This is a genomic window from Loktanella gaetbuli (assembly GCF_020531945.1).
In the GTDB taxonomy this organism is placed as follows: Bacteria; Pseudomonadota; Alphaproteobacteria; order Rhodobacterales; family Rhodobacteraceae; genus Loktanella; species Loktanella gaetbuli.
On sequence record NZ_JAJATZ010000009.1, the window covers coordinates 54,761 to 112,431 of the forward strand.

49 protein-coding genes and 3 pseudogenes (2 of these 52 running past the window's edge) are annotated in these 57,671 nt (G+C 61.3%); 13 read left to right on the plus strand and 39 right to left on the minus strand.

Annotation, left to right across the window (positions count from 1 at the left end; translation table 11 throughout):
- The 19 genes from rplB to LGQ03_RS15240 form a co-directional block, all read right to left on the minus strand.
- On the minus strand, positions 1-54 hold the start of the coding sequence (gene rplB / locus LGQ03_RS15155) for a 50S ribosomal protein L2 (RefSeq protein WP_056039008.1). It extends 789 nt beyond the left edge of the window; only the first 54 of its 843 coding nucleotides appear in the window; it begins with the start codon at positions 52-54; its stop codon lies beyond the left edge, outside the window.
- Between the two features lie 305 nt (positions 55-359).
- A complete protein-coding gene (locus tag LGQ03_RS15160) occupies positions 360-3,041 on the minus strand; it encodes a beta strand repeat-containing protein (protein ID WP_226749069.1) in 2,682 nt (893 codons plus the stop codon).
- Positions 3,042-3,294: 253 nt separating this feature from the next.
- Positions 3,295-3,786 carry a prepilin peptidase gene (locus tag LGQ03_RS15165; protein ID WP_226749070.1) on the minus strand — a complete coding sequence of 164 codons (492 nt, stop codon included), beginning with the start codon at positions 3,784-3,786 and terminating at the stop codon, positions 3,295-3,297.
- Complete coding sequence (locus LGQ03_RS15170) at positions 3,783-4,397, minus strand: hypothetical protein (protein WP_226749071.1); 615 nt, start codon at positions 4,395-4,397, stop codon at positions 3,783-3,785. The genes LGQ03_RS15165 and LGQ03_RS15170 overlap by 4 nt, the downstream gene beginning before the upstream one ends.
- Positions 4,398-4,411: 14 nt before the next feature.
- The gene (locus LGQ03_RS15175) at positions 4,412-7,744 is read right to left on the minus strand and encodes a hypothetical protein (protein ID WP_226749072.1); all 3,333 of its coding nucleotides are present in this window, start codon (positions 7,742-7,744) and stop codon (positions 4,412-4,414) included.
- 10 nt (positions 7,745-7,754) lie between these two features.
- Positions 7,755-8,546 carry a hypothetical protein gene (locus LGQ03_RS15180; protein ID WP_226749073.1) on the minus strand — a complete coding sequence of 264 codons (792 nt, stop codon included), beginning with the start codon at positions 8,544-8,546 and terminating at the stop codon, positions 7,755-7,757.
- Positions 8,547-8,586: 40 nt separating this feature from the next.
- Complete coding sequence (locus LGQ03_RS15185) at positions 8,587-11,712, minus strand: hypothetical protein (protein ID WP_226749074.1); 3,126 nt, start codon at positions 11,710-11,712, stop codon at positions 8,587-8,589.
- Positions 11,709-12,581, minus strand: a complete 873-nt coding sequence (locus LGQ03_RS15190; RefSeq protein ID WP_056039457.1) for a type II secretion system F family protein — start codon at positions 12,579-12,581, stop codon at positions 11,709-11,711. The genes LGQ03_RS15185 and LGQ03_RS15190 overlap by 4 nt, the downstream gene beginning before the upstream one ends.
- On the minus strand, positions 12,578-13,474 hold the full coding sequence (locus LGQ03_RS15195; protein WP_226749075.1) for a type II secretion system F family protein: 897 nt from the start codon (positions 13,472-13,474) through the stop codon (positions 12,578-12,580). The genes LGQ03_RS15190 and LGQ03_RS15195 overlap by 4 nt, the downstream gene beginning before the upstream one ends.
- The gene (locus LGQ03_RS15200; protein WP_090159681.1) at positions 13,467-15,380 is read right to left on the minus strand and encodes an ATPase, T2SS/T4P/T4SS family; all 1,914 of its coding nucleotides are present in this window, start codon (positions 15,378-15,380) and stop codon (positions 13,467-13,469) included. Before LGQ03_RS15200 ends, LGQ03_RS15195 begins: the two co-directional genes overlap by 8 nt.
- Positions 15,381-15,393: 13 nt before the next feature.
- Positions 15,394-16,098: a Flp pilus assembly protein CpaB gene (cpaB, locus tag LGQ03_RS15205; RefSeq protein WP_090159680.1), complete on the minus strand. Its 705-nt coding sequence runs from the start codon at positions 16,096-16,098 to the stop codon at positions 15,394-15,396.
- A 17-nt stretch (positions 16,099-16,115) separates the two neighbouring features.
- Positions 16,116-16,313 (minus strand): hypothetical protein, encoded by a 198-nt coding sequence (locus tag LGQ03_RS15210; protein ID WP_090159679.1) that lies wholly within the window; start codon positions 16,311-16,313, stop codon positions 16,116-16,118.
- A gap of 9 nt (positions 16,314-16,322) precedes the next feature.
- On the minus strand, positions 16,323-16,484 hold the full coding sequence (locus LGQ03_RS15215; protein WP_157057569.1) for a hypothetical protein: 162 nt from the start codon (positions 16,482-16,484) through the stop codon (positions 16,323-16,325).
- Positions 16,485-16,559: 75 nt separating this feature from the next.
- Entirely contained in the window at positions 16,560-17,741 is a 1,182-nt protein-coding gene (locus LGQ03_RS15220; RefSeq protein WP_226749076.1) for a CpaF family protein, read from the minus strand.
- The gene (locus LGQ03_RS16680) at positions 17,738-17,866 is read right to left on the minus strand and encodes a hypothetical protein (RefSeq protein ID WP_256212462.1); all 129 of its coding nucleotides are present in this window, start codon (positions 17,864-17,866) and stop codon (positions 17,738-17,740) included. Before LGQ03_RS16680 ends, LGQ03_RS15220 begins: the two co-directional genes overlap by 4 nt.
- Positions 17,867-17,876: 10 nt before the next feature.
- Positions 17,877-19,772 carry a hypothetical protein gene (locus tag LGQ03_RS15225; protein WP_226749077.1) on the minus strand — a complete coding sequence of 632 codons (1,896 nt, stop codon included), beginning with the start codon at positions 19,770-19,772 and terminating at the stop codon, positions 17,877-17,879.
- Complete coding sequence (locus LGQ03_RS15230) at positions 19,772-20,551, minus strand: ATP-binding cassette domain-containing protein (RefSeq protein WP_226749078.1); 780 nt, start codon at positions 20,549-20,551, stop codon at positions 19,772-19,774. The genes LGQ03_RS15225 and LGQ03_RS15230 overlap by 1 nt, the downstream gene beginning before the upstream one ends.
- A 16-nt stretch (positions 20,552-20,567) precedes the next feature.
- Positions 20,568-23,138 (minus strand): SH3 domain-containing protein, encoded by a 2,571-nt coding sequence (locus LGQ03_RS15235; protein WP_226749079.1) that lies wholly within the window; start codon positions 23,136-23,138, stop codon positions 20,568-20,570.
- Between the two features lie 19 nt (positions 23,139-23,157).
- Complete coding sequence (locus LGQ03_RS15240) at positions 23,158-24,876, minus strand: hypothetical protein (protein ID WP_226749080.1); 1,719 nt, start codon at positions 24,874-24,876, stop codon at positions 23,158-23,160.
- Positions 24,877-25,247: 371 nt separating this feature from the next.
- On the opposite strand from LGQ03_RS15240, the gene LGQ03_RS15245 reads away from it, so the two are divergent.
- The 5 genes and pseudogenes from LGQ03_RS15245 (at position 25,248) to LGQ03_RS15265 (ending at position 31,199) form a co-directional block, all read left to right on the plus strand.
- Positions 25,248-25,928, plus strand: coding sequence for a TadE/TadG family type IV pilus assembly protein (locus tag LGQ03_RS15245; RefSeq protein WP_226749081.1), 681 nt, complete (start codon positions 25,248-25,250; stop codon positions 25,926-25,928).
- The gene (locus tag LGQ03_RS15250) at positions 25,925-27,685 is read left to right on the plus strand and encodes a TadE/TadG family type IV pilus assembly protein (protein WP_226749082.1); all 1,761 of its coding nucleotides are present in this window, start codon (positions 25,925-25,927) and stop codon (positions 27,683-27,685) included. The genes LGQ03_RS15245 and LGQ03_RS15250 overlap by 4 nt, the downstream gene beginning before the upstream one ends.
- On the plus strand, positions 27,669-29,708 hold the full coding sequence (locus LGQ03_RS15255) for an HNH endonuclease (RefSeq protein WP_226749083.1): 2,040 nt from the start codon (positions 27,669-27,671) through the stop codon (positions 29,706-29,708). The genes LGQ03_RS15250 and LGQ03_RS15255 overlap by 17 nt, the downstream gene beginning before the upstream one ends.
- Positions 29,709-29,712: 4 nt before the next feature.
- Positions 29,713-30,096, plus strand: coding sequence for a hypothetical protein (locus LGQ03_RS15260; protein WP_226749084.1), 384 nt, complete (start codon positions 29,713-29,715; stop codon positions 30,094-30,096).
- A gap of 57 nt (positions 30,097-30,153) precedes the next feature.
- Positions 30,154-31,199: pseudogene (locus LGQ03_RS15265) on the plus strand (DDE-type integrase/transposase/recombinase).
- Positions 31,200-31,529: 330 nt separating this feature from the next.
- On the opposite strand, the gene LGQ03_RS15270 reads toward LGQ03_RS15265, so the two are convergent.
- The 8 genes from LGQ03_RS15270 to LGQ03_RS15305 all read right to left on the minus strand — a co-directional run bounded on the left by LGQ03_RS15270 (position 31,530) and on the right by LGQ03_RS15305 (position 39,371).
- A complete protein-coding gene (locus tag LGQ03_RS15270) occupies positions 31,530-32,384 on the minus strand; it encodes a fumarylacetoacetate hydrolase family protein (RefSeq protein ID WP_226749085.1) in 855 nt (284 codons plus the stop codon).
- Positions 32,381-33,118: a ThuA domain-containing protein gene (locus LGQ03_RS15275; RefSeq protein ID WP_226749086.1), complete on the minus strand. Its 738-nt coding sequence runs from the start codon at positions 33,116-33,118 to the stop codon at positions 32,381-32,383. The genes LGQ03_RS15270 and LGQ03_RS15275 overlap by 4 nt, the downstream gene beginning before the upstream one ends.
- Positions 33,115-33,981: an NAD(P)-dependent oxidoreductase gene (locus tag LGQ03_RS15280; protein WP_226749087.1), complete on the minus strand. Its 867-nt coding sequence runs from the start codon at positions 33,979-33,981 to the stop codon at positions 33,115-33,117. Before LGQ03_RS15280 ends, LGQ03_RS15275 begins: the two co-directional genes overlap by 4 nt.
- Positions 33,982-35,496: a sugar ABC transporter ATP-binding protein gene (locus LGQ03_RS15285; RefSeq protein ID WP_226749088.1), complete on the minus strand. Its 1,515-nt coding sequence runs from the start codon at positions 35,494-35,496 to the stop codon at positions 33,982-33,984.
- Positions 35,493-36,494 (minus strand): ABC transporter permease, encoded by a 1,002-nt coding sequence (locus tag LGQ03_RS15290; protein WP_090161487.1) that lies wholly within the window; start codon positions 36,492-36,494, stop codon positions 35,493-35,495. The genes LGQ03_RS15285 and LGQ03_RS15290 overlap by 4 nt, the downstream gene beginning before the upstream one ends.
- Before the next feature lie 12 nt (positions 36,495-36,506).
- Complete coding sequence (locus LGQ03_RS15295) at positions 36,507-37,481, minus strand: ABC transporter permease (protein ID WP_090161484.1); 975 nt, start codon at positions 37,479-37,481, stop codon at positions 36,507-36,509.
- A 45-nt stretch (positions 37,482-37,526) separates the two neighbouring features.
- Positions 37,527-38,324, minus strand: a complete 798-nt coding sequence (locus LGQ03_RS15300; RefSeq protein ID WP_226749089.1) for an SDR family NAD(P)-dependent oxidoreductase — start codon at positions 38,322-38,324, stop codon at positions 37,527-37,529.
- Positions 38,325-38,402: 78 nt separating this feature from the next.
- Complete coding sequence (locus LGQ03_RS15305) at positions 38,403-39,371, minus strand: sugar ABC transporter substrate-binding protein (protein ID WP_090161479.1); 969 nt, start codon at positions 39,369-39,371, stop codon at positions 38,403-38,405.
- Positions 39,372-39,667: 296 nt separating this feature from the next.
- On the opposite strand from LGQ03_RS15305, the gene LGQ03_RS15310 reads away from it, so the two are divergent.
- The 6 genes from LGQ03_RS15310 (at position 39,668) to LGQ03_RS15335 (ending at position 46,298) form a co-directional block, all read left to right on the plus strand.
- A complete protein-coding gene (locus tag LGQ03_RS15310) occupies positions 39,668-41,404 on the plus strand; it encodes an extracellular solute-binding protein (RefSeq protein ID WP_226749090.1) in 1,737 nt (578 codons plus the stop codon).
- Between the two features lie 24 nt (positions 41,405-41,428).
- Positions 41,429-42,238 (plus strand): SDR family NAD(P)-dependent oxidoreductase, encoded by an 810-nt coding sequence (locus LGQ03_RS15315; protein WP_090161473.1) that lies wholly within the window; start codon positions 41,429-41,431, stop codon positions 42,236-42,238.
- 65 nt (positions 42,239-42,303) lie between these two features.
- A complete protein-coding gene (locus LGQ03_RS15320; RefSeq protein WP_090161470.1) occupies positions 42,304-43,614 on the plus strand; it encodes a M24 family metallopeptidase in 1,311 nt (436 codons plus the stop codon).
- Position 43,615: 1 nt separating this feature from the next.
- The gene (locus LGQ03_RS15325) at positions 43,616-44,380 is read left to right on the plus strand and encodes an SDR family oxidoreductase (protein WP_226749091.1); all 765 of its coding nucleotides are present in this window, start codon (positions 43,616-43,618) and stop codon (positions 44,378-44,380) included.
- Between the two features lie 11 nt (positions 44,381-44,391).
- A complete protein-coding gene (locus LGQ03_RS15330; RefSeq protein WP_226749092.1) occupies positions 44,392-45,135 on the plus strand; it encodes an SDR family oxidoreductase in 744 nt (247 codons plus the stop codon).
- Positions 45,135-46,298, plus strand: a complete 1,164-nt coding sequence (locus LGQ03_RS15335; protein ID WP_226749093.1) for an alpha-hydroxy acid oxidase — start codon at positions 45,135-45,137, stop codon at positions 46,296-46,298. Before LGQ03_RS15330 ends, LGQ03_RS15335 begins: the two co-directional genes overlap by 1 nt.
- 125 nt (positions 46,299-46,423) lie before the next feature.
- Here LGQ03_RS15335 and LGQ03_RS16825 read toward each other — a convergent pair.
- Both LGQ03_RS16825 and LGQ03_RS15340 read right to left on the minus strand, forming a co-directional pair.
- Positions 46,424-46,723 (minus strand): annotated as a pseudogene (locus tag LGQ03_RS16825) (DDE-type integrase/transposase/recombinase); the annotation flags it as partial.
- A gap of 47 nt (positions 46,724-46,770) precedes the next feature.
- Positions 46,771-47,364 carry an aldo/keto reductase gene (locus LGQ03_RS15340; protein WP_319004505.1) on the minus strand — a complete coding sequence of 198 codons (594 nt, stop codon included), beginning with the start codon at positions 47,362-47,364 and terminating at the stop codon, positions 46,771-46,773.
- On the opposite strand from LGQ03_RS15340, the pseudogene LGQ03_RS15345 reads away from it, so the two are divergent.
- Positions 47,263-48,325, plus strand: a pseudogene (locus LGQ03_RS15345) (IS3 family transposase). The gene LGQ03_RS15340 and the pseudogene LGQ03_RS15345 sit on opposite strands and share 102 nt — an antisense overlap.
- 82 nt (positions 48,326-48,407) lie before the next feature.
- Positions 48,408-48,566 (plus strand): hypothetical protein, encoded by a 159-nt coding sequence (locus LGQ03_RS15350; protein ID WP_226749094.1) that lies wholly within the window; start codon positions 48,408-48,410, stop codon positions 48,564-48,566.
- Between the two features lie 16 nt (positions 48,567-48,582).
- Here LGQ03_RS15350 and LGQ03_RS15355 read toward each other — a convergent pair whose 3' ends face one another.
- The 10 genes from LGQ03_RS15355 to LGQ03_RS15400 form a co-directional block, all read right to left on the minus strand.
- Positions 48,583-48,945 (minus strand): hypothetical protein, encoded by a 363-nt coding sequence (locus LGQ03_RS15355; protein WP_226749095.1) that lies wholly within the window; start codon positions 48,943-48,945, stop codon positions 48,583-48,585.
- On the minus strand, positions 48,923-49,657 hold the full coding sequence (locus LGQ03_RS15360) for an ABC transporter permease (protein WP_226749096.1): 735 nt from the start codon (positions 49,655-49,657) through the stop codon (positions 48,923-48,925). The genes LGQ03_RS15355 and LGQ03_RS15360 overlap by 23 nt, the downstream gene beginning before the upstream one ends.
- Entirely contained in the window at positions 49,654-50,589 is a 936-nt protein-coding gene (locus tag LGQ03_RS15365) for an ABC transporter ATP-binding protein (RefSeq protein WP_226749097.1), read from the minus strand. Before LGQ03_RS15365 ends, LGQ03_RS15360 begins: the two co-directional genes overlap by 4 nt.
- Positions 50,586-51,698 carry an ABC transporter permease gene (locus LGQ03_RS15370; RefSeq protein ID WP_226749098.1) on the minus strand — a complete coding sequence of 371 codons (1,113 nt, stop codon included), beginning with the start codon at positions 51,696-51,698 and terminating at the stop codon, positions 50,586-50,588. Before LGQ03_RS15370 ends, LGQ03_RS15365 begins: the two co-directional genes overlap by 4 nt.
- Before the next feature lie 82 nt (positions 51,699-51,780).
- On the minus strand, positions 51,781-52,692 hold the full coding sequence (gene osmF / locus LGQ03_RS15375) for a glycine betaine ABC transporter substrate-binding protein OsmF (RefSeq protein ID WP_226749099.1): 912 nt from the start codon (positions 52,690-52,692) through the stop codon (positions 51,781-51,783).
- 670 nt (positions 52,693-53,362) lie between these two features.
- A complete protein-coding gene (locus LGQ03_RS15380; protein WP_226749100.1) occupies positions 53,363-54,427 on the minus strand; it encodes an ABC transporter ATP-binding protein in 1,065 nt (354 codons plus the stop codon).
- A 4-nt stretch (positions 54,428-54,431) separates the two neighbouring features.
- The gene (locus LGQ03_RS15385) at positions 54,432-55,424 is read right to left on the minus strand and encodes a glycoside hydrolase family protein (protein ID WP_226749101.1); all 993 of its coding nucleotides are present in this window, start codon (positions 55,422-55,424) and stop codon (positions 54,432-54,434) included.
- Between the two features lie 6 nt (positions 55,425-55,430).
- Positions 55,431-56,309, minus strand: coding sequence for a carbohydrate ABC transporter permease (locus LGQ03_RS15390; protein WP_090161441.1), 879 nt, complete (start codon positions 56,307-56,309; stop codon positions 55,431-55,433).
- A gap of 3 nt (positions 56,310-56,312) precedes the next feature.
- The gene (locus LGQ03_RS15395; protein WP_226749102.1) at positions 56,313-57,383 is read right to left on the minus strand and encodes a carbohydrate ABC transporter permease; all 1,071 of its coding nucleotides are present in this window, start codon (positions 57,381-57,383) and stop codon (positions 56,313-56,315) included.
- Between the two features lie 56 nt (positions 57,384-57,439).
- A protein-coding gene (locus LGQ03_RS15400) for an extracellular solute-binding protein (protein WP_226749103.1) crosses the window boundary here: on the minus strand, positions 57,440-57,671 show its 3' portion. It continues 1,034 nt past the right edge of the window; 232 of the gene's 1,266 nt are visible here — the last part of the coding sequence; its start codon lies off the right edge, out of view — the gene reads right to left on this strand; it ends in the stop codon at positions 57,440-57,442.

The window sequence follows — 57,671 nt, forward strand, 5'->3', positions numbered from 1 at the left end:
CAGCACCAGCCCACGCTGGCCCGGCGTCGTCGGCTTATACGACTTGAGTGCCATGTTAGCTTCTTCCGTTTGCTTGGCGGGTCCACTGACGCGGACCCTGATGTGAAGGCCCCCGTAGGTGCCAAAGAATAAACCAAACGGCCCCGGAACGAATCCGAGGCCGGTCAGTTGGCGGCTGATAGCAGGGGGGCGCCGGGGTGGCAAGTCCATTGCTCATTGCCGACAGCGTTTCCACAAGGCCGTGCTTGGACAGAGTCGAACTGCCGCTGCCTGCCCCACACCCCGTGGCCAAAGCAAAGGGCACCCCGATTGCGCGGGATGCCCTTGTTTCAATGCTGCCGGATCAGACCGGCCCGAGATCAGAAGTGGAAACGCACCTCTGCGGTGATGCCGTAGCTGTCCACATTGTCGCCAAACCGGCCGTCGATGCGGATCTGCTGGTCGATCTGATCGACCGGACCATCGTTGAACAGCTGCGAGAACGTGTAGCCAAAGCTGGCCTCGGTAAAGCTACCCAGGTTGCCGGTCGACAGTGTTTCCGTGCCGCCACCGTTTGCGAGGGTAAAGGTGCCCACCTGATCGTCGGACAGGTCGTCGAACAAGGAGACCGTACCACGGAACCGCTGCTGCGAGTCACCCGAAGGCGAGTTGATGGTTTTCTGAACTGTCCCGCCAACATAGGCCAGCGTGCGGGTGTGATCGTCCAGCGACAGCGTGCTGCCATCGCCAAAGCCAAGGTTCGAGAACTGCATGCGCTCGACCGACACACCGGCGCTGGGAATGATCGCCCAGCCTTCCTGCGGCAGTGCGTAGAAATAACGCGCCGCAAGCGAAACACCCAGGCCGCTGACGCTGAACTCACTGTCGTTCAGGCTAACGGCCGAGTTCGAGATTTCGCTGTTGGTCCGTGTTCCGGTCAACTGGCCGTCGATCAGCAGCGACCCCTTGGTCGCGGCGACATAGGCACCGAACGACAACTGGTCGAAATCGGTCGCGGTTGTCGACGCGGCGACGGAGCCGATCGCATCCACCGGCACGCTGGACTGACCGGTCACGGCAGACACCTGACCACCCATGACCAGATCAAATCCGCCAGGGCCGCCCTGCACGCAGGCCACGTCACGTCCCAAGGTCACACCACCATAGGTGATGTTCACGTCGTTATCGGTCTGGCCCAGCGAATCTGTGGTGGTGACAGTTCCATCTGCCTCGCCCGAAATCGCACGTGCCCAAAGCCCGCGACCGCAGGTGTCAGCGGCCTGTGTCGCGCTTTGCGTCACAAAGGCCGACGCCGGGCGGTTCACGATCGAACCGATCAGAGCATTTGTTGCTGCGACGCCACCGATCACACCGCCAACAGCAGGTGTCACCGAGACCGTATAGGCCAGGTTGTCGCCGTTCTGCGTCAGCGCGGTCACGGTCGTCCCACCCGGCAGCGCCTGGAGCCCAACCTCGAAATCGTCGGGATCAACCGTGCCGCCGTCGCCGATGACGACATCGACAGGGTCAGTCTGAAGCCCGGTGCCTGCGTTGACGAAATTCAACGTCTGCACCGCCGATACGTCGCCCGGGCTTTCGAGCGTGATGGTGTCGACGTTGGGTGCAGCTGCCGATGTGTTCACGTCCAGATTGAACGTGTTGCTGCCCGTGATCGCGCCACCGATGGTGATGTTGTCCGTTGTGCCACGGCCGCGCATGTCGATGATGCCCGCACCGTTCACGTCGCCACCGATCCGGGTCTGACCGGATGCCGCCAGAACGGCCGAATTGCTGGACCCCAGATTGGCGGATGTGTAGTCCCCGCCGATCGTGCCACCGTCCAGCTGCACGGTCCGCGCGTTCATCACGTCACCGTTGTAGGTGCCTGCGATCGACAGGTTACCGTACACGTTGTTGATTGAACCACCTGCGACGACTGCGCCGTCACGGATATCAATCCGACCAGGACCACGGTTATCGATATCACCCAGCAAACCTGCCGACCCACCCTCGACCCGGATTTCCCCGCTGTTGAAGATATCACCGTCGATTACGCCCGACAGTTTGATCAGGCCGGTGTTTTCGACATCACCGTCAAGCGTTCCGGACACGTTCAGGTCACCAATGTTCTGCAGGTCCGACACCATCGTGCCGTCGATGATGCCGCGACCACCGTCAGAAACGCGCGCGCCGCCAATCGTCGTCAATGTCGCCCCGTCGGCGACCGTCATGGTATCCATGAAGACCCGCACGCCCGCGACTGTGGAATCGCCGTCAAACACCGTTTGTCCGTCACGCACGTTCACGGCGCCATCCACATCGCCCGCAATGAATGTACGGCCAAAGGACGTCACCGTTCCGATGATGTCACCACTGGCGACAAACAGCGCGTTGTTGGAAACGTTGACGCCGCGCGTCGTGAGCGTTGCCCCACCGTCGATTAGGTAGTCACCCCTGATCTGCGTCACCCCAGACACATCGACATCACCGAACTGAAACACATCCTGACCCGCGGATGCCAGATTACCAGTCACAGAGACATCACCCAAGTCGATCAGACCGCTGCCAGACAGGTTCAGCGTACCGGCAATTTCGATACCGTCGAGAACAACAAACGCACCCGGAGCGACCCGCAGCGCCTCAAGCGCGAGTTGGCTTGGCCCGGTGATCGTCACGTCCGCTGCCCGCACGAAAACGTCGCCCGCGCGCACGATACCATCCCCACCCTGATCATCGACTGTGATCGTAAAACCCGGGGCCGCATTGGAATCACGGATGACAACGTCATCGAAGGGGCGGAACCCGACACTGCCCGTGCCGTCGTTCCAGTTTTCGACCGTCCGCTCATCATCCCAAGTGCCGTCACCCGAGGTGACCGTAGCGCCGTCACCGGACACGATATCCCATGTCAGCGTCTGCGCGTCGGCGTGGGATACACCCAGCGTCACCACCGCGCCTGTCGCAAACGTCAGTACGAGGGCAGTCGCGCGGCCCAGACGGCAATGGCCAGCCAAGGATTTTTGACGGATACCGGTTTGGCGGAGGTTGGAGTTGTCAGTCATGATGCCCTCAATGCAGCGAATGCGTCTAAAAATTTTGTTCAGCGTCGACCTGTGGCCGATCGGGTGTGTCCCGTGTTGCGAACCTGCGGGGGCGAAAATTTGCCGATTACGCAAGGTCACGATCACTTTCTATTGTATTTAGGAGTTTACGTAAGGACCGGAGTCAAGGGCAACGGCCACAATATTGCCGTAAATCCCTTAGCAGGTGCGCAATTGCACCGATTTGAAACGATTGTTCGCAATGGCCTATGTTTTAGGCAGATGCCAGATAACGCAACGCGCCAACTAGCAAAACGCCGGCCAACGGCACGCCCAAGGGATATTGTCGTACGTTCTGCCAGGATTTGCGGATTGATTTCAGCGCGATTCCGCTGACGATCAAACTGATGACCACGTGCAACACCAGCAGCCCGTAGAACACCCAGACCGCGTTCCAGAATTGTGCAGACGGCACCAGCGCCAGCGTGACGCACAAGAGCTTGATATCGCCACCGCCGATCCGCGCCTTTTGATAGATCAGCACCCCGACCACAAACACGGCGATCGCCAGACCGAGGCCACGCAGCACCTCGAACCAAGGCAACAGGAACAGCGCTGCAATCAACCAGACCGCCGCCAGCACCGCGACAGCCGCATTGCTGATCCTGCGGGCCGAAATATCCGTCCAGATGATCCATGTGGAAATCAGGGCCACCGCCAAGGCGAGGCCAAGCGACAACAACGTCGGGTCCGGCAGGCCGATCATTCCAGCGGCACCAGCAAATCAATGCGGACATAGCCCTGCCCGCCAGCCAGTCGCGCCCAATCGTATCCCGGCTCACGGCCCGGCACGATCGCCACCACATCCAGCACCGCCCCCTCGGGTGCGCGGCCCACACGCGCCGAATCCTGTGCAGAGGACGGCAGCGCGCGGACAGAGGCCACCACGACGCGGACCCGGTAGCGTGCGATCATTGGCGCATCTGCAACGCCTGGCAGGCGCGCCGCGATCGCCCGCCGCTGCGGCGCAGTCAGGGCACTGTCAGGCATCGCCATCTGGATCAGGATTTCGTTCACCAGTGCTGCGACAGCCGCATCCTGCGGCCCGTTGTCCGTGACCAGGCGGTCCAGCTGCATCAGCTGTGCTGCAATCAGTCCCCGCTGGGCCGCGTCCAACAGATCGGCCCCCAACTCCTGCGTGCGCATCAGGTTGGTGTAACCTTGTTGCGCTGTGACACTATCGCCTTGCGACAGCGCGGCAAAGGCCTGCTGAAACTGGTCACGCACCGATAGATCGGTCGCGGATTGCGCAACCGCAGGACATGCGGTCACCCAGATGACGCATGTCGCAGCAACCGCACGCCACCGGCGTGTCATGCACGCCCAGGCGGTCATTCCCCCGCGCAAATCGCGCCAAAGGCGAGACGAAAGCCGACCTCTGGCAGGCGGCTTTGACCATCCAGACAGGTCGGTGCCTCGAGTGGGGCAGCAGTATCGACGCCCGCGTAGAACGGCCGCGCAACCGAGGATTCGCCACAGGCTGTTCCGGTCATTTCGACACCTGCGGATGCGGGGTCAGCCTGACTGATCAGCGCGACCAGTGGCGCAGGCACCAGGCAGACGGCCTCGCCGCTTTGTTCGGACAAATGCCGGGCGTAGGACAACGCAAGAAATCCGCTGATGTTGGTCGCGGTTTCCGATGTCTCGGCCTGGGTGGTTGCCGCGATTTCGGTCAGGACCGCTGCCTGGTTCGGTTGCAGACCGTCGCCCCAGGCCTGCACCTCGGCCAGGGTCACAGGGGCCATGCCGACGCAGTGCTGTCCGGCAAGCGCATCAAGACTGCCTTCTTGCGGCGCATATGCCGCCGGCAGCGCGGCCAGGTCTTCGGACCGGACGACAAGCGCCGCCATGTCGTACCCCTCAAAGGTGCAGTTGAGCAGCGCACCGGCGTCAAAGTCGGACACCAGTTTGCGCAGGGTCGCGTTCTGTTCGGCCAACATGCTGTTGCCGGACAGGATATCCACGGCATCGGGGTCACCGAACCCCGCGACGGCCTCGACATAGGCCGGGTGCGTGCCCAGCCCGGTTTCCGCAATACCGGCGGTCAGCGCCTCGTTTTCGGACGCAAGCGTCTGGCGCTGCGCCTGCGCACGTTCCAGTGCCGTGGTCCGGGCCGCGATTTCGGCCGTCAGGTCGGCGGCGCGGTCACGCAGGTCAGCCAGTGCATCGGCGGTTTCCGGCACGGCGGTCGCGGCCAGTTCGGCTGCACGTTCGGCCAGATCGAAATTGCCGGGGATCTCGGTCAGCCCGGCGACCTCTTCGGCAGCGGCATAGGCCTCCGCTGCGTCATTCAGGACGGATTTCCCTTGGGCCCGGATCGTGGCAGCCGTCAGTTGCGGCAGCCCTGCGGCACAGGCGGCAAAGGCCTCTCGGTCGGCCTCTCCGTCCGTTACCTGCGCGGCAGCGGTGCGCGCGGTGTCCAGCGCCTGCGCCTCGTCCCAGGTGGTCAGCAGCGCGGCCTGTTCGGCATATTCGGCGGCAAAGCTGTCGCATTGCGCGCGCCCCGCCTGCCATTCCGCCGCCAGTTCGGCATCCAGCGTCGACAATTGGGTGGTCAGGTCTGCCCAGCGCGGCAAGGCGTCGGGGTTGACCGGCAGTTCGGACATCGCAGCCGTCGCGGTCTGCCATTCGTCCACATCATCATAACCCGCCTGCCCTGCCCCATCGGCAAGCGTGGCAATCGTGTCGCGCAGTTCCGCGATTTCCGACAACGCCTGCGCACCCTGACCGCCGGCCTCACCCACGGCGCCCTGCAATTGCGCCACGGCAGCATAGACGGCCTGAACAGCCTCGGACGTCAGGGCCTGCGGCTGGTTTGGCAGGTCGGCGATGTCAGCCTCGAGTGCGGACCACTGCGCGCTTTCGCCCAGGCTGGCCCGCAGATCGGCGATTTCATCAAGCAGATCCTGCCGCTGTGCCCCCAGATCGCGGGTCAGCCCCGACATCAGGGCGGATTCACCGGCGGCTTGCGCCTCGGACAGGGTGCGCAGCGCCGGGGCGGATGTGTCCTGTGCTGCGGCCGCGCCCAGCGCATCGAACGCAGGACCCGTGTCATTTGCATCTGCGGGCAGTGACCAGATGCCTGCGACCTCGTCGCGCAAGGCAGCGAGGGCGGTCGCCCGATCCTGAAGGGTGGCCATATGGGCCGCGATCAATGCGTCCGTCGCTGTGATGATGCCTGCCTCGCGTTCCGCGATAGGCAGGTCTGCGGCGTCACCCAGTTCGGCAACGGCGCGGGCGTCGTTCAACGCAGGGGCACCCGCCATCGCCGGATTTTCGGCGGCAAACGCGATTTCATCCTCAAGCGCTGTCTGCAGTCCGGCCATGTAGTCACCTGCCAGCGCCGTCGCACGCGCGTTGATCTGGGGACAATCCCGCACGGCGGCCCTGATGTTGTCGGTGGTGTCGGGCGGCGGCAATGCGGTGCGGTCCGCGACCAATGCATCCCAATCCGCCGTGGTGGCAAAACCCGTTTCGCCCAATGTCTCGAACGTCGCGGCCATCTGACCGCAGACCTCGGCGGCCTCGTTCATGGCCGCGGCGCGTTCGGCCGCAATGCGGTCCTTTTCAAGCTTGTCCACGTACCAAAGTCCGCCGGATCCGACCAACAGGACGGACCCGATCGCAGCGGCTGTCAGCATCCCGAATTTCGATTTCTTGGGTGGCATTCCGGTGCCCATGCCCGCCGCGCCAAGGCCAGCACCCACCACCGGCGCGGTCGACACGTTCAGCGTGTTGCGCAGCGCCGAGATGAACAGATCGACGGTGCCAAATCGGTCATCGGGCACCGGCGACGTGGCGCGCGCGAACAGCGCCGCAAGGTCGAGCGACATTTCGTTGTCGGTCGCCGCGCGCAGGGCGGTGTCGTCGATCCCGACCTTGCGCTCGGCCCGGTTGACCCAGAAATCGATGTTCTGGAGCATCGGCAGCACATCGTCCTTGGTCGTGACCTCTGGCGCGCTGAACACCTTGGCGAAACCGACCGGACCGGCCAGGAAATAGATCAACAGGGCCGCCAGTGAATAAACGCGGTCCGGCCCCGATGCCGGCTGCGCGCTGCCGTTTGCCACCCGTTCAGGCGCCGTAAAGGCCGGCTCGTGCGGGGTGTTGCGTCCCAGCGGCGATGTGCCGGGAAAATAAACCAGATCAATCAGCAGTTTGACACCGTTCCCGTCGGGAACCACCTGCGTGGTCGACACGCCGAATTCGGGCAGGCGCAGGTCCATGTTTTCCAGCGCGTTCACACCGTCGAGAAACGCAACTGCAGCCCCCTGTCGCTGGGCGTAGGGGATATTGGTTCCCTCGAACCATGACCGCCCGCCGCCGTCGCGTTCGATCCCGAAAAAGCCGCCGACGGTCGCGCGTTTCAGCACCAGTGCCATGCCGTCCTTGCCCTTTTTCGGGGCGATCTCGACGATATCGTAAGGCACAGGCAGGGTCGCGGGGTGATGCGAGCTGTTGTAGCGCTGGAACTGTTCGAACAGTTCGGACCGCGCCTTGGCGTCCTTCATCACCTCGGGTTCGGGGACGTAGATCGTGACCTCGTGACGTTCGTTGTTCTTGTCCACACCGCGGTGCACGTTGCTGGAACCATAGGTTTCAAAGGTGTTCCGGTCGAAACGGTAGTGCTGCTCGATCCGATCCAAGAGCGCGTGGTGGGTCATATCTATCGTCCTAGTTGAGGCGGTTCAGCGCCTGAAGGGCAGTTTGCGAGACACGGGCGTCCAGATCGCCCACACGCGTGACAACCTGTGAATAGGCCGCCCGCGCCTCGTCATAGAGGCGCATCCGCTCCAGACGGCGCGCCTCGCTCATCAGTACGATCACCTCGCTGGCATAATCGGCAGCGATACGGTCGCGGGTTTCGGCATCGGGTGCGCCGCGCAGAGCCAGTCGCGCCTCTTGCAAGGTGCGCGGCTGGCCACCCGGCAGGTCGCGCGCGACCTCTCCTGTTTCGTCGCGCAGCAGGGCGATGACCTCTTCTTCGATGATGGCGGGTGTCAGCCCCTCGCCGCCGGCGCCGGGTTGATCCTGAATCGCCAGGAACAGCAGGCCGGCGATCATCATGCAGACCAGTGCCAGACCGTAAAAATAGGGACCGTCCATGAATTCACGCGCGGTCGGCATGGTGAAACCGGCGCGTTCCGACTTGAACCGCACGCTCAGCTGCACAGCGCCCGTCTGATCGCTGCGCGGAAGGGTCAGCACGTTGCCCGCCGCCAGCTTGTTCGTGCGGCGCAGCGGGCCGTCGTTCAATCGTGCGGCACCGTTGGTCACCTCTTCGACGAACCAGTCATCCTCGCTGCGTTCGAATTGCAGATAAACCAGACCGGCAGGCACATCGACCAGTTCGTGCGTGGCACCGGACCCGCGGCCACCGATGCTGGGGCGACCATCAGACAAGGTCAGCTTGCGCCCCGTGCTGGCGGTCCCGTGTTCGACGGTCAAAATCAGGTTTCTTGGCATAAGTGACCTATACAGTTCCGGCTGGCGGCGGTGTGTCGCATCAGAATGTCCCGACTCCGGCCCCGGGGCAATTGAAACCGACGCAGGGCTGTGCGGGCGCGGGTGCAGGTGCCGGGGCGGGTTGACGGGCAACTGGGGCAGGTGCGGGTGCGGGTGCGGGTTGGGCCCGCGGGGCAGCGGCGGCAGGGCGCGGTGCAGAAGGTGTCGGCGCAGCCGGACGCGGTGCGGGCGGCGGGGCCGCGACCTGCACGGGCGCACAGGTATCGCCGCTGATCTCGAAACCAGCGGGGCAGGTCAATGTGCAAGCCCCTGCATCGCTGTCGAAATCCTGCAATGCAAATAGCGTGGTGCAGCCGGGTCTGCCGTCGCCGGCCCAGCCCGCCAGCGTCGCACCGCCCAGCGCCTCGGTCACGAATTGATCCAGCGCCGTCGCCGTGCGTTGGCCCCACAGACCATCGATAACGCCCGGCCAGCAGGCGTTTTCAAGCAGAGCATCCTGTAGCGCCCGTGTCCCGTCCCGTGTCAGGGTCAGCTCTTCGTCCTCGGACACCGTGCACAGGTCGGATGCCGCACGGGCGCGCGCCAGCAGGCAGGCCCGATCACGGCGCGCCACCGCGTCACCCTGTTCGGCAAGGTCGGGATAGGCCAGCAAAAATCCATCCCAACCCGCACAGGTGTCCGCCCCCTCGGCCGCGGCATAGGCGATGTCGCGCGGTGACAGAACGGACTCCGGGTCGGCGGGGGGCGCGGGTGGTGCCGTCTCGGGGCGCGGCGCGGACAGTGCCGCGAGGATCGGTGATGTGACCGGCTGCCCCTCGAAATCGACACAGGTCACGGTGTCGCCATCGGCCACCGGGCGCAGGCAGCTGTCCAGCACGCCGGTTGCATCGCTGGCTACGGCCAGCAAGTCGAGATCATCCGCGACCGCACGGTTGCCGATATCGGGAAGTGCCACCATCACCCTGTCCCGCACAAAGCGCAACGACAGGTCCGGTGCGTCCTGAACGATCCCGGTCAGAACGTCGAGCATCGCGCCTGTCTCGGTATCAGGTAGGCTCTGATCCTGACCGTTGAACACGATGACATTCGCAGCACCCGACACCCGCGCACAGCCGCTGTCATCAGCAATATAGGGCCACAGGTCGATGTTCCCGGGAACGTCGGGTTTCGCAGGCGGGCGGCAATCCTCGATCATGGCCAGGACCCGTGCGCCCGTCGCCTCGGACAGGTCCGAAAGGGCTGCTGTCACGTCAAAGGCGGTGTCGCGGAAATCCCCCGGCGGCAGCGCACGGCGCTGCGGCGTGTCGAAATCGAAATCCGCAGGCAGCATCCACAGCCGGTTGTCGCCGGCGGTCACGGCCATCTGTCCTGCGAGATAGACCAGCACCTCGGTCACCGGTGCGGCATCCGGATCGGTCTGCAGGACCTGCGCAAAATCGGCAGTATCCACAGCCGTGGTAATGGCGGCTGGATCGCCCCCCATTTGCGCGACGAAACGATCAAAAGCCCTGCGACCCGCGTCAAAGCTGCGGTCAGGCAGGGATGGCGCGTCGAAACTGTCAATGATCAGACTGATGGCACGCAGATCATCGCGCAGGTCGGTGACCGTGGGTGCAGCCGCATCATCAGCGGCATCCGTTGCCTCGGGCTCTGGCGGCAGCAGCGCCACCGCGGGGTCTTCGGCGGGCGGCGCGTCGGGCAGGGCGGAACGGGGCGGCAGCGGGATCGCAAGATCCTCGTCCGTGCAGTAGCGCGCGATTGCACCCGGTGCGCCAAGCAGGGCCATCAGGCTATCGGCATGGTCGCGCATGAACACGCGGTAGCCGGTGCAATCGGTCGTCCCCTGAAGCGCGTCCCAGGCAACCTGCCAGGCTTCTGCGGCACGTTCCGCGACGGGCAGCACGTCGCTGGGGGCGGGTTCATCGGTGGCGACAACGGTGTCTGCGGTCACCGTGGCCGGGTCGTCCGAGGCGGATTCTGGTTCTGGGGCCGTTTGCGGGGCAGCGGTCAATCCCGGCGTCGGCGGCACAGGACCATCCGGACAATGCTGGGTGATCATGCCGGGCAGGAACATCAGGCTGACGGGCGTCTGCGGAAACTGCACCTGAAAATCGACGAGCCCCTGACAATCTGGCGCATCCTGAAGCCCGGCCCAGACCACGCGCCACGCATCGCCGTCGGTTTCACGTACGCCGGCAATCACCGGCAAAGGTGCCGGTTCAGCGGTCTCTGGCTCCGGGGCAGGTTCAGGCGTTGCCTCCGGCGCGGGTTCAGGCACTGCCTCCGGCGCAAGTTCCGCTGCTACGACCGGTTCGGGATCCGTCTGGGCGGGGGCGTCATTGGCAGCTAGCGCCTCCTCTGGCGCGGGTGGCGGGGTTGTGTCCGGTTCATCCGCGATGTCGGTGGTTGCGGGGGGATCCTCTGCCGTAGGCGCTGGCGGGGTATCGGACACCGGGTCGCCGGCTTGGCGGAACAGGGCAGGCAGCGTGTCCGCATCATCGAACAGATTAGCCGGGTCGCGCGCGGCAAGGGTTTCCCAGATGCCGAAATCCATCATGACCGGATCGGCAAAGACGATGCCGTCATGGGTAATGGTATCCGGGCAGGACACCTCTGCGATCTGGTCATCGAGGGCCGCGCGCAAATCCGCTTCGACGGGGTCAGTGGCGCAGGCCGCCACGATAACCTGCGCCTGGTCAAACCCAAAGGCCAAGAGGTCCTCTTGCATCCGGGCGACAGGCAGGCTGCCACGTTCAAGGCGGCGCAGCGCCAGCCGCGCGGCAAGCTGGCCGTCGAACCGCGTGCCCGCCGTCAGGATGCGCACATCATCGGCACCCACCAGGCTGAAGGCCGCACCGTGGATATAGACCAGCACCCGTTCGTCGGGGGCTGCGGTTTCGGCCAGTGCGATCAGCGCATCCTCGACCGTCGTCTGGGCCGGGTTCAACAGGAACCGACGGCGGTCGCGCGGGATGCCCCATTCGATCGCGGTGGACACGAACCCGTCGATGGCCACATCGGCATTGGGTATCGCGTCAGATGTCATGCCGTTTTCGTCAAAAACCAGCGCAAGCGCCGACAGCGGAACGTCCGACTGTTGCGCCACGGCGAGCGCGGGCAGCGACAGGCCGACGCAAAACGCCCCTATGGTTACCAGGCGGATCAAAAGACCACGTTGCTGCCCATCAGGGTCGCAACCGGCAGGGACAGGATAATCAGGAACACCGAGGCCGCCGCCAGCACCACGCAGATCATGAACTTGGCATTCAGCGCCTCCGCAATCTTGGCGGCGTGTTCCTCGCGCATGGCGCGCAGGTCGTTGCGCTGCGCCTCGAGCGTGGCGGCCATTTCGACACCGCTGCGCAGCTTTTGCGCCAGTTCGCCAATCGCCTTTTTCAGCTCGGGGTCGCCGACGCGGGCGGACAGGCGCAAAAAGCTTTCTTCTTCGTTTGAGGCGCGGAATGTCTCGGCCAGGATGTTCAGTTCGCGGCCCAGCGGGTCGCGGCCAAATACCTTGAGATACATGGCGATGGCGTCGTCCAGACCGCCGCCCGATTGCACCGTCAGCAAGAAGATATCCAGAAAGAACGGGAACTGACGGGCCTGTTTCACATGCGCCTGTTTCAGGCTGTCGACCAGGGTCCATTGCAACAGGACCGACCCCAGCACGCTAAAGCAGATCCCCGCGATCAGCGCACCGATCAGGCCCAGCGTCGGCCATGACAGTACGGCCACGATGGCACCCAGAATGACGCCGTTCACCAGCATGGATGATTTGTAGGATTGTTCCGTCACCCCCAGCAGGCGATGGGGTTCGCTGCTGAGACTGGCATCCAGCGAGGCATCCATGTCGGCCCGCATCTGGCCCCCTGCCCCGGCAATCACCATGGCCTGCACCGGGCCATAGGACGGGGCGACGTCGCGGTAGATCGTCAGATACTTGCGCGCGGGATTCCAGACCTGGCCCACGACGCCGATACCGACGAGCATCAGGCCAAGGGCCGAAATCAGCGGGATCATCACGGCAGGGGTCATATGTCTTGCGCCTTGAAATACCAGGCCAGCCCGATCGCGGTAAACGCAAGCAGGATGCCGAATGTCACGACGGTCCAGAGGATGCCCATATCGGCAGTGTCCCATGTCGCCTCTGGCAGGGCAAAGGGGGCGATGGCCACCACCAGAAAGGGCACCACCAACATGATCCGCATCGATGTCTCGCCCTGCCGTGTCGCGGTGTCGATCCGATCACGCATGGCACGCTGCTGGGCAAAGACGCGGCTGAGGTTCTGCAACACCTCGGATTCGGAACTGGCGCGTTCGTTGGTGGTTTTCAGCACCGCTGCCGTCACGGCGAACCAGTCCGAATTGACCCGTTCCGCCGCGTCGTCCAGCGCCATCGGCAGGGACCCCAGATCGCGTTCCTTTTGCGCCAGCAGGCGCAGTTCATAGTCCAGCGGCGGCGGTGCCGTGCGCGACACCTCCTCGAGGGCGAGGCCCACGTTCTTGTTGTTGGCGAGGTTTGCAGACAGCTGTTGCAGCAGACCGGGCAGGCCATTGTCGATGTCCCTGCCCCGCTTGCGACGGGACAGCTCGAACGCCGGGGTGGCCACGGCAAGCGGCACCAGCACCATGATGAACCCGGTGACGATGGCCGCGACGATGCCAAAGGGCCAGCCGCTGGACCGGCCGAACAGCAACCCCATCAAGAGTGCGACAATGCAGATGAACGCCAGAATGACCCACAGCATGTTCACCGTCAGCGGGCGCCATTGCAGTACAAACACAAAGCGGTTGTCATAAGATGTGATAATCTGCGCGAACATGCCCTCGAGCCAGGGGCGCAGCAACAGGAACAGGCCGATCACGGCCATTGCGATGCCGACGGCAAGCCCGAGGGCAAGGATCACTGGGGCGTTTTGTTCAAACATTCCGGTTTCCGAATTTCAGGCGGCGGGGGTTGAACCCGCCGTCGATGATTTCGCGGATTGCCACGGGTGTACGCCCGGCAAAGGTAAACCGCGTCCCAAGATCGGGGCGCACGGGATTGTAATAGGTTTCAAAGATCGGGTTCACCTCGATCCGGCCCGTGACGGGATCTACGGCACCGACCTCGGCGATGGCAGAAATCTTTTTGCGACCGTCGGCGTAGCGGTGCAATTGCACGATGAAATCAATGGCGGCGGCCACCTGATAGCGGATCGCCTCGAGGGGCAGACCCTCACCTGCGCTAAGCACGAGGTTTTCCAGACGTGCCACGGTTTCGGTCGGATCGTTGGCGTGAAGCGTCGTCATCGACCCTTCGTGGCCCGTGTTCATGGCCTGCAACATATCGAACGCCTCGCCGCCGCGGCATTCACCGACGATGATGCGGTCGGGCCGCATCCGCAGCGCATTGTGCACCAGATCACGGATCGAATGGCCCTTGCTGTCGCCGGTCGGGGCGACGCCCTGCATGGTGACGACATGGGGCAGACGGCCACCGTCCTTTTCCGAAATCTTGAGTTCGGCGGTATCCTCGACCGTGACGATGCGTTCGTCAGGCGGGATCATGGATGCGAGGTAGTTCACGATCGTCGTCTTGCCGGTGCCGGTGCCACCCGCGACGAGGATGTTCTTTTTCGAGACCACGCACCCCTTGAGAAAGCTTGCCATGGCGCTGGACAGGCTTTCCTTACGGCGCAGGAACAACAGGTTCGGCGCCTTGGGGCGGAATTTGCGGATCGTGATGGTGGTGCCCGACAGCGCGATCGGGTCGATGACGATATTGACGCGGCTGCCGTCGGGCAGACGGGCGTCGCGATAGGGGTGCTGTTTTTCGACGCTGGTATTTGACCGGGTCGCGATTTTCTGGGCTGTGGTCAGCGCCTCGCCCGGCGACCGAAAGGCCAGACCGGACAGCACGAGTTTGCCGTCAATTTCGACGAACACCTTGTCATAGCCCACGACCATGACCTCGTTGATGTCCTCGATCGCCATCAGCGCCTCGAGAGGGCCGACGCCGTCCATCGCCGCCACGACCGAGAAACGCACGCTTTCGGCAACGATCTTGTCCAGTAGCGCGCGGCTGAAGGTCATCATGCGGCGCGAAAAGACCTTGGCGAATTGTTTCGACAGAATGTCCAGTTTCTGCGGGCGGCGGTTCGGGGCGGTATCGATCCCCATGTCATCCAGCAGTTCCTTGGCCAGCCGGTCGACGCCCGTGCGATCGCCTTCGGTGATTTCAGCGCCCAGCGCCTTGCGCAGCAACCCCGGATGCCCCAGCAAGCGCAACACCAACTCGCGGCGCAGGGTTTCGTGCGCATAGTTTTCGAACAGATCCTGCGACACTTGTGACAGGGCGGTGCGCAGGTGTCCTTCGATGAAGGGCAGGATTTTCTGACGGTAGAACGGATCGTCGCGTTCCATTTCGCCGGTCGAGGCGCGGCGTTCGGTGTCGCGGCTTGTGCGCTGCTGGATATCCGACACCAGTTCGTCAAACACGGCCTTTGGCGTGGTGACCGCGGCATCGTCCTGCCGATTGGCACCGGTGGGCGACACCAGCTGAAAACTGACGTCGGCAATGGCGAATGCCGCATCGCTGCTGATCTTGCGCCGTTCGTTGACCGGCAGGATGTTGACCGTATCAAGCCGCACGCCCGTCTGGCGGGGCGTCAGATACCACCCCAGCGAGGTGTATTCGAGAACAGCGTGGTTGGGTTTTACCCGGTCGGAATGGATCGTGATCGGCGCGCCGAGTTCGCTATTTTCACCAGAGCCCAGAACATAAGTGGCACGGCCCAGAGGGTGACGCACGAGTGGTTTCTTGCCGTGCCGAACCTCGAGGACCAGTTCCATGTCTAGACCACCTTCACAGGCATCCCGGGTCCGTCGCGGCGTCAGTGTCACACTGGCTGCGCAGGACCACGGACACGGGACCGTCAAGGGCGGGTGTCGCCTGTGACAGGGCCAGCGCGTCCTGTGGCGTCATTTCAAGGGTCAGGGTCGAATAATTGTCGCGTCCCGACGCCAGCCATTCGTCGTAGCTGAACATGTCGCCCACCGCGATGACCTTGACGTCTTCCATCAGGATTTCGGCCTCTGACCCGGCGAGGTTGGACCGCACGCCGATCAGGTCGACGCGGTTGCCGGGGGCCACCTGATAGTTCAGCGCGCTCTTGGTATCGACGGAAATGGTCAGGGCACGCATGCCCGGTGTGATCACCTGGTCCAGACGGGTTTCGGCAACATCCTCGAACAGGTCGCGGGTCAGAATGCGACCGCGCGGCAGACGCATGTTGATCGGCTGCAGTGTCACGAATTGACGTGTAGCGGCACTGTCCGGAAAGGCATAATCGCCAAGATTGCCACCGGTTTCCGGTATCTGGACCGATGTCAGGTGTTCGGGGCGCAACTGGCTGCCGGCCTCTAGAAAGGCGTCAGGCAAGTCGGCCCGCAGCACCAGATAGGCGGGTGCATCATTCACGGCCTCGATTTCGGCCATGCGCTGCCACGACATGTATCCGGCGACCCCGCCCAGCAAAAGCCCAACGACGATCATTGCCACGTATTTCATGAAGTGACCAACCCGACTTAAAAGGTGAAAGTTTCGGCCTCATCGAAGATGTTGGGTGCCTGCGACCGCATCCATACGATGAATTTCGTTCCCGCCAGTGCGAGGAACGTCACCAAAGGCACGGACACGACACCAAGTATCAGGACTGCCTCAAGCGAGGTGACGCCGCGGTCATCGCGCAAAATACGCGCCGCGACGTCTATGAATTTACGCAACGGATTGCCTTACCAAGAAGAACCGGCCGTGCTGGACAGGCCATCAGCGGCCGAGTCCATGCTGGTGCCAGCTGTCTTGGTGTTGTCCACCACAGCCGTGCCAACATAAGCAAGAAACATAACAAGCGGCAAAACAATGACGCCGATTTTCAGAATATCTCCAGGACCCATCTCGTACTCCTTCGAAGAATCAATTAAAGATTGTCTTATTATAAGCGGAAGTCTGCTTGTTAAAAGCATTTTTTCTTATTTTTGCCACAATCGCGTGAGTTCGCTGATCTCCTCGGGCAGCAATTCGGGAAAGGTCGGCATTTCTCCTGTCCACATCAATGACTTGCCGTTGGGGCCGTCCTTATCGGGCTGCAAGTTAAAGATCGGGGCCATTTGGTAATAGTTCGTTTCGGGGTCCAATCCGCGGACCTCGGAAATCTCGACCACCCGTCGAAAACCCCGCACACGCGAAATCTGAACGACAACCTCGACCGCCGCCGCGATCTGGCGTTGCAGCGCGACCAGCGGCATGTCCACCCCCGACATCAGGCACAGCGTTTCGACGCGGGCAAGGCAATCGACCGGGCTGTTGGCGTGCACGGTCGACATCGATCCTGCGTGGCCGGTATTCATTGCCTGCACCATGTCCAGCGCCTCGCCCGCGCGGCATTCGCCGACGATGACCCGGTCAGGGCGCATCCGCAGCGACCCCTTGAGCAGGTCGCGGATCGAAATGCCACCGTCGCCGTGTTCGGTCGGTTTTTGCGCCTCGAGCTGGAGGACGTGACGATCATCCTCGAACCGGATTTCGGTGGTATCCTCGATGATCAGAACGCGATCATCTGGGGCGATCATTTCGGACAGGGCGTTCAGAATCGTCGTCTTGCCCGAACCAGTGCCGCCCGATACCAGCAGGTTCCGGCGCTGTTCCATCGCCACGCGCAGATAATCCTGTGCTGCCGCACTGAACGACCCCTTTTCGCGCAGCATATCAAGGCTGATGCGGTCCTTTGGAAACTTGCGGATCGCCATCGACAGACCGGGCCGCGCGGCCGGGGCCTGCACGATATGAACCCGGTGCTTTTCGGGGGTGCGCGCCTCGATCGACAGGTCGTTGGGATCAAGGCGTTTGCCTGCATATTGCAGGATCGCACGGGCCAGCGCGGTCAGGTTCTCAGGCTCTCCGAAACTGGCACCCGGCAGGCGGGTCAGTTTGCCGGACAATTCGACATAGATCTCATCCGGGCCATTGATCATGATCTCCTGAACGGAGTCAGCCATTTTCCGGCGTTCGGGGTCTTTTTCCTCGGGGTCTCCGTAATAGGGGGCAATCGGGCCCAATAGTCCCTGGATGACCTGCGCATGGTATCTTGCGAAAACCTCGTCGTCGCTTTCGCTTGCGCCAATGACTGCAAAATCATCCAGCATGCCGTTCATAGCGGCAGCATCCACACGCCTTCGGCGATACGCCAATAGAGCATGAGAGAAATGGTCAGCCGGATCATCAGGACCATGATCGGCACACCGAACACCGCAAGGATAATTACGTATTCCAGGCTCATTTCCGCCCTCCTATTCCATCAAGCGGTCGATCACGCCGCCACGGGACACACCCTTGGATCGCAATTGCAGATAGGTCAGCGCCCACCCGGTCAATAACATGAAACCGAGGAACGCGAGGAGTCCTAATGCAGGGACCGGCAACACATCCAGCATTTCGCCCAGCGCAATCCGGTCATATTCCGTCGACAGCGCACGTATCGCGCCAAAGAGCGTCGCCCGAATGGCAAGAAACAGGCCAAACGCCACGGCCAGCCCCAGCACAACGCACATCGCCACCTGCATGCAAACCAGCACGACGATCTGCAGCGGCGACAGGCCACCCACGATCAGCGTCGCATATTGCCCGCGCCGGTGTCCCAGCACGGTTCCCAACTGCACCCAGAGGATTGCGACGCCCAGACCGACCAGCGACCAGCCGACCGGCCCGGACACCGCATCGATCAGGCGCGACAGGAAGCCAAAGCGCATCAGGCTGTCGCGGTAGATATTGTGTATGGCGATCCGGCTCTCGGTCGCCTGATCTCCACTCTCATCAGATGCACTGGCAAGAGGCATGCACAGCGTATCATCCAGCGCACCCGACGTGACGCCATCACAGGAAATGACGGACACCAGGCCATCCAAACCGATCCGGTCCTCGGCAAAGACAAGCATTTCGTCATAGCCCGAGGATGCGTTCGCCGTTTCGATCGTGATCGGATCATCGCCGCAGGACGATTGCGCGGAATCGGTCGCGCCGAGGGCAAAGGCCCGTTCGCGTGGATTGATCGCAGAACAGGGGGCCGTGTAGCGGCTGACGTCGACGCCGACATCCGGAACAGGCTGGGGTGACAGGCCGTCCCAGTCCGACAGCGCCAGATCGCCCGCGGTGGCAAAGAGCGCGGCCACAACCCAGGGCACGGTCGCAGCACAGGTCCCGCCGCCATTGTCGGGCGCTGACCAAGATACGCGACTGGGATTGGCGACGGACAATGACCCGCCCATGGCCGCGTGCAGGTCCGTCAGTGCGGCCCCCATGGGCGTGCTGCGGGCGGCGCGATCTTCGGCCGACATCAGCAATAGCGACGGGCTTTGAACGCCGGCTACAGGGGCAATGGGCGCAGGCCCCGCGCTGAAATCAAGGCACAGACCCGGACTGGCGGAGGCTGCTGCTTCCAGCGTGTGCAGCGCAGCGGGCAGGACAAAGTCGGGCGCGATATGGCCCGCGCCAAGGTAATTGGCCCAAGTCACGCGAAACGGCACGAGATGTGCGCGGTCGTTGACCCGCATTTCCAGCCAAAGCAGCGACATGTCGTCCAGCGATGCGATGTCTTGTGGAATATCATCCAGCGCTGCGGGCGGCACCCGCCCGGCCAGCGCCGCGCGATAGGCGTCCAGATCCAGGAATTGCGCAAAATTCTCGCGGTCCAGCACGATGGACCACATGTGCGAAACCACGTCCTGCGACAGGCCGGTTGCCGTTGCCGTGGACCGTTGCTGACCGGCCAGTACGCTGCCTGTGTCGGCAAATATCCCCTCGAACGCGGGTTCCGCGTTCAGGCGCGGTTCGGTCCAGACATCCTGCGCAGGCAAGCGGATAATATCGCCGTCGAACGTCCGCCGGAATGTCTGCACGGGAAAGCCACGCGCCTCCAGATCGTCCACCATGTCCTGGGTCATTGCACCGGCGTCGTTTTCCGCCAGATAGTTCTGCCGCACCCAGACCGGCACGCCGTAGCCCGGCACCTTGCCCAGAAACGCATCGACAGAGCGTTCCAGCACCCCCAGCTTGGCGCTGAAAATCACAATACCCAATAATTGCAGCAAGGCGATGAGGGCCAGCAGATATGCAAAATCGCGCCCCCCCGGCGGGCGCGGCAGAAAACTGCGGAACAATTCGTTCCAAGCCATGCGCAGGATCAACATCAGGCCATCACACCCGCTGTGTTATCCCACCGCACGGACCCGTCGGCCACGACCAGCCGGCGCGGTGCACCCGTATCCGCGGGATCGCTGTCATGGTGCGTGACCCAGATCAACATGCGTTCCGGCGTCAGCCAGTCGGTCAGCATCGCCATGATCGTGCGCCGTGTCTCGCCGTCCAGACTGCCCGTGGGTTCATCTGCGAACAAGACGACCGGATCCTGGACCAGCGCCATAAGGAGGGACGTCCGCTGGCGTTCCCCGCCCGACAGCTGCCCCGGAAAGCTGGCGGCGATGCGCGCGACCTTTTGCGCATCACCGTCAAAGGCGGAATTCAGACTGCGCTGTGCCGCATCCCGCGCCTGAGCGCGGCTGTGACCTCGATTTTCCAGCGCAAATGTCAGCGCCTCGGTGATGGTCATGAATTCGGGCACATGCGGTGTCTGAAAGGCGAAACCGAAATACCGACGCCGCAACCGGCCCAGCATGTCCGGGGATGGGCCGCGATGCCCCCAGTCCAGCTGCGCCCCGTCGGGAAAGGTCCATGCGATCCGCGCCTCGGGGCTTTGCGGAAGTGTGGTCGCGGAAATCAGGTGCATCAGCGTGCTCTTGCCCGCGCCTGATGGTCCCATCACCGGCACGCGGTTGGTGTTCCCACCGCCGTAGCGGATGTCCAGCCGTCCGTCGCAGCGGATGCGGAACTGGGTGCCTGACCCCGCACGCCCACGTGCGAAATCAAGGTCTGTCACCGTGCAGCCCCAGTCCGTCATGCAGCCTGCCATGCGTCCGACCGCCGGATCATGGCAGGAACTGGTTGGGTATCCAGAACCAGCGCGCGTTCAGATCGACATAGCTGTATTGCATCGTGTCTTCGGGAAAGCTCTTGAAGTCGTCGAAGGTCAGGTCCGTCACGCCGTCATACCGCATGTCGCACCGATCGGTCGGGATTTCGGCGCTGGTAAAGGTCGGCACGTTGCCACGGTCGATTTCACGAAAGAAATCGCGTCTGACGGCCAGCCAGCGGATCACGAAATAGATCTCGCAGGAATCGATCGCCTCGTCAGCCGAACCGCCGCCTTCGGCCGCAAAGATGAAGTCACGCAGGCTGTAGTTCATCAGGGGGGTTTCGCTGCCTGCGGGCAAGGCGGCCTTGAGGTTGAGGAAATCCGACAACGGCATATCCAGTTCGGCGGGTGACAATTCACCCAGCGACCGTTCCAGCCCCTTGACCAGCGAGGTCAGGATCATCTGGGACTGCTGCGGAACCGACATGTCGGTGACGTCGCGCAGCGGGCGCAGCATCAGGCCCCAGTCGTCGAATTCCTCGGCCGACACCAGCACGTCAACCTGCGTATCCTCGCCCGCGCGGACATAGCCGCGCGTGGTGTCTGACACGATCTTTTGGGTGCAGGCATCACCCAGCGTGTCGCAGACCCGCCGTTCGATCTGGGCCAGACGCAGGGCAGGCACGCCATTGGCACTGGATTGCAGGGCGGTAATGATTTCGACCAGCGCCTCGCCGGTCTGAAGGCCCGCGATGATTTCCGTCACCGGCCCCTGATCGCCAAACCGGGCGACCTGATCGGTGATGATGCGGATCAGCTCGCGCTGGGCAGCGTCGCTGTCCTGGCCGTTCATCGAGAAATAGTTCTGTTCCAGATCCAGCGACACCGGGATCTGCTGGCTGTCCTGATAGATCGACCCGATGGTGCCGATCATCAGTTTGGCCTGCACCTCGTATTTCTGATAGGCGCTGAGATAACGTTCCAGCCGGTCGCCCGTTGCCTGCAGCGCCTTAGCCGCCTCTGGCACATGGATGAAAAACGGGATGATCGGGTCCACGGTCTTGGACGACACACCGTTGACCAGCATGTCGACCACGGCCAGTTCATCCGTCAGCATGTCCGGCACGCCGCGCGAAATCAGGCTCTCGCTGTCATAGCCCGTGTCACCGATGACAAAGAGCATTTTGACGTTGTCCTCGCAGGCGGTGATGTCGTCGGACGCCTGTGCAAGCGCCACGATCAGCGCCTCTTCGTGGTCGGGATCGGGTTCGTTGCCGCTGCCGAAACCGGTGTCGATCTCTTGCAGCATCGTGTTGAATGTCTCGCGGTTTTGGGTCAGCGCGGCCTCGTCCGGGGTGCAGTTGCGATCCAGCGGCAGGCCTTCACCGATGCCGAAATTCCCGGCATAGGTGTCGCGGTAGACCCGGAAACCGTAACGGACGGTCACATTGGAAAAGCGTGGATCGCCCTCGAATGAATCCTGAATGGCCGGGATCACGCCCTTGACGGTATCGCTGCCGATCAGCGCCTCGATATGCGGTTCCATCGACTGGGTGCCGTCGATGAGAAAGAAAACGTCGAGGTTTTTCAGCTGCTGCAATTCGCGGATCGCGTTGTCCAGACCGGCGACCTGTTCCAGCAGGGCATCGCGCCCGTCCTCGCCCACGGTGGCGACGGGCACGGCGATTTCGTAGAAATCTTCTCCGTCGATTTCCAGATCCCCGATGATCGGCAGGCGCACGTTGGACGTGAACCAGCGCGGACCGCCCAGAACCTGCACGTCGCAGGCATTGCCGGTTTCGGCGTCAGCCGTAGACAGCGAGGCGCGCGCGGCGTCTTCGGTCTCGTAGACGCACATGATCGTTTCTTTTTCGACCTCGAGGCTGCCGGTATCGGCGTTTACGACCATGTTGTCGGACGGGCGCAGGCCCAGTCGCGTGTTCCAGCGATATCCGTCGTCGGCGGAGACCCAGCCATTCAGTGGCTCCAGTGCCTCTGACAGGTTCGAACTCATGAGCAGGACGCTGTTCGTCTCGGGGTCCTCGGCAAAGATGAAGAACCGCTGGAAACGTGTCATGCTCTGACAGATGCCGTTCAGTTCGGCGCAATCATCGCCGCCGGGGTCGGTGACCGGCACGACACCGACCTGCGCATCCTCGGCCGCGTTCGCAGCCGTGCGGATGTAGAATTTGCGCGAGATGTTTTCTTCGGTCATCAGCGGCGTGGCGCGACAGGACACGTCATCGGCAGCCACCCAGCCCAGCATCGGCGAGTCCGGTCGCGTGTCGCGCCGCACGTGGATATAGTCGCCGTCCTGCGCAATCGGGTTGATACGTTCGTTGAACACCAGTTCGCCGATCACGGTGGCGTCGGCACCGGGACCGTCCCGTAGGGGGGTCGCCCCAACCATCACCGGAATGATCCCGTTGCGGATGATTTCGCCGGTTTCGGCGTTGAAGCTCCCCAGCGCATCGGGTCGGTCATAATAGCCCAGGCAGCTGCCTTCGATCTGGGCCGAGGCAAGTGTTGGCGCAGCAGACAGAGCAAGAACCAGGGCAAGGCGTGCATAGGGTTTCAAAAGCAACGTATTCGTCCTCGTTTTACTATTTTGTCAGATCGGACAGCAGCGACTGCAAGTCGGCGCTGACCGAACCTGCGGTCACTGACGTACAACTGTCGAACAAGAGGCGCTGTGTGAACATGTCACAATCAACAGCACCGGAGGTATCGAGCAAATGCACGGGAATGCCCAGTACTTCCCAGGCGAGCGCCTCTGGCGAAGATGTCAGGTCATCGACATAGACATCATCGCCCTGCGCGATGATGACCAAGCCTGACATGTCACGCCCGGCCTGACGCCAGATCCAGATGAAATCGCGCAACAGTTCGGAGCGGGGTGTCAGAAAATCCAGCCCGCCGAAATTTGCATCCTGCACCGCGTTCGCATTCAGGTAGAGCGACTGACCGGACACCAGTGTTTCGCGCAATTCGTTGCGGGACATGGTATAGCTGACATTGGCGCAGGCTTCGGCCTGACTTTGGGCGGTGGCGGCCGCCTGCAGGGCGTCGACAAGGGCAAAACCCAGATCGCCGTTCATGCTGTCGTGTTGGGCCAGATGCACCAGAACAGGCGGTTGCGTGCAGGTCGAGAGCGGTGTTTCGGGTGCGACGCTCAGTCGATCCTCTGACACCTGCAATGCGGCACAACGCGACAGAGCGGTGCCTGTATCGGACTGAAGTTGCAGCGATCCGCAGGCCAGCACGGGTGCTGCATCACCCAGCGCGTCCAGTGCGATACTGTCCGACCGGGTCTGACAGGCGTTGTCACCAAACAACTGCACGACAGTACCAGCAGTCGCGGTCACGCCATCCGACAGCGCCAGCGGCAACCGCAGATCGGGCAGTTGCCTGACCATATCCGCGGCCACATCCGTCAGCGACGGACCCAGCGGTGCCACCTGTGTCAACAGATCCTCGCCGGGGCGCTGCACCGCAAGGCGGACAGCGTCGGGAAACACCGCCTGTGTCCAGCCGGCCTCGGACAGGGTCGCGCCCTGCCCAGTGATGTCGAACGGTGCTACATCATTGCATGCGTCCGCCGCGCAGTACCCGGTCACCTGCAACTGTGCGTCCGCCAAGCCGCAAGTCGCAGCGCCATCCACCATGTTCATGTCGATCGTGATCGCCGGGCGCAATTCGGGGGCCGGGGCGAGCACCACCTCTGCGGCATCGCCAAGAGCCACGTCGAAATCACCCCAGATCGCAGATGTTACGCGCAGACGGTCTACGCCGTCGGCCAGCACACAAGTCAACTCGGCGCCTTCTCCGCTGCAATCCTGGGCGCGCAGCGTATCGCCTGCGGGTCCCGTCACGGCGACAGCCCGGCAGGCAGGCGCGAAATCATGCACGACCATACCGGCGTCTGCGTCGGCAAATCGCGCACCCGCGAGCAATTCGGCACAGAATGGGTAGTCCTGCGATTGCAGCATGACCGTCGAACGCAACGGCAGGTCAATGTCATAGAATTGACGGCCCGCGTCATCCAGGCCGACCTCGACGATGTTGAGGGCGCGATCGTCAAGCGGCGCTTGCCAATCCGCAACAGCGATGCGGACGCGCTGCGATGTGCGATCATGTGCCGGCTGGGCCTGTGCCAGTGTGGGCACCTCCTCTTGCGAGGCGGCACCGGGGTCATTTGACAACAGTTGGCCTGCGTATTGCATCACGCCGTCCATCAGCGGAAATGCAAGACTTTCAGCATCATAGGACAGATCGGTCAGATCGATCTCGACAGCTGCGCGATCGCCTGAATTGTACCGCAATAGGCGAGTGGATCGGTCTGGACATTCGAATGCCGCGCTTTGCGCATCAATGCTGACATTTACAAAGCGACATCCAACCAATTCGAGATCACGCGCCTGCAATCCAGATGGAATCGGTAGGGAAAAGACGACGTTGGCATCTGCATCGCCTGATGCGGAATCAGTCTGCGCCCCTGCCGGAGACGTGGCGTGTGCGGCAAGGCCAATGATGAGAAAATACCTGCAAAGCCAATGGATTGGAGATCGTTTTTTCAGGCTCATGTTACGCAAATCAGCATTGAATAATCCGCAAACTTAAGTCTGTTAAAAGGTTGATCGCTAACTTACTCTAGGTCAATGATTGGTCAACAGATTTATCTCGTGGTTTTGTGATGCAAGGACTTTTCCGAAGTGTGATGCGGCTTGCGAAATGCCAGCGCGGTGCATTGCCTTCGATTGAGTTCATCCTGCTACTGTTTCCCGTGTTTATCGTGACCATGTCGCTGATCCAGCAGATCCTGATCGCGCAGGCCGTGGTGACGACGGAATACGCTGCCTATGCGGCGGGGCGATCCGCGCTGGTGCATTCGTGCCGCCCCGTGCCGATCATGGCCCCCGGAGAAAGCCCCATCGGCACCGCCAAGGCGATCTGGGGCGCGCTGAATTGCGACGAACCCACCACAGAGGACGGATCGGTCCCGTGGGAAACCGCCGCCCGAATGGCATTGCTGCCGATTGCACCGTCCAGCCTGTTCAGCCAGGAACGGCAGGGCAATTGCCGCTACCCCGAGGCGGCGGTTGAATTCATCGTGCGTGGCCCCGTGGGTGAAACACTGCGCGACGCCGTCGAGCAGAAGGCCTGCTATGTCTTTGAGGGGGCGAACGTCTCTGTCGATCTGGATTGGGTCTGGACCGAGGCACAGGTGACCCTGGTGCAGACCCTGCCCCCGATCCGCGCCGAGGTCACATATCACATGCCGATCTATGGGCCGGTCGCAGGTCTGTTTTCCCAAGGGCGGCGCGATGACGGGACGCATTTCCGCATCATCAAGGCCGAGGCGACACTGCTATGATCGCGCTGCGCGCCACCCTCGCCGATCTGCGGCGCGATGAACGTGGCGCATTTGCACTGATCGCGCTGACCGCCGTGCTTCCGCTGATGCTGATCCTGTTCCTGATCGTGAATTCCGGCAAATCGACCTTTGACAACACCCGCACGCAGGACGCCGCGGACATGATCGCAATGGCCCATGCGACCGAGGCCGCACGCGCCATGAACACGCTAGGCATGAACCACGTCAGCCTTGCGCAGAATTACACGACAGCGGTGAACGCCAGCTCGCTGCACAACACCATCAACATGCATGCGGCGGTTCTGGGCATGGCGTCTGTCGAGGCCGGTTACTACGCCTATCAGACCTGCAAGAAATACAAGAATATCCCCAAGATCGGTGCCATTCTGATGGCCGCCTGCATGATCCCCGCGACGACCTATGCGGCGGAACTGGCCGCGGATGCGGCACTGACGCTGGCGCTTCATGTGACCATCAATCCCAAGGGTGCATTGGACAACGCCAATGACGCGCTTCTGGCGCTGACCGCCCAGAACACCGAAATCGTGGACAGGTTCCCGGACGTGATCCGCCAGCAAGGCCGCCTGATCGCGGCAGAGCACAAGATCAGCGATTTCTACATCGATGCCTCCTGCGAAAAAGGCATGGCAGAGAGTTGCGACAACGGCACGCAACGGCAGGGCATGGAACTGCCCGTGACGCGCAACGAACCGCGTGCGGTCTATCCCCGGTTCTGCGCCGCGTTGTATTTCGGGACCGGCGGTGTGGACCTGGGCAAGATCCCGTTCCTCAGCAACATCGCCCCGCAAATGGGCAGCCTGGCACAGATCCCCGCGATCCATGGGTCGTTCCACCGGCGTGGATTCGACATCAACAGTGGTCCGATGTACGGCGGCAGCGAGGATGACCCCTATCTGCCGACGCATATCTCGCGCGATTCAACGATGGGTGACAAGCTCAAGCATTATCACAAGGTCAGCCAGGAAAAGCGGCTGTATGACGGGCTGATCAATGCGTTCCAGATCCCCGGCATCACGACCGAGCTGATCGCGGGCATGGCATGGCGCGCCGCATGGGGCCTGAGCACCCGCCGCCAGGAAACCAAACTGCGCGAGGCCATCGAAAGTCTTAACCCGCTGGAGTTCCTGATCATCGGCGGCAAATCGACCAAGACCTACCGCAGCTTCAATCCACTGGCGACCAGCTATCCGTTCGATCAGCGTATCGATTCCAACATGTTCACGCGCATGGTCGAACTGCGCACGCTGGCGCAATGCAGCAGCGTGCAGTTCAGCGCCGTCCCCGGTATCGACGCGATGGGCGGGTTCCTCGATGCAATCGGGCTGGTCACGCAGGTCGAGGATTTCGACCTCTACAATGCGATCCCCCTCGAAGAAGAAGGTTTCGTCCCCTCGGTCAGCATCCTGCCGGACATCGACGATTTCCACGATGATTATAACGCGTTGGTTTTTGCGCTCCGTGCGCCGAACGAACGCTGGGCCGGGCGGTATTTCCGCACCCACGAAGCAGGGTATTTGCGTTACGCACAGGGGTTGGTCTTCAATCCTGACGAAATCTCGATCTATTCGCAGAACTGGCGCGCCAGATTGGTGCCCGCCGACAAGATGACGCGGCTCAGCGGGGTCTTGAACCGGATGGACGGCGAAGTACCCGAGAGCTTTGGCCCGTATCGCACGTATCTGGAACGCCTCAATGGCGCAGCATCCGCGGGGTGGGCCGATGCCGTTACACGCTGATTTCCGTCGTTTTTTCCGGCGCGAACACGGGTCTGTCACGATCGAGGCGATCTGCTTTCTCGTGTTTCTGATGACCGTGGCCGTGTCGTGTTTCGCCCTGTTCCCCATCGTCAAGAACGGGGCATCCGGCGCGATCGACAACCGCACCGTGATCCGCAATGCGTCCCTGAACGAAAGCTGCAGCCATACGGGTCTGTTTCCGGGGCAGCCGATCACCGTCGGTTTCCGCGAGAAAAGCCAGGTCACCATCCACTGCAACATGAACATCAACGGCGAAACCGCGGTCGAGGATGATCAGCGGTTCTGGACCATGTTGCAGGCCGCAGGCGATGCCAAATATCCCAACCTGAACCGCGCGCAGGAACCGGTCATGGCGTTCAGCGCCGTGCAGTCCGAACAATTCTCGACGTTCTTTGGGTCACCCACCAGCACGTCGATGATCTGGTTCAACAATGAAACCTTTGCCCCCAGCAATGAAACATGGCTGTTCAATGTGCCCCGCTGGGCCGAAGGCCATGACAAGGTGATCTGGGAAAATTTCACCAATCGCCAAAAGGACCTGTTTCCGCGCGTCTATCCCAGCGCCAAGACCCCATCGACGGGCACAGCATCCGCCAGCAACCTCGAAGAGCTCGAGATTGACTATGCCAGCGCCGTGCGCCCCGACTTCAACATCACCGAAGAGCTGGAACGCATAACGGCCGTCGCCGCGACCGTCGATACGGGGGCCGTGACAACGGCCACGGAAACGACGGTGCCGACACAGGTGACGGCCAGCGGCACCGGCAACCAGCCAAACGCACCCCCCACATCCGAAGGCGGCGACACCGGCGGCGCACCCGCGTCCTATGCAACGCCCCCGCTGGACAACCTGTCGAACTACATGCGCGAAACGCTCGCGTCGCGGATCGGGACCGCACAAGGCGTGGCAGAGGGTGCAATCGGCTGGGTGGGCGACATGGTCGGCGGTGCCGCCACGGCCGTCGAAACGGTCTACGAGGCCGGCGTGGTTGGCGTCGAAGAAGCCACGGGCTGGATCAACGACGACTACGCCGCCTCGCAGCAGCAGGACCTGGTGGACCGCGGCACCGGCATTCTGGAGGCCGCACAGGAGCTGATGGATGACCCGGCCGCCGTGGCCGAGGCCTTTGCCGAATATTACGCCGCCCAATACGAACACGCAGACGCGCTGGAGGCCGCATATCGCGCAGGCGAAGGCGACATATCCCTTTATCAAGAAGCAGAGCGCATCCGCGCCCGCACGACCACCGAACTGGGTATCATGGGCGTCGAGACGGCGGCCACCGTCGTCGGCGTCGGTGCCATTGCCAAAGGCCTGCGCACGGCCCGGATCGCAGACAAACTGGACGGTGCAACCCCGCTTGCCATTGCGCTGAACGGCGTCCGCCAAACCCGGCTCGCCACCGAGGCGGTCGGCGACCTCAGCCGTCAACCCGGCCGCACGACACCGTTTGACATGGACGATGTGCGCACCAGAACAGATGAGCTGGTTGAGGCTCGAAATCGCGATCTTGATGAAGATCTGGCAGAGACTCCAAGCAATGCACCCTACGATGCTAGAGCATGGCGTGATTATTATGATGAGTTTTACGAGGGCGACGTTACCTCTACGACAGTGCCACCATACAACGCAAAGAATGTCCCGCTTGCCGGCCAGCGACACCCAAATACTGGGGTCGTATTTGATCAACGTGGATTTCCAGTGTTTGATGACTTTACGGTGTATGATACGCGCTTCACTGGCCCAGAGTTCAGGAATGCCAGCTATCAAACTCAGATGAGAATGGGGACGCGCGACCTGCGAACACAGATCGAGAACAATCCGCAGCTCAGATCGCAGTTTAACGAGGCCCAACTACAGGCTATCCAGTCAGGCAATGCAAAAATTCCAGGCTACACATGGCATCATCACCAAGATTCTGGGCGGATGCAGTTGGTCGATGAGGATATTCACCGGAACACCGGTCATATCGGTGGCGAAGCTATGAGTGAGGGACAATAGATTAATGGCGCTCCGGCTAACCAAAGACGACGGCGAAGACATCGGCTTTGTCAAAAGCTGTTTTTTCATGGGCATTATCGACTTTAACGAGCTCCAGAGATGGCTCCATCACGTTGTGGAGACACAAGATGATCTGCCGGACTACATCTGGTCGATGCTCGATATGAAAGATAAATTCGATTTCAAACCGTTGAAGGTATTGGGATTTACGCCATACTGGGATCACTCGCGTGAGGAAGAGCAGGCATTGGCCGGAATAGGGTATTTGCGGAGCAGCACCTTCACGAGTGACCTCGCATCAAAGACAGATGCCATCAAACTACTGGATGATAATCCGCATATACATGAGCGCTTCCAACACACTTTTCCATTTCTCACGATTCACTAGGTGTTTGATCCCACGGTTTGATGGTGCGATCCTTTCTCAGGCTTGGAAGGAAGCATTATGGGACAAATTCGTCATGGGAGCGCCAAGACCACGCACGCCGTCAGAGCTGCAATACAGCGATCGCAAGCTACGCTCGCGCAGCTAAGCGCGGAGTTGGGCATTAATCCCGAGACGGTCGCGAAATGGCGGAAGCGTGCGACCGTCGAAGATTTGAAGACCGGTCCGAGAGAGCCGCGCTTAACCGTTCTGACCGCGGCAGAGGAAGCTATGATCGTCGCTTTCCGGCGCCACACGCTACTACCGCTTGATGACTGTCTCTATGCCCTTCAGCCCTCGATCCCGCACCTGACACGTTCAGCGCTGCATCGGTCTCTGCAGCGACATGGGGTTTCTCGCTTACCACATGTCGAAGGCGACAAGCCAAAGCGGCAGAAGTTCAAGCGATACCGCATCGGGTTCTTCCATATCGACATTGCCGAGGTTCAAACGGTGGAGGGCAAGCTATTTCTCTTCGTAGGCATCGACCGGACTAGCAAGTTTGCGGTCACGCAATTGGTCGATAAGGCTGACCGCAAGACAGCATGGGAATTCCTCGAGCTCCTGCTGAAGTCCGTCCCCTACCGGATCCATACGATCCTGACGGACAACGGGATCCAGTTCGCTGAGCAACCCCGCAACCGCAATACCGCATCATCCAGGCAGATGCGGTTCGACATGATCTGCGAGGCAAATGAGATTGAGCATAGGCTCACAAAGCCCAACCACCCGTGGAGTTTCGAGGATGAGAAAACAGTCCGGGGGACTGTTTTCCCGAGGGACGGCCAAGTCGAACGAACCAACCGGACGAAAAAGGATGCTACCGTCGAACGATACCATCACGACAGCCACGACCAGCTGCGCACACAGCTCGCAGACTTCATCTTGCGTCGGGGACGACAGTCCACTGGACTGTCGTCTGACCCCTCCTCACCTACAATTTTTCTCGCAGACTGAAGACCCTCAGCGGGCTCACGCCCTACGAATACATCTGCGAAATCTGGACATCAGAGCCAGACAGATTCATCATCGATCCGATCCATCAAATGCCGGGACTGAACACCTAACCCTAAATCGCGGACGTTTCAGGGGAGCAGGTCAGAACCGGTTTCCACGAGGAAAGGCAGAATTCCAACGCACCCATAGGTGCGTTGGAATTCTGCTCTAACATCCGACATGGACGGCCCCAGACTGTATCGTTGCGGACACATCAAACTTTGGGGCGACCGGATGCCGCCCGTACCTCTCTGCAGCATTGGATTACGCCTTCGCCAGACGACGGATGGCGCGCAAACCTGCACAACCGGAAAACGGGGTCCAGACACCATGCCTGTCATTGGTCATACGGCCCGAAAACAAGGGCCACGGCTTTGCGGGCCGTGGCCCTTGTCATTAAATCAGGCGGGCCGCACTTTCGATTTTTGCTCACCCAAGCCGGCAATGCCCAGCGTTACCACTTCACCACCATGCAGGAACTGCTGCGGATTTTGCCCCATACCGACGCCCGGTGGTGTGCCGGTTGAAATGATGTCGCCGGGCTGCAGGCTCATGAACTGGCTGCAATAGGACACAAGGTGCGGGATCTTGAAGATCAGGGTCGCTGTCGAACCCGTCTGCATCCGTTTGCCATCGACATCCAGCCACATGTCCAGATCATCCATGTCGGCAATTTCGTCCAGTGTCACAAGCCACGGCCCGGTCGGACCGAAGGTGTCACAGCCCTTGCCTTTGTCCCAGGTGCCCGCGCGATTCAACTGGAAGTCGCGTTCGGACACATCGTTGATCACGCACAGGCCAGCGACGTGATCCATCGCATTCGCTTCGTCTATGTAGGAACCGGGTTCGCCGATCACGACGCCCAGCTCGACCTCCCAATCGGTTTTGACCGAACCGCGCGGGACCTGAATATCGTCGTTTGGCCCAACAACGGCAGACGTCCATTTGTTGAAGATGATGGGCTCTGCCGGGATCGGCATGCCGGCCTCTTCGGCGTGGTCGGCATAGTTCAGGCCGATGCACACGAATTTGCCGATACCGCCGACACAAGCCCCAAGGCGCAGATCGTCCTGTGGCGTGCCATCGACCAACGGCAGGGTCGAGGGATCAATCGCCTGCAATGCCTTCAGGCCCGAGGGACGCAGTGCCTCTCCCGCGATGTCGGGCACGACGCCGGACAGGTCACGCACACGGCCATCGTTGTCCAAAAGACCCGGTTTTTCAGCACCCGCAGCGCCGTAGCGAAGAAGTTTCATGTCATGTCCCTTTTGTCGTTTTCAGTGTTGATGCACCGTCGTGACGCCCAAAGCGCCCCGCGGCGGATGATTTCGGTGACTTCCGGCACCTTTAGATCATCGAGTTCGTGCCCGATCGAGCAGTAGAATACCCGCCCTTTGTCCCAGCGGCGCTTCCACACAACGGGAATGACAGTGCCTTCGATCCACCACAAATGATCGCCAGAAAAGGTGGTTGTCGCCAGCACTTCATTGGATGGATCGACAAGCATGTAATATTGCTCTGTCTTGAGGCGGAAACTTCGGATGCCCCTGACGATCGGATCGTCAGGCTTGCAGATGGTCACATCGTAATCGACATAATCCTCGCGCGGTTGCAGATTGTCCGGCCAGCCCGGCGGATGCGCCACGAACTGCCCGCCGATCAAAAAGTGATAGGTCGGGCGGTCGCGGAAGGCATCGCCCATGTGACCGTGCCAGCCTGCGATGCCGCAGCCGCCAGCGATCAGCTTCAACAGACCATCTTCCTGCGCTTTCGTCATATTGCCGAATTCTTCGCGATGACCGGATCGTGCAGACGACCAGATCGGCGTAATCAGATCGACATCCTCCAGATCTTCGGGTCGCTCCAGCGGTGCAAGCGTGTCATGCACATCGACCGTGAAGCCGTTCGCTTCGAGCAGGTCCTTGTACCAGTCCGCGAACTGTGTCGGCGCATGCCCTTCCCAGCCGCCGACAAAGAGTGCTGCCTTCATTGCGTATTCCTTCGCATGTAGTCCAGCATCGACGCCATGTCGCGCGCGCCGTATCCGGCGGCCTCGGCTTCGATCAGCTTGGCAAGTGTGGTGCGCCCCTGCGGCATCGCGGTGCCAAGCCGTTCGGCAAGCCTGGCCGTGACTTCCATGTCCTTGCGCGCCAGAGATACCGTGAATGTCACATCATGTGCCGGTTCGTTCAAATAGAGCGGGCGGCGGTATTTCAGCATTGGGGCGCAGGCGGCAGAGGCTTCAATCACGTCAAAGGCTGTTTCGGCTGCGATGCCCGATGATTCCGCCAGCGTCAACGCTTCTGCCAAGGTCTGGTTTATCCCGTGGATCAATGAATTCACGGCAAGTTTCATGACGGAACCCGATCCGGCTTGACTCAGGTAGATCGTTTCGCGGGCTATGGCATCAAACACCGCCGCCAAGTTTGCGTCGCCCTTTTCGCAGCCGGCCATGACAAGCAAATCTGCATCCGCAGCCGCCTGGGTCGCCCCTGAAACGGGCGCATCAATTACGCGGACGCCTTCGGGGGCATTGTTCGATAGCTTCGCGATGTGGTCGGGACTCATCGTTCCCATTTCAACGATCACCGTCGCACCCTTCACGGCAAAAAGGCCATCGACACCGAAATGCACCGCGTCAGAGGCCGCGTCATCGGCAAGCATCGTCACCACGATGTCCGTCTGACCGACCAAATCGGCGGGTGTCAGTGCCACGGTGCAGCTCTCTGCCGCGGCAAAGTCACCGGATGTCTGTGCGGTCCGGTTCCAGACCCGCACATCATGTCCGGCGCCGATCAGGTTTCGGGCCATGCACTGACCCATCCGACCCAATCCCGCAAAACCGATCCGCATTTACGCCACCTTTTGGGTGGGGGCGATCCCTGAGATTGCCTGAATAAGGCTTTCTTCGGTCACCTCGTCTGACGTGAACGTCCGCATGACACGGCCAGAAAACATCGCGACGATGCGGTCGCTGACGTGCAAAACCTCAGGCATTTCAGAGCTGACGACGATGACGGCATAGCCTTGGGCCGCCAGCTCGCGGATCAGGTTGTGAATTTCGGATTTCGAACCAACGTCGATGCCGCGTGTCGGTTCATCCACAATCAACACCTTGGGATTCATCGACAGCCATTTGCCAATGACAATCTTCTGTTGGTTGCCGCCCGACAGGTTGCCCACCGTTTGCTTCCATCCTGGTGTGCGGATGTCCAGTTTCTCCTTATACTTGTCAAAAATCGCCGTTTCCGCGCCGGGTGCGACGAAGGGGCCGGACGACAAGTTGCCGACCTGCGGCAGGGTCATATTGTCCCGACAATTCATGCCCAGCACGAGGCCCTGCCCCTTGCGATCCTCGGGCACCAGCGAAATGCCCTTGCTGATGGCATCCGCGGGCGAGGTGACGCGTACCTCTTCACCGTCCAGCATGATAACACCGCCGTCAGGGTCGCGCAGGCCGAAAAGCGTCTCGGCAATCTCGGTGCGGCCCGCGCCGACCAGGCCATAAAAGCCCAGAACCTCGCCGCGCCGCACCTCAAAGCTGACGTCCTTGAAAAGATTACCACATGACAGGCCGCGCACCTCGAGTGCGACATCGCCAAGGGTGTGGTGGCTTTCGTTGCGCGTCAAATCGAGCGCGCGGCCGATCATCAGCTGGGTCACCTCTTCCTCGGTCGTGTCGCGGGTGTTCAGGGTGCCGCGATAGGATCCGTCGCGCAGAACGCTGATCCGGTCGGTGATCTTGAAAATTTCCTCCATCCGGTGGGAAATATAGATGATTCCCACCCCCTGCGCCTGCAGGTCAGAGATCACGTCGAACAGCACGACCTTTTCCGCGTCGGTCAGGGACGCTGTGGGTTCGTCGAAAATGACGGCCTTGGCATCGACGGTCAGCGCGCGCGCGATTTCGACCATTTGCTGGTTGGCGATCGACAGATCACCAACAATGGTTTTTGCGTTGAACCCGACCTTGAGCTTTTTCAGGATCGCATCGGTCTGCGCATAAAGCGTTGTCCAATCCACGCGTCCGAACGACCGGCGCGGCAATTCGCCAAGGTAGATGTTTTCCGCGACCGTCAATTCCTCGGCCAGGCTGAGTTCCTGGTGGATAAAGACGATGCCCTTGGATTTCGCTTGCAGGGGCGAGGTCATGACCGTCGGCACCTCTGACACGATGATCTGACCTTCGTCGGGCTGGTAGATACCGCCCAACACCTTCATCAGGGTCGATTTTCCGGCCCCATTTTCGCCCATCAGCGCGTGCACCTCGCCGGGCATGACCGACAGGGCTACACCGTCGAGCGCGCGCACACCGGGGAACGTCTTGACGATCCCCTCAAGCCGCAAGGCGGGAATGTGATCGGTCATATCTTCAACTCCTCTTTGCCCTTGGCGTTCAACTGGCGGTCCAGGAACAGGACGGCGATCAGGATCAGGCCGATGACTAGATTGACTGTAGATGTGTCGGCACCGATGTGACCCAGCCCCTTGCGCAACAACTGAATGGCAAGGACACCGCCCAACGTGGACACGATCGAGCCCGAGCCGCCGGTCAGCTTGGTCCCGCCCAGCACGACCGCCGTGATGACCCACAACTCGTAAAGCTGGCCGTCGTTCGGATTGACCGAGCCGGACTCGGAATAGAACACGACCGCAGACAGCGCCGACAGGAAACCGATGATCATGAAATTGATCAGCATGTGCGGGCCGACCTTGATGCCTGCATTGACCGCGGCCTCGCGGTTGTCACCGATGGCGTAGGCGTTCCGCCCGTGGACGGTGCGGGTCATGATATACCAGATGATCAGCGTGACGACGGCCAGAAACCAGGTGGCCGTGTGAAAGCCCAGGAATTGCGCCTCTGCAAAATCAACGAGCGTCCAGTTGAGGCTCGAGGTAGGGTTTTCGCCATTATACATGAACACCAGACCGCGAAAGCCCAGCATCGAACCCAGCGTGACGATGAAAGCATCGACACCGGTTTTCCAAACGATCAACCCGTTGATCGCGCCCAGAGCAACGCCGGTCAGCAGGGCCAGCGTCCATGACACCGGGATGACCCAATCGCCCAGACCGGCAAAGACTGACCACGACAGGCTATCCAGCAGGATCACCGCAGACAGTGCAAAGATCGCGCCGACGCTCAGGTCGATGTTGCCGTTGACCATGATGATGGTCATGCCCATGGCGATGATGCCGATGGGGGCGGATTGTTTGAGCAGCAACAGCATGTTGTCGACATCCATGAACGCCTTGTCGGACAGCGACAGGAATTCACCAGCGATGCTGAAGAAAATCAGCTCGAGCACGATAAAACCCCAGATCGCGCTGTTCTTCAGAATTTTGGACAGATTTCCAGCTTCCATCTTCCCGCTCCCCTACGCGATGTTTGACCAAAGCTTGCCACGTTTGGCCGCGATATCGAGCCAGACCGCAAGAATGATGATGACCCATGTCACGACGTTCTGGACGTAGAATTGCAGCCCAAGCAGCAGCAGACCGTTCTGGATGAAACCAAGAATCAGCACGCCAATGACGGTCTTGAAAATCGTGCCGGATCCGCCGAGCAGCGAGGCGCCACCCAAGATCACAGCAGCCAGGACATCCAGTTCAAGCCCCTGCCCCACTGTGTTTTGCGACCCCATCGACCGACTCGCCTGTATCAGGCCCGCTACGGCCACGCAGGCGGACGACATGATGTAGCAAAGGAACACGATGCGGGCGCGTTTGATCCCGGAAAACGTCGCGGCGGTGCCGTTTCCGCCCACGGCGTAAACCTTTCGCCCGAACGCCGTTTTCGCGAGGATGATGCCCAATAATGCAGCCAAGGCCAGGAAAATCAGGATGGGCACAGGAATGCCCAAAGCGGACCCCTGACCAAAAACGCCGAACCAGGTGCCTTCCTTGTCAGCAATGTCCATGTTCTGACCACCAGAATAGGTCAGCGTCAGACCGTGGATCGCCGATAGCATCCCCAGTGTCACGATGAGAGAGTTCAGTTTCAGGTAACCGACGAGAAACCCGATGAACGCGCCAAGACACAGCGTCATCGCGAACATCGCCGGGATCGCTAGGAACGGGCCAATCTTGTCGTGCAGATCAAGAACGACGATTGTCGAAAAAGACATCATCGACCCCACGGATAGATCAAGGTTCCCACTGATCACCACGAAGGTCACGCCGAGCGCCATGACCCCAAGGATCGCAGAAGACCGGATGACGCCCATCACGTTGTCAGGGCTTAGAAACCGGTCGTTCGCGATGGTAAATCCGATGATGAAAACCGCAAAGGCAATCAAGATGCCTTGCCGCGCCAGCATCCCCCCGATGTCTGCTTTCGTCATGCTCGCCATATTTCCCCTCCCACGGGCCAAAGACCCTGCCCTGTCAGGCGTTCGTCAAACCAAAGTCATGCCACCATCGATCATGACGATCTGACCGGTCATGTAGTCGCTGTCCTTCGACGCCAAATAGGTCGTCGTTCCCGTGATATCCTCGGTTTTCGCGACGCGGCCGCGCAGGATTTCGGACGAGAACTCCTCCATCGCCTGTCCGGGTCGTTCCGCGGCACCAATTGCCATCAGGTCCTGATCGACCTGCTCCCACATCTCGGTCGCGACGACGCCCGGCGCAAAGCCTGTGACGGTGATATTGTGTTTTGCCAGATCGCGCGCACCTGATTGGGTCAACGCGACCACGGCGAATTTGCTGGCACAATAGGGTGCCACGTTGTCAAAGCCCTGACGGCTGGCGATCGAAGCGGTATTGACGATCTTGCCACCCGTGCCTTGGGCGATCATTTGCTGGGCGGCTTCTTGCATGCCGATCATGCAGCCCAGCCCATTAACGCCCATGATGAAATTCCAGTTGTCCTCGGTGACGTCCAGAAAGTTCATGGGTCTGTTCACGCCGGCGTTGTTGAATTTCACGTCCAGCTTGCCGAAGACCTCGACCGTATGGGCGATCATCGCTTTGACGGAAGCCCGGTCGGTCACATCGACCTGTGCGTGGGTGACCTTGCCACCGTTGCGCGCCGCTCTGTCGGTGTTCGCCTGCGCGACATCTCTCACCTTGTCGCCATTGATATCCGCAAAACAAACGTCAGCGCCTTCGTCCAGCAGCGCCTCTGCAATGCCGCGGCCAATGCCCTGTGCAGCACCGGTGACGATGCACGACCGTCCAGTCACACGTCCCATGACGCGGTCCCCCGTAAAATGTAGTGAGTGTCGTGACGGACGGGGCGCGCGGGTGCGCCCCGTCCGATGGGGTAGCCCTTAGAATACGGGCTTCGTGAAGTCAGACATGTTGTCCTGCGTGATCTTCGGCGTGTCGAAATAGTTCAGGAACGGCAGTTCCTCACCGTTGATCAGATCAATCGCGGACTGAAGCGCTGCCTCAGCGTCGTCCACTGGCGACTGATAGATCGAACCCCAGTACTCTCCACGCTCCATCGCCTCGTATCCGACGGCAAAGTTGGTTGCGCCGACAAAGGTGATGCCCTCGGCACGCCCTGCGGCCAGGGCAGCGTTCAATGCGCCGACGCCCATGTTGTCGTCGCCGGCATAGACACCGTCGATGTCGTCATACTTGACCAGGAAAGCTTCCATCACCTGCTGGGACTTTTCACGGTTCCAGTCGCCCGGCTGGGTTTCGACGAGCGTGACGTTCGGGCAAACCTCGGGCAGACGGTCGTCAAAGCCTTTTTGACGCTCGATCGCCGTAGTGTAGCCGGGCTGGCCTGAAATCTGCACCACCCGAGCCTCGTTCTCGATGCCAAGGGCCTTGAAGCGGTCGCACATGATCTCGGCAGAACGCGATCCCTGCGTGATGTTGTCAGGGCCAGAGAACGTCGCGACGAAATCGAAACCGGCTTCGGCGATGTTGGAATTGGTCACGACAACCGGGATATCGGCCTGTGCCGCCTTGCGGACGGCGGGAATGACGGCTTCGCCGTTTGTCGGCCAGATGATGATGGCATCGACTTCCTGCTGAATCAGGTCTTCCATCTGGGCGATCTGGCGGGCCACGTCGCCGCCTGCGTCCAGAACGACGACTTCGACGTTCTCATTGGCTTCTGCTGCGGCGATGAACGCGTTTTCATAGGTCGTCTGGTAACTGTCCACACCGACGTTGTTCTGCGTGATGCCGATCCGCATCGGGCTGTGGGCTTCTGCATAAGCGGACCCGGCAATGGCCAACGCTGCTGTTGCAGACGTCGCGGTCAGGATTGTGCGTAGTGTCATTGTTATCTCCTCCAAGATGTCTCGGACTTTGATGTCCTGTCCCCACTCTCCCAAGGGGAATCACCCTCCGGCATGCCGGTGTGACTGGCACGACCTTGCCCGGCGTGCGGCCTGTGGGCGTCACAAAAAATATCCATAATGGATTAATATTAGTCCGACCTGGATATTTTCGCGATATATTCCGGCAACCAACCCGCGTCTACATGAGGGCACATCTAGTGACGATTTCAAAATCATCCAAATCGAACAATTCACGTGGCCAAGGCCACGCAAAGCGAAAGGCTGCAACCGGGGGTATGAACGTGATGAGGGGGGAAAATTTCGACCTTGTCGTGCCGCCTCAGGTCAAGGCGGACATGGTGAGTGTCCTGTCGTTCATGGAAAGCCTTGGCGACGAGCTGGAAAGTGCGTCGGATCTGTTCGCGGCAAGTCCCAACCTGCGCATTTCCATGCATCTGATCCGCGGACACATCGAAGGGCGGCTTGTCACCATGACGTCGCTGATCGGGGCCAGTCGCGCCCCCTATGCCACCGCCAACCGCCGCATCAAGGACATGCAGGAAGCAGGGCTGATCGACCAGCGGCCGCGCACCGCCACCGGCAAAAGCTTTTCCCTGCATCCAAGCATGGCCCTTCTTGACCAGTGGACCCAGCTGACGCAGCGGGTGCAGCGCCTCGCCGTCGCGCAATTCGGCAGCAGCGTCGCGGCGGACGTGTCCGATTACTACTACGGCGATTCATATCTGACCGCCAAATCGATCCCGCCGATGAAGGTGCTGCAAAGCCCGCTGAAGCTGCCCGGCGGGCTACGCGTTCTGGTGCATGGCGACCCGACGTTCATGGTGATGGACAACCTCAAACGTCAATTCGAACAGACGATCGGCACGCAAATTCACCAGCGCGCCTTTTCAATCGACCGGCTGCGCACCGAGATCATGCGCAACGCCGAACGCAAGGCGAGTGCCTACGACATCATCGCCGTAGACCTGCCTTGGGTGGGCGATTTTGCGCAGAAAAATGTCCTTATGCCGCTAGACCAGATCATGGATATCGGGCGGATCGACCCGTCAGATTTCCACACGGCGGGATGGCAGGCTGTGCATTGGGGTGGTCGTGCCTACGGCGTGCCTGCACAGACCACGCCGGAACTGCTGTTCTATCGCAAGGATCTGTTCGCGAAGGCGGGGCTGGAGCCGCCCGCCACGACGCGCGATCTGCTGCGTGCCGCAAAGGCGCTGCACGATCCGCATCGCGGGATTCACGGGATCGCCTGGAACGCGGCGCGCGGCACGGCGCTTGGCCATACGGTGCTGATGACACTGGCCGACTTTGGCCAGCCAGTGCTTGACCTCAAGCAGAACGCCGGCGGCTTCGAGACAAAGGATCTGGCTGAACGTGACTATCGCGTGACCATCGACACGCCTGCGGGATTGCAGGCGGCGCAGTTCCTCAAGGACCTGTTGCAGTATTCGCCGCCTGATATCCTGTCGATGTCTTGGTATGAACGCATCCGCCCCTACGCGGCGGGCCGGATCGCGATGGCCTACGGGTATACTCTGCTTGCGCCTTACTTCGAGCTGGACGAGGCATCGCCAGCAAAGGACCAGACCGGATACCTGCCGCATCCCGCAGGGCCAGGCGGCGCGCCTATTGCACCCGTAGGGGGATATCTGATGGGGATTCCAGCCAATCTGGCCGAAGACCGGATTCCGGCCGCGGTGGAGGCGCTGCTGGCCTTCACCTCGCCCGCGGCCCAGAAGATGTATGTGCAGAACGGCAGCCGGACGAACCCGCGCTATTCCGTCGGATCGGACCCCGATGTGCAGCGCCTGTCGCCCATCTTTGAGGCGGTGGATGCGATGTCATGGCGCGACGAATTGCAATTCTGGCCGCGCCCGCCGGTCCCTGAAATCGACCAGATCATCCAGATCTGCGGCGAGGAATTTCACGACATGCTCCGCGGGATCATTACCCCGCAGGACGCCCTGCGCCGCGCGCAAGGTCGCGCGGACGCCATCCTATCACGAAGTTAGTCATCACGTCAGGAGGAGAGACCGATGGACCCCAACCGCCTTGAAGGTAAAAACATTCTCATCACCGGTGCCGCACGCGGCATGGGAGAAGCCAACGCACGTTCGTTTGCCGAACAGGGTGCCAATGTCTGCATCGGCGATCTTGACCTCGACATGGCGCAATCCGTCGCGGATGAAATCAATGCCGCCGGCAATGGTCGCGCGATTGCCGTCAGGATGGACGTGACCAAGCGTGAGGACAACGCCGCCGCCGTGGCCGCGACCGTCGAGGCATTCGGGTCCATCAATGTTGGCGTGTTCAATGCAGGTCTGAACAAGCCCCGGTTCTTTATGGATATCGATGAAGACAACTGGGACATGATCATGAACGTCAACACCAAGGCGATGTGGCTGGGCATGCAGGAGGTCGCCCGCCAGATGATCAAACAGGGCCCGATGGAGGATCACCCCTACAAGCTGATCAACGTAGGCTCCATCGCGTCAAAGAAGCCGCTGGTGGACGTCACCGTCTATTGCACTTCGAAATACGGCTGCCTTGCCCTGACCGAATGCGGCGCGCTGGGGCTGGCGGAACACAACATCACCGTCAACGGCTATGCGCCGGGCGTTGTGGTCACACCGCTGTGGGAGCAGCTTGACAAGGACCTCGTCGAGATCGGCTTCAAAGAGCGCGAAGGCCAGGCCTACGAGGATATCGTCAACAGCGCCTTGGTCATCAAGCGGGTGTCCTACCCCAAGGATATTGTCGGCACCGCGTCTTTCCTCGTTTCGGATGACAGCGACTACATGACCGGCCAGATGATCTCTATCGATGGCGGCTGGGCGACGACCTAAGGCCCAATATCCAAATTTTCAGTAGCAATCCGGGGGCGCCTGTTCGCACCCGAAAGGAGTTTTCCATGTCAGAACGTCCGGGCAATGCCCTCATGCCGAACCTTCTCACCCCGATGGATCTGGAGCCGAACTGGGAATGGCGCGACAAGCTGCCTGCCCACGGTCACATGTCCGTCGATTTCGAACGCCGCATCGACCACGACCGCCTGCGCCGCTACCGCCTTGCCCGGACCGAACAGGCGCTGAAGGCGTCAGGTGCAGGCACCCTGCTGCTGTTCGATGTGAACAATATCCGCTACGTGTCGGCCACCAAGATCGGCGAATGGGAACGGGACAAGATGTGCCGTTTCTGTCTGCTGACCGGCGACGAAAGCCCCTACGTCTGGGACTTTGGGTCCGCCGCGCAGCACCACAAGCGCCATTCCGACTGGCTAGAGCCGTCGCATTGTTTGGCCGGTGTCGTCGGCATGCGCGGCACGATCCCGCCCGAGTTCGGTCTCATGCAGAAATACGCCAAGCAGATTGCGGGTCTGATCCGCGATGCGGGCATGGGCGATATGCCGGTCGGGGTGGACTATGCCGAAACCGCGATGTTCCACGCGCTGAAAGAGGAAGGCCTGAACATCGTCGACGGCCAGCAGATCATGCTGTCAGCACGCGAGATCAAGAACTGGGACGAAATCCAGCTTCTGACGCAGGCTGCGGCCATGGTCGATGGCGTCTACCACATGATCTACGAAGAGCTGAAACCCGGCGTGCGCGAAAACGACATCGTCGCGCTGTCAAACAAGATGCTCTACGAGATGGGATCCGACGACGTCGAGGCGATCAACGCTATTTCCGGAGAGCGCTGCAACCCGCATCCGCACAACTTCACCGACCGATTGATCCGGCCGGGCGATCAGGCGTTCTTTGACATCCTGCAATCCTATCAGGGCTACCGCACCTGCTACTACCGGACCTTCAACGTGGGCCGCGCGACACCGTCGCAGAACGATGCCTACGTCAAGGCACGCGAATGGATCGACGCATCCATCGCGATGATCAAACCGGGCGTCAGCACCGACAAGGTGGCAGCGGTCTGGCCAACGGCGCAGGAATTGGGGTTCGAGACCGAAGATCAGGCGTTCGGTCTGCAATTCGGCCACGGTCTGGGTCTGGCGCTGCACGAACGCCCGATCATCAGCCGCGCCGTGTCGATGGATCACCCGATGGAGATCAAGACGGGCATGGTGTTCGCGCTGGAAACCTACTGCCCGGCCACCGACGGCTATTCCGCCGCACGGATCGAGGAAGAGGTCGTCGTGACCGAAACAGGCTGCGAGGTCATCAGCCTGTTCCCGGCCGAAGAATTGCCCATCGCGAACCGTTACTGAGATGGGCAATCCGTTCGATCTGACGGGTCGTCGCGCATTGGTCACCGGCGGGGCAACCGGCATCGGCGAGGGCATTGCCCTCGGCCTTGCCGCCGCCGGGGCCGATGTGGCGCTGACCTACCGCAGCCATGCCCCGGATGAAACGCTGGCAAAAATCAAAGCTCTCGGCGTCAAGGGTGCCGCCGTGAAGGCCGACTTTTCCGGGATGGACAAGGCGGCGGCTGAGGAGGTCATCAGCTTTGCCAGTGACGCCTTGGGCGGGCTGGATATTCTGGTCAACAACGCGGGCATCATTCACCGCGAGGACAGTACCGACATGCCACTCGAGGATTGGCGGCGCGTGCTGTCGGTCAACCTCGATTCCGTCTGGTTGCTGTCCCAGGCCGCTGGCAAGCGCATGGTGGCCCAAGGGTCTGGCAAGATCATCATTGTGTCCTCGGTGCTGGCGTCGCAAGGCGGCCTGCGCGTGCCGGCCTATGCGTCCAGCAAGCACGCGGTCGTCGGTTTGACCAAGGCGCTTTGCAACGAATGGGGGCCGCACGGGGTCAATGTGAACAGCATCGCGCCTGGCTACACCGCCACGGACAACACACAGGCACTGCGCGACGATCCAGACCGGTCGCAGGCCCTGCTGGACCGCATTCCCGCAGGCCGCTTTGCCGAACCATCCGAAATCGCGGGGGCCGCCGTCTTTCTGGCCTCCGACGCCGCATCGTATTGCCACGGCAGCACCGTCACCGTCGATGGCGGCTGGCTCGCCCGTTAGGAGAATAGACAATGGACCAGTCACTTGCAGGAAAAACCGCACTTGTCACCGCAGCGGGTGCCGGCATCGGACGCGCCAGCGCCGCAGCGCTTGCGGCACGCGGCGCGCATGTCATCGCTACCGATCTGAACGGGGATCTGGTGGCGGCACTTGCCGATACCTTGCCGAACATTACGGGCCATGCGCTGGACGTGCTGGATGCCGATGCCGTCCAGACTCTTGTCGGTTCGGTGGCCCCTGTCGACATCCTGCTGAATTGCGCAGGCTGGGTGCATGACGGCACCATCCTTGATTGTGACGAAGATGTCTGGGACCGCGCATTCGACCTGAACGCCAAGGCCATGTACCGGATCACACGTGCCGTGCTGCCGGGGATGTTGGACAAGGGCGCGGGATCGATCATCAACATCGCATCCATCGTTTCCAGCGAAAAGGGCGCGCCGCGCCGCTTTGCCTATGGTGCGTCAAAGGCCGCCATCATCGGCATGACCAAGGCGATTGCGGCTGATTTCGTCAAACAGGGCATTCGCTGCAACGCCATCTGCCCCGGTACGGTCCAGAGCCCATCACTGAACGATCGCCTGACCGCGACGGGTGATTTTGAAAAGGCGCTTGCCGCCTTCAAGGACCGCCAGCCGATGGGCCGCCTTGGCCAGCCCGAGGAGATTGCCGAAATGGTGTGCTACCTTGCTGGCGATATGGCGGCGTTCACCACGGGGCAAGCGTTCGCCGTTGATGGCGGCTGGTCCATCTGATGGGTTTGGATCGCGCAGCCTCCATCGCAGATCTGCGGTTGCGTGCGAAACGCCGCATCCCGCGTTTCGCTTTCGATCTCGTTGACGGCGGTGCGGAAAATGAACGCAACATGCATCGCAACGTGGCCGCCTTTGAAGAGGTAGAGCTCACGCCGCGCTACATGGTCGATGTGTCCACGATCGACACGCGCGCCACTGTCCTTGGACAAACGTTCGACGTACCTTTCGGCATGGCGCCGATAGGGATGCTGAACGCGTTCTGGCCGGGGGCCGATCTGACGCTGGCACGCTTGTGCAAGGCGCAAAACATGCCCTATGCCGCCAGCTCCGCCTCATCCACTACCCTGGAACGACTTGCAGAAGCTGCGGACGGCAACGGCTGGTTCCAGCTTTACGTGTCCAGCGATGCGGATGTGACCGAAGGCCTGATCGCACGGGCAGAGGCGGCAGGATATACAACACTTATGGTAACGGCTGATGTCCCCGCTGCAGGCAAGCGCGACCGCGATATCCGCAACCAGCTTGCCGTGCCGTTCAGGTTCACTCCAGAAGTCATCCTGCAATGCGCGTTGAACCCGCGTTGGGCGCTGACCAGCCTGCAACATGGCACGCCGAACGTCGCGAATTATGCCGACCTGTTGAAAAGTGCGACATCCTACGCCGAGGTGCAAAAGACCCTCATCACACCGGGTTTCGACTGGGAGGACCTAAAGAGACTGCGCGCCCGATGGAAGGGCCGTCTCTTGGTCAAAGGTATCCTGCATCCCCAGGACGCCGGAACCTGCGCCGAACTCGGGTGCGATGGTATCATCGTGTCGAACCATGGCGGCCGTCAGGTGGCGTTCGGCCCACCCACCATCGAGGCATTGCCCGCCATTGCAAAGGCCGTCGCGGGCCGCATGACGATCATTCTCGACAGCGGCATCCGGCGCGGCGCTGATGTGTTGCGCGCAAAGGCACTCGGGGCAGATTTCACGATGACGGGTCGCGCCCTTGCCTACGGCGTCGGTGCCGGCGGCGCGGCGGGGGCACAGCGTGCCTTCGACATCCTGCAACTGGAACTGATCCGCGCCTTGGGTCAGATCGGAGTTGCGTCTTTTGAGGCGGTTGAGGCCTCGCAACTCAGCACCGAAGTGACCCGCCAATTCCGCGCCAACGTGTAGCAACACAATTCCAATTTCTGTGACCCGCAGCGTCGTTTTAGCGCATTGGGGGCCAAACAGGACTGTTGCGTTGCTTGCCTGAGGCCTGGTTCAGGTGGCATCGCCGCAGAAGATCGTAGGCTAGCAAACATCTGATTGATAACATGAATTTTGCCGCTGACACCTGATGTTTTGTGATGGATGTGGCCGCGTTTGATTGTTCTGATCGTTCCGATCCCACTCCGGGTCGCTTTGGCTGATCACAAGGATCGGAAGCACTGAAAGTATCCAGGCAGCGATTTCATGGCAGCATGAACGCTGCCGAGCCGATTGTTGCGGCATTTTTTCTCATTGCGCCGGATGGTGTCTAAACATGGGGCGTCGCGATGGTTGATCTCGCGGATAACCCGCCGACAGGCTTGCGCCTTGTCAGTTGCGATCGTCAGCCGGAGGTCCGCTTGAAGGACAACGGCGTTGAACTGACACTCGCACGCTACGGGGCATCGAACCGGTCCCAGTGCGCGACACCTGACCAGTCCCGCACGAATCCGTAGGGGTAGTCTGGTAGCGGCGTGCAAGACGCTTGCGTTAGCACCTCGATATCCTCTTGGTCGAGCGCGAGTCCGACCGCATCGAGATTGTCCGCCAGTTGGTCTGCATTCCGCGCACCGAGCAGGATTGATGCAACCCCTGGACGGCTGGCGAGCCATGCGAGCGCGACGTGCGACATCGGCCTGCCGTGCCGCGCTGCCACTGCGGAGGTGGCGCGCAGAATGTTGTGGGTCCGCTCGGTGTTTCGCGTCTCATAGGCCTCAACGCCCCTGTTCGGATCATCGCCCAGACGGGTGGCGCCGGTGGGGCGTTCGTCGGCAGCATACTTGCCGGTCAGCCAACCGCCACCCAAGGGCGACCATGGTGTCAGACCGATTCTTGGACTTGCCCGGAAAATGTGGAGAGCACCAACTGAGGAACCAGGAGGTGTTTTATGGGAAACGTGAACAGACCGACGCCGGAGTTTCGGCGTGAAGCGGTGCGGCTGGCACTGACCAGCGGCCGGACGCGGCGTGAGAATGCGGTCCTGAAGCAGGAGCGCGACATCCTAAAAAAAGCCGCGGCCTTCTTCGCAAAAGAGGGAAGTCGATGACCTTCGGCTTCATCGAGGCGGAGAAGGCCAGCTTCCCGATCAGCCGGATGTGTCGTGTTTTTGGGGTCAGCCAGAGCGGCTTCTTTGCCTGGCAGGACCGTCCGACTTGTCGCCGCCAGCAACAGGACATGGTCTATCTGGCCCATATCCGGACGGCCTTCGCCCTGTCGAACGGCACCTATGGCAGTCCCCGCATGCACCGCGACCTCGTGGATGAAGGGCACGAGATCGGGCGGCACCGCACGGCACGCCTGATGCGCGAGAACCAGTTGATCGCACGGCAAAAACGGCGTTTCAAACGGACGACGGACAGCGAACATTCCTGGCCGCCGCTCGGGAAAACGATCCCCCGGATCGTTTTCTGATCCTTGCAGCCGCCCAACTGATCGCGCAGGACTTCACGGCGGATGGCCCGGACCAGAAGTGGGGGGCGGACATCTCTTACATCTGGACGGCAGAAGGCTGGCTTTACCTCGCGGTCGTGCTGGATCTCTTCTCCCGGCGCGTCGTCGGTTGGGCCACGAGTGATCGCCTGAAGCGTGATCTCGCTGTAGAAGCTCTGCGCCGTGCTCTGGTGGCTCGCAACCCCGCGTCGGGACTGGTTCACCATTCCGACCGCGGATCGCAATACTGCTCTGTCAACTATCAGGCGCTGCTCCGCAAACGCGGAATCCAGATCTCGATGAGCGGGCGCGGGAACTGCTACGACAACGCGATGGTGGAAACTTTCTTCAAGACCATCAAGTCCGAGCTGATCTGGGCAGTCGCCTGGCAATTCCGCCAGCAGGCCGAAAACGCCGTCACCAGATACATCGACGGGTTCTATAACCCCGTCAGGCGTCATTCATCGCTTGGCTTCCAGAGCCCCATCGCGTTCGAGCGAAAGGCCCGGGAAGTGAGCTGAACGCTCTCCACCAAAGCCGGGCAAGTCCAACACGCCACGCCTGGCGCTCGATCTGGCCCTACGCAAGATGGGCAGGGTGATCTTGCCGACCTTCGTTGGAGATGCCTATGCAGAGCTGGAGAGGGCCGGACCTATCGTGGACGAGCTTGGCCATGACCAATGGCTGGTGACCCACAACGAGGATCGCCATCTTGCAGAGGTAAGGCGTGCGTTGGACCGGATCGTCGAAGCATTCGGTTGAGGCAACCGCTGTTGGGTCACACCAGGATGGACAGCACTTTCAGGTACGTCGGCGTTGAGCTGAATCCGCGCTGGTGATCGCCCAAGCCATCGAAATCTAGACGTTTGGGCTGGATGTCGTGGACGGCCTCGCGCATGCTCTTGATCCCACAGCGCTGCGTTTTGAACGCGGTCGTAAAGATCGCGCGGCATGCAGATTGTCCGCAAACGAAGACTGCGCCAGACATCTGGGCATCACTTGCGAATTGTCGCACGACCATGAGGATATCAGGTCGTTCGGACGGATTTGAGCGCATATTTTTCTTAACCTGAACCCTCAAAGTTCGCCGGCCTTCAGGTGTTGGCAATCTGGTATCTTCAAGCGCCGGTTCGTCTGGCAAGAAATGTCTCGAGCTGAATGAGAGCGTCGTAGATCAGCACGGCGAACAGGCCAACGATCAGGCCGCCTTGTAGCACAAAGGCGGTGTTGTTGGTCAGAAGCCCCGCGATGATCACCTCACCCAGCGTGCGGGCAGCGACGGTAGAGCCGATGGTGGCGGTGCCAAGGGCGATCACCACCGACAGCCGGATACCGGTGAGCATCACAGGAAAGGCCAGCGGTAATTCGACCCGTAAAAGCCGCTGCCAGCGGTTCAGGCCGATGCCGCGCGCTGCATCCATCGTTGCAGGTGACAGTGTCGTCAGGGCGGTGACGGAATTTTCAAAGATCGGCAGCAGGCCGTAGAGAAACAGTGCCACCAGCGTCGGCCCGCTGCCGAATCCAAGCGCAGGCACGGCAAGAGCGAGCACGGCCACGGGCGGGAACGTTTGCCCCATGTTGGCGATGGTGCGCGAAAGCGGCTTGAAGGCCGCGCCTGCCGGGCGCGTCACGAAAATGGCGAGCGACACAGCCACGATGGTCGCCGCGAGAGTTGCAGCGGCAACGAGGCCGAGGTGGCTGAGCGATAGCGACAGCAGCGAGCTTCGGGCATAGATCGCTGGGGCACCCGGCGGCGCCAGCGGTGCAAAGATGGGCGTAAACCACTCCGGTCGCAGCACAAGCGCCAGTAGAAGCAGGACCAGCAACGGGCGCAGGATCAGTCCCACATTCACGCGTGCAGCTCCGCGCGGTTGCGGATCGCCTCAAATGTGACGCGGCCAACGACGATACCCTCGCGGGTGACCGGCACGGCAGAGCGCCCGGTCCAGAGGCAGGTCGAGAGCGCATCGCGCAGGCTGGCGTCTGCTGGCAGGGCATCGCCGTCGGCTGGGCCGTCTTCAATGAGTTCTGCCAGGGGGATCAGCGACAAAAGACGCAGCGGCCTTTCGACATCGCCCACCATGTCGCGGACAAAATCCGTGGCGGGCGCGGCGATGATCTCAGCCGGCGCGGCATGCTGCACCAGTCGGCCACCGTCCATCACCGCGACCTTGTCCCCAAGGCGTATCGCCTCTTCCATGTCATGCGTGACGAGCATGATGGTCGATCCCAGTCGCTGCTGGATGCGGCGCAGATCATCCTGCGCCTGCGCCCGGATGATCGGGTCGAGCGCGCCGAACGGTTCGTCCATCAGCAGAAGTTCAGGCCGCGACGCCAGAGCGCGCGCCACGCCGACGCGCTGCTGCTGTCCACCGGATAGCTCGGCCGGGTAGCGATCGCGAAAGGCCGCTGGCTCCATCGAGAAGAGGGTCAGCAGCTCGTCGACGCGGTCGCGGATCTTTTGTTTTTTCCATCCCAGCAGCAGTGGCACGGCGGCGATGTTGCGCGCCACCGTGTGGTGAGGGAACAGCCCGTGCCCCTGAATGGCATAACCAATGCGGCGGCGCAGCAAGTGAGGCTTCTCGACATGGGTCGGCTCGCCGTTGATCCGCACCTCGCCGGAAGTCGGCTCTTCCAGCCGGTTGATCATGCGCAGGAGCGTCGTCTTTCCCGATCCCGAAGTGCCGACGATCACGGTGATCGAGCCTGTTTCGGCCCTCATGGTCACGGCATCGACAGCATGGGTGTCACCGTAGATCTTGGTCAGATTATCAATCTCGATCATGGGAAATCCTTCGGGATCGGTTGGGCCAGCTCGACGAGGATGTCCATTACGATAGCTGAGGTCAGCGCCAGCGCGACCGTTGGCAGTGCGCCCAGCAGTATCAGGTCGGTGGCTGTCTGGTTCAGGCCCTGAAAGACGAATGTGCCAAGCCCGCCACCACCGATCAGGCCCGCGATCACCGCAAGCCCGATGTTCTGCACCAAAACGATGCGCAGACCAGTCAGGATGACAGGAAGGCCAAGAGGGAGTTCAATCCGCAACAGGCGCTGCGTCGGCGTCATACCCATCCCGCGCGCCGCGTCGCGGGCGGCGGCCGGAGCCGAGGCGAGGCCAGCGACGGTATTCCCGACGACCGGTAGAAGCGAATAGAGGACCAACGCCAAGAAAGCCGGGGCAAAGCCGATCCCTGCAATGCCGATCGCCTGCGCCCCGGGCATGTTGTCACCGACCCAGCCGAGGATCGGGATCATCAGGCCGAACATGGCAAGCGACGGAATGGTTTGCAGCAGGCTGAGCACCGGAAGCACGCTGCCGCGCAGCTGCGCGCGGCGGTAACAGACGATGCCGAGGGGGAAACCGATGACCGCCGCCGTGGCGAGCGAGCCGAAGGCCAACGCAAGATGGCGCAACACCGCGTCCGCAAATTGCGCGCGGCGGCCAGCGTATTCCTGAAGGATGGACAGCGGCGCAAGCGCGCCCGACCACAGGATCAGCGCCAGAGAGCAAAGCACGGCCGCCAGCAGTCCGGCGCGGGCAATCGGCCCCGGTGCCATCTGGGTCAGCGCGTCGGCCATCATCAGGGTCAAGATCAACAGCAAGCACCAAAAGCCCATGGCGGGCGAGACGCGCGCATAGTCACCCGCGGCGCTGTCCAGAAGCGCCGGGGCACCCTGCATGAGCAGCCACAAGATACCGCAAAGGCCAAGAAGCGCGCCGCAAAGGCGCAGGTCTTGCCGCCCCGACGGGATGCCGAACAGAAGGCCCAGCACGACTGCAGCAACGCCGGACAGCGTCTCGGCAGGGCTGGCGACGTGCCATGCCATCACGCTTTCGCCCGCTACGATGCGGTTCGCGGCGATGGTCATGAACGGACTCAGCAGCGCGGCCATCCCAAGGACTGCGAAAAAGACGCCCGGCGGGGAAAACCCCCGCCAGACGTTCGACGTGGATCGTCCTGCGGCGATCAAGCCGTCAATCCAAGACGCCGCTTTGTGTCAGGTAGTCGCGGGCCACGGCTTCGGCCGGCTCACCACCGACCTGGATGCGGCCGTTAAGCTCTTGCAACGTCTCCATATCGAGAGAGGTGAAGATCGGGTTCAGTACCGCCGGAATTTCCGGATATGCTTCCAGCACCTCGGCGCGAACAATAGGGGTCGCCTCGTAAACCGGCTGTACTCCCTTGTCGTCCTGCATGACGACCAGACCTGTGGCCCCGATGCCGCCATCGGTGCCGTAGACCATCGCGGCGTTCACGCCCGACGTGCCGCGTGCCGCGGCCTGAATCGTTGCCGCCGTGTCGCCACCCGACAGGATCACGGTCTGGTCCTCCGACAGCGCGAAGCCGTAGGTTTCCTGCATGGCCGGCAGGACAGCCGGGGACGAAACGAACTCTGTCGAGGCCGCCAGCTTCACATCACCCCCGCCTGAAACCCACGCGCCGAAATCCGACATGGTGGACAGGCCGTTATCTTCCGCCAGCGGACCCGTGACTGCGATGGCCCACGTGTTGTTGGCCGGCGCGCTCTCAAGCCAGGTGATGTTGTTTGCCTCGGCGTCGAGTTCTGCGGCGCGGTCGTGCGCCTCCTGCGGGTTCTTCCAGACATCGCTGTCCGCCTCATTGAAGAAGAAGGCAGCATTGCCCGTGTATTCCGGATAAATGTCGATCTGCCCGGCCAGAAGAGCCTCGCGGACAACCTGCGTGCCGCCAAGCTGTAGCCGCCGCTCGACCGGCATCCCGGCATCTTCTAGTGCAAGGGCAATGATATTCCCCAATAGCCCACCCTCTGTGTCGATCTTGGACGAGACGGTGATTTCGGTCTGGGCCTGTGCTGCGGCGGCAAAGGCGGCGAACAGTCCCGCGGCGGTAATGGGGTATGTCTTCACGGATGATTTCCTTCCGGTGGTATAGATGCACGATGGCGTTCGGCGTCAGTTCGTGGAGGAAGGTAGATTGCGTGGGCCGCCTGCCAACCCCACAAGGATCCGATACGATTGGTCGGGCTGCTATTGAGAGTGTTGCAGGATTGCGGTGCCGACTAACGCAAAGAGCGACAGGTCAGAGTGCGCGATGCGACAGGAAGTGATGGATAATGATGGGAAAGCCTGTTCGCCGCCGATTTTGTTGAAAATTGCGGCTACGCTCGAAACCACCAGTTTTTCGAGAGCACCCGTTCGCGACAAGGGTCGCCCCCTCCCGTCAGTTCAAAATCGATCATCGGCAGAACAGACATCTGGTCCGAGGTCTGTCCGCGCTGGGCAGGGAGTTTTGCAGCAAAATCGGCCCATACCGGACATTTAGCATGACGACCGACCCTGCGGGAAGCGGACGCTGGCAGCCACTTGAGTAACTTGACGGTGGCTGTGCGGACAGAGCGCGCATGCGTTGCGATTATCAAACGTCAGTCAGTGCTGTCGCAGTGGATGTAGACTTTACTGGCATCAGCCAAACGTGACGCGTGGGCCAAAGTCATCTTTGACGTGTATATTTGAATTCAGACCAACCACCAGTCCAGCTTGGCGCGCCGCGGCTTGCCAGGATGCGACGATAGCGAACTCACTCCGGGAAAGCGTGTGCCTGATCGGGTGCAAAAGTGAAGGATACCGCCTCTCCGGTCGACATAACCATGTCCTGCGGCAGGGCCGCGATGATCTTGCTGCCGTTAGCAAGTTTGACATCGACTACGGTTTCCGACCCGAGGCGTTCGGTCAGAACGACTGTTCCGTGCAACATACCCGCGTCGGCCCCGACAGGGCGCAAGTATTGCGGACGCACACCCAGCGTTGCGGTCTGGCCCGTGGTAAAGTCTCGGCCCTTGCGCGGGACGGAAATGGCATCGAGTGACGGGCTGCTGACAGTAACCGTGTCCGGACCAACCTCCGTGACGTTGACGGGAATGAAATTCATTGACGGCGCGCCCAGAAAACCCGCGACGAACAGGTTAGCGGGGTTGTGATACAGGTCCATCGGCGCACCGGCCTGCATGACCTGGCCGTCCTTCAGCACGACAATCTTGTCGGCCAGGGTCATCGCCTCGACCTGATCGTGAGTGACGTAGATCATCGAGGCCCCAAGATCCTGATGCAGCTTGCCGATCTCCATCCGCATATCCATGCGCAGGGCAGCATCGAGGTTTGACAGGGGTTCATCAAACAGAAAAACCTTGGGGTCGCGCACGATGGCCCGTCCAATGGCCACGCGTTGACGTTGGCCGCCTGACAGTTCTGACGGGCGGCGGTCCAGCAGGTGTTCCATTTGCAGGATCCGCGCGGCGTTTGCGACGGCAGCTTCCTTGTCGGCCTTGGATACCTTGTTGATCGTCAGGCCAAAGGCCACATTTTCGCGCACGGTCATATGCGGGAAAATTGCGTAGCTTTGGAATACCATGGCGATGCCGCGCCGGGATGGTTCCAGATCGTTGACACGCACGCCATCAATTTCCAGCGTCCCTGCGGTGATATCTTCCAACCCGGCGATCATGCGCAGCAGGGTCGATTTGCCACAACCGGACGGCCCGACAAAGACGACGAATTCACCGTCGGCGATGTCGATATCAACACCCTTGATGACCTCTGTTGCGCCATAGCTTTTGCGAATGTCGCGCAGTTTTACGTCAGCCATAACCTTACTCCGCCGCCATGCGTTGCGGCACGAGTTCCAGCAGCCCGTCGTCCGTGACCCGCACCGGTTCGGGGTCCATGACGTGGCCTACGAAATCACCGCCTCCGGGCCGGTCGGCAAAGCCGAGGATCATCAGCCCGTCGTCGGTATCCACGATCCGTGCCGCATAGCGGGCCGGGGGCAGCGCACCGTCCAGAAATTCGGGTGCCAGCTGCCAAGGCCCGCGCGGGCTGTCGCCGATCAGGTAGTGGTTGCCCGTGGTGGGACCAGTCTGCGTCGTTTCGGCGCGCTCCTTGCTGAAATGTTCTGCCGCCGTGCAGAACAGGCAAAACCAGTGGCCGTCCTTTTGGAACACTTGCGGTACTTCCAACTGGCCGTAGCCGCCGACAAAGACGGGCGGTTGCAGCGTCCAGTCATAGCCGTCGGGCGAGGTCGCGAACCCGATGCAGCCGCCAGCGTTCGGCTCGGCCACGTCCGCCTTGCGGGCGGTGAAATACATCAACCATCCATCGCCGTCGGGGTCCTTCATGACCCAAGGGTCGCGCATGGCGCGGTCGTGCCAGAAACCGACCAAGTGATCGGCCTCATAGTGGTGTGCATTCTCGCCCTTGAGGTCCAGCGCCAGACCGTCACCCACACGCGTCCAGTTATGCAGATCGGTCGATGTCGCATGACCGACCCGCTGATACAGCGCATCCTCTGCATGACTGGTTCCGGTGTAATAGAGGTGCCACAGATCATCATCGCCGCGCACCACGGATCCCGTCCAGGTGGTGTAATCGTCCCAGGCGGGCCCCTCGGCGGGACCGAAGGTGTGCCCTTGCTGGTCCCAGTTCACCAGATCGGTGCTGGTCGCGTGGCCGATGCTTGCATTCAGATGCCGCAGTTCGGGGTCACCCAGCGACCGAGGCGCCTTGAGGTAGTAGCCATGCCAAGTGTCACCGTCGCGAATATACCAACTGTCCCAGACAAAGTGATCTTTGAGTGCGAGAACCATGAGCGTTCAACCTTTCACGCCGGTAGAAGCAATGGACGAGATGAACGCCCGTTGCATGACAAGATAGAAGGCCAGCACCGGGACCGTGATGATCGTCAGATAGGCCATGATTTCACCCCAGGCGGTGTCGAGCTGAAAGAAGTATTGCAGCCCGACCATCACGGGGCGGTAGCTTTCCTGTTGCACCACGATCAGTGGCCACAGGTATTGGTTGTACATCACCAGAAACTTCAGGATCGCGGCGGTCGCCAGCACAGGGCCCGCCAGCGGCATGACTACGCGGCGGTAGATCTGCCACCATGACGCGCCTTCGACGCGGGCGGCCTCGATCAATTCGCGCGGCAGATCCTTGAAGTATTGCACGAACAGAAACACCGTCAGACCGTCGGCAATCCATGGGATGATCTGCACGCGGTATGTGTTCAGCCAGCCGAATTGCAGTCCCTCCAGCCCGATCCACGGCAGCTTGCTGACCAGCAGCAGCAGCGGGATCGCGATGGTCTCGAACGGAACGATCAGGGTGGCGATGATGATCCCGAGCAGCAGGTCGCGGCCCTTCCATTTCAGAAAGGCAAAGCTGAACGCGGCAAGCGAGCACAGAAAGAGCGACAGCAACACCGTCACCCCGGTCACGAGGACGGAGTTGAAGACGAACAGCCCCACCGGTGCGCGCGAGAATGCATCGGTGTAGTTGTCGAACCCGATGTCACCCACTGGCAGAAACGCCCTCAGGCTGGCGGTGTCGCGCAGCAATTGGTCGCTGGGCTTGAGGCTGGACATCACCATGAACAGCAGCGGAAAGATAAAGATCACGGCGATCAGCGTCAGGACGACATAACGCACAGCCAGGCGCAAACCGTGATTGTCAGCGGAAATGGTGGCCATGGTTCAGCGCTCCCGCGTCAAGAATCGTTGAATCAGAGATATCGTCAGGACCAGCAGGAACAGGATCACGCTGATCGTGGCACCGCCAGAGATGTCCTGTTTGCCGTAGCCGCGTTCGACCGTCTGGAAGACCAACGTCGTTGTGCTGTCCAGCGGGCCGCCGTTGGTCATCACGTCGATCTGCGCGAACAGGGCAAAGGCCTGCATGGTGATGACGATCAGCACCAGCACGGCGGTGTTGCGCAGTCCCGGCCAGGTGACATAGCGAAAGGTCTGCCACTTGCTGGCGCCTTCGATGCTGGCCGCCTCGTACAGCGTCGGACTGATCGTTTGCAGTCCGGCCAGCCAGATGACCATGTGAAATCCGACGGCCTGCCAGATCGACATGGCCATGATCGACCCAAGAGCCGTGTCCGGATTACCCAGCCAATCGCGCGGCTCGAATATGCCGAACGTCAGCCCTTGCAGCATGTTGTTCAAAAGGCCGCTGTCGGGGGAATAGAGGAACCGCCACAGTAGCGACACCACGACAATGGAAACCACGACAGGCATGAAATAGATTGCGCGATAGACGTTGATGCCACGCAGCCGCTGGTTGATCAGCAGCGCAAGGCACAGCGCCAGACCGGCCTGCACGGGTGCCACCACCAGCACGAATTTGACCGTGTTCCATAGGCTTTTCCAGAACACCACGTCGGTCGCCACAACGACCTTTGCCGTGTCGCCGGACTGCCAGCGGAACCATTCCTGCATACCAGCGTATTGCGGGAAATCGGGATTGTTGCGGGTAAAACTGCGGACGCGCGGATATTCGGGCAATCCATCGTCGTCGCGGATGATTGTGCCCGCGTCGTCGCGTTCCGGCTCCAGCGTCAGCACGCCGATGGACAGCAGATTTTCGTAGTTGCTCAGCCCGACGAATTCCGTGGGATTGGGTGAAATCAGCCGCTGGTTCGTCAGCGAAAGGTAGAATGCGAAAAAGAAGGGGATCACGATGAACAGTGCGATCAATCCGAACCCCGGCAGGGCAAAGCCCCAGCCAGCGCGGTTGGATGTGGTCAGTTTCGATGCCATGCGTTCCCCCTCCCCAATCGTGTCCGGGGGCCAGCCTGTGGCCCCCGGATTTGCGCTTATTCGGTGTGGCCGTAGCCCGCGTTGCGCTCGATGTCGGCGTTGATCTCGTCCACCGCGGCGTCCAGCGTGTCGGCAACATCAGCACCGTTTGCGATGTCGGCCAGCGCCTTTTCAAAGACCTTTGCCTGGACCACGTAACCGGGGGTCACGGGGCGGACCATCGCTTGCGCCTCGGTCAGGTCATAAAACACCGCCATCGGGCCGCCGTCCTGATAGTTCTCGGTCATC

Excerpts from the sequence above, each read along its gene's own strand:
- LGQ03_RS15195 (WP_226749075.1), bottom strand. The coding sequence starts at position 13,474 with ATGTTTGAACAAAACGCCCCAGTGATCCTTGCCCTCGGGCTTGCCGTC.
- LGQ03_RS15225 (WP_226749077.1), bottom strand. The coding sequence starts at position 19,772 with ATGTTGATCCTGCGCATGGCTTGGAACGAATTGTTCCGCAGTTTTCTG.
- LGQ03_RS15230 (WP_226749078.1), bottom strand. The coding sequence starts at position 20,551 with ATGGCAGGCTGCATGACGGACTGGGGCTGCACGGTGACAGACCTTGAT.
- LGQ03_RS15380 (WP_226749100.1), bottom strand. The coding sequence starts at position 54,427 with ATGGCTGACGTAAAACTGCGCGACATTCGCAAAAGCTATGGCGCAACA.
- LGQ03_RS15160 (WP_226749069.1), bottom strand. The coding sequence starts at position 3,041 with ATGACTGACAACTCCAACCTCCGCCAAACCGGTATCCGTCAAAAATCC.
- LGQ03_RS15245 (WP_226749081.1), top strand. The coding sequence starts at position 25,248 with ATGCAAGGACTTTTCCGAAGTGTGATGCGGCTTGCGAAATGCCAGCGC.
- LGQ03_RS15335 (WP_226749093.1), top strand. The coding sequence starts at position 45,135 with ATGGGTTTGGATCGCGCAGCCTCCATCGCAGATCTGCGGTTGCGTGCG.
- LGQ03_RS15165 (WP_226749070.1), bottom strand. The coding sequence starts at position 3,786 with ATGATCGGCCTGCCGGACCCGACGTTGTTGTCGCTTGGCCTCGCCTTG.
- LGQ03_RS15215 (WP_157057569.1), bottom strand. The coding sequence starts at position 16,484 with ATGGGTCCTGGAGATATTCTGAAAATCGGCGTCATTGTTTTGCCGCTT.
- LGQ03_RS15270 (WP_226749085.1), bottom strand. The coding sequence starts at position 32,384 with ATGAAACTTCTTCGCTACGGCGCTGCGGGTGCTGAAAAACCGGGTCTT.
- LGQ03_RS15310 (WP_226749090.1), top strand. The coding sequence starts at position 39,668 with ATGAACGTGATGAGGGGGGAAAATTTCGACCTTGTCGTGCCGCCTCAG.
- LGQ03_RS15285 (WP_226749088.1), bottom strand. The coding sequence starts at position 35,496 with ATGACCGATCACATTCCCGCCTTGCGGCTTGAGGGGATCGTCAAGACG.
- LGQ03_RS15290 (WP_090161487.1), bottom strand. The coding sequence starts at position 36,494 with ATGGAAGCTGGAAATCTGTCCAAAATTCTGAAGAACAGCGCGATCTGG.
- LGQ03_RS15190 (WP_056039457.1), bottom strand. The coding sequence starts at position 12,581 with ATGACCCCTGCCGTGATGATCCCGCTGATTTCGGCCCTTGGCCTGATG.
- cpaB (WP_090159680.1), bottom strand. The coding sequence starts at position 16,098 with ATGAAATACGTGGCAATGATCGTCGTTGGGCTTTTGCTGGGCGGGGTC.
- LGQ03_RS15325 (WP_226749091.1), top strand. The coding sequence starts at position 43,616 with ATGGGCAATCCGTTCGATCTGACGGGTCGTCGCGCATTGGTCACCGGC.
- LGQ03_RS15370 (WP_226749098.1), bottom strand. The coding sequence starts at position 51,698 with ATGGCCGCGCTGCTGAGTCCGTTCATGACCATCGCCGCGAACCGCATC.
- LGQ03_RS15295 (WP_090161484.1), bottom strand. The coding sequence starts at position 37,481 with ATGGCGAGCATGACGAAAGCAGACATCGGGGGGATGCTGGCGCGGCAA.
- LGQ03_RS16680 (WP_256212462.1), bottom strand. The coding sequence starts at position 17,866 with ATGAGCCTGGAATACGTAATTATCCTTGCGGTGTTCGGTGTGCCGATC.
- LGQ03_RS15395 (WP_226749102.1), bottom strand. The coding sequence starts at position 57,383 with ATGGCATCGAAACTGACCACATCCAACCGCGCTGGCTGGGGCTTTGCC.
- LGQ03_RS15175 (WP_226749072.1), bottom strand. The coding sequence starts at position 7,744 with ATGACCCACCACGCGCTCTTGGATCGGATCGAGCAGCACTACCGTTTC.
- LGQ03_RS15390 (WP_090161441.1), bottom strand. The coding sequence starts at position 56,309 with ATGGCCACCATTTCCGCTGACAATCACGGTTTGCGCCTGGCTGTGCGT.
- LGQ03_RS15315 (WP_090161473.1), top strand. The coding sequence starts at position 41,429 with ATGGACCCCAACCGCCTTGAAGGTAAAAACATTCTCATCACCGGTGCC.
- LGQ03_RS15170 (WP_226749071.1), bottom strand. The coding sequence starts at position 4,397 with ATGACACGCCGGTGGCGTGCGGTTGCTGCGACATGCGTCATCTGGGTG.
- LGQ03_RS15300 (WP_226749089.1), bottom strand. The coding sequence starts at position 38,324 with ATGGGACGTGTGACTGGACGGTCGTGCATCGTCACCGGTGCTGCACAG.
- LGQ03_RS15220 (WP_226749076.1), bottom strand. The coding sequence starts at position 17,741 with ATGAACGGCATGCTGGATGATTTTGCAGTCATTGGCGCAAGCGAAAGC.
- LGQ03_RS15250 (WP_226749082.1), top strand. The coding sequence starts at position 25,925 with ATGATCGCGCTGCGCGCCACCCTCGCCGATCTGCGGCGCGATGAACGT.
- LGQ03_RS15305 (WP_090161479.1), bottom strand. The coding sequence starts at position 39,371 with ATGACACTACGCACAATCCTGACCGCGACGTCTGCAACAGCAGCGTTG.
- LGQ03_RS15385 (WP_226749101.1), bottom strand. The coding sequence starts at position 55,424 with ATGGTTCTCGCACTCAAAGATCACTTTGTCTGGGACAGTTGGTATATT.
- LGQ03_RS15320 (WP_090161470.1), top strand. The coding sequence starts at position 42,304 with ATGTCAGAACGTCCGGGCAATGCCCTCATGCCGAACCTTCTCACCCCG.
- LGQ03_RS15365 (WP_226749097.1), bottom strand. The coding sequence starts at position 50,589 with ATGATCGAGATTGATAATCTGACCAAGATCTACGGTGACACCCATGCT.
- LGQ03_RS15330 (WP_226749092.1), top strand. The coding sequence starts at position 44,392 with ATGGACCAGTCACTTGCAGGAAAAACCGCACTTGTCACCGCAGCGGGT.
- LGQ03_RS15180 (WP_226749073.1), bottom strand. The coding sequence starts at position 8,546 with ATGCCAAGAAACCTGATTTTGACCGTCGAACACGGGACCGCCAGCACG.
- LGQ03_RS15255 (WP_226749083.1), top strand. The coding sequence starts at position 27,669 with ATGCCGTTACACGCTGATTTCCGTCGTTTTTTCCGGCGCGAACACGGG.
- LGQ03_RS15280 (WP_226749087.1), bottom strand. The coding sequence starts at position 33,981 with ATGCGGATCGGTTTTGCGGGATTGGGTCGGATGGGTCAGTGCATGGCC.
- LGQ03_RS15260 (WP_226749084.1), top strand. The coding sequence starts at position 29,713 with ATGGCGCTCCGGCTAACCAAAGACGACGGCGAAGACATCGGCTTTGTC.
- LGQ03_RS15200 (WP_090159681.1), bottom strand. The coding sequence starts at position 15,380 with ATGGAACTGGTCCTCGAGGTTCGGCACGGCAAGAAACCACTCGTGCGT.
- LGQ03_RS15275 (WP_226749086.1), bottom strand. The coding sequence starts at position 33,118 with ATGAAGGCAGCACTCTTTGTCGGCGGCTGGGAAGGGCATGCGCCGACA.